Genomic DNA, 57671 nt, shown 5'->3' on the forward strand with positions numbered 1-57671 from the left:
AACTGATTTTAAGGATGTTCTCACTTGTTAAGAGAGGAGAAATGTATGTCGAGAATTATAGGAGAGCGTCATAAAAGCTAAGAAAAACTCCCAAAAAAAGAGTTTTTCTTAAAATAAATTTGCAATTGTGGTAAACCTAGAATACGACTAAAACGCAGTGGAATGTTCCAAAGAAACTCCTTCGGAGGAGAGATCCATCTAGGCAGATTTAGCTTCGCTGAGCAATCGTGGTTTTCGACTGCGTTGCACTCCGCTCGAAATGACGACCACTTAAAAGAAAATTTACAAAGAAGCCAAGTTTTATAAGATATGTGCAAATAAAAACTGCCTGCTCCAGTGCGTGTTTTGTAAAAATAATAATCACCAAAGTAAAATTTTTGATCATTTACTAAATCGTTTTACATATTATATTTATTTTGCAGAACTAAACAGGCTAACCAAAGTAACAATCCATCATAATAAAAATATAATCAGATGAAAAAAATATTTACTTTTTCAATCTTCCTAATGTTTGTTTCGGCTTTTTCAGCTCATTTAAAAGCACAGGAAATCACAAAGAAAAGTGGTTATACATTATCGTTCGAGAGCAATTTTAAGGAATTAGACCCTCAATTGAAGAAACGGTTAATCAAAACTTTTTTCGAAGTTTACCCAAAACTGGCCAAAGAGTATAATCCAGCTACCATAAAAGAAGTGAAATTTTTTGTAGATACAGCTTACAAAGGCGTGGCGGCAACTGCTGACGGTAAAGTAACCTTCAGTTCGATCTGGATGGTGAAACATCCTGAAGATATTGATGTAGTAACCCACGAGGTGATGCACATTGTACAAGATTATGGACGAAGCGTTGGCCCGGGCTGGTTAACAGAAGGTATTGCCGATTATGCACGCTATAAATTTGGTGTAGATAATGAAGGCGCCAAATGGTCGCTACCTGCTTTAAAGCCAGAACATAGTTATAAAAATAGCTACCGCATTACTGCAGGTTTTTTTGCCTGGATGGAGAAAAGTGTAAAACCGGGTATAATCAAAACGGTTGATGCTTCTTTAAGAGATCACACTTATACCAAAGATATCTGGACAAAATTAACGGGTAAAGATTTAGATGCGCTTTGGGCAGATTACATTAAAAATTCGGAAGTTTAAAATAAATACCAGCATATAAAACACAAACACAACAAATGAAAAGATTATTTATCGCTTTATTGAGTGTTGCGGCATCAACCAGCTTCGCGCAAACAATAGGCAAAATTACAGATCCGGTAGATTGGATAAACCCTTTAATGGGAACGGCATCCAAGCCATCATTATCTAACGGAAACACCTATCCGGCAATTGGTTTGCCATGGGGAATGAATATGTGGTCGCCACAAACCGGTAAAAACGGCGATGGATGGGCTTATGTTTATGAGGCCGACAAAATCCGCGGCTTTAAACAAACACATCAGCCTTCGCCCTGGATGAACGATTACGGCGCTTTTTCTATTATGCCCGTTACCGGCAAATTAAAATTCACAGATGATGACCGCGCAAGTTGGTTCAGCCATAAAGCAGAGATTTCTAAGCCATATTATTACAGTGTTTATTTAGCAGATGCTGATGTAACCACCGAAATTACCCCAACAGAACGCTCTGCCCAGTTCAGGTTTACTTTCCCTAAAACGGATAGCGCTTATGTGGTAGTAGATGCGCAGAATAAAGGTTCTTATATTAAAATTATACCAGCAGAAAGAAAAATTATTGGTTATACCACTAAATATGCCCGTGGCCCACTGCCTAAAAATTTCAAAAATTACTTTGTAATCTATTTCAACAAAGATTTCAAACTGGCTAAAACCTGGGATGATAAAAAACTTAACGATAAAGAATTAGAATTAACTGTAGATCATGCCGGTGCTGTTATTGGTTTCGCCACACAAAAAGGCGAGCAGGTAATTGCAAAAGTGGCTTCTTCATTTATCAGTTTTGAGCAGGCCGATTTGAACCTAAAAAGAGAATTGGCTAACGATGGTTTCGATGCCACGAAAGCAAAAGGTAGAGCAACCTGGAACAAAACCTTAAGTAAAATTTCGGTTGAAGGGGGTACAATTGATCAAACCCGTACTTTCTATTCAGCGATGTACCGTACCTTATTCTTCCCCAATAAATTATATGAGATTGATGCACAAAACCAGATTGTACACTGGAGTCCTTACAACGGACAGGTTTTACCAGGATACATGTTCGCTGGTACGGGTTTTTGGGACACTTTTAGGGCATTATATCCTTTCTTAAACCTGGTTTATCCTTCAATCAACAAGGAAATGCAACAAGGCTTAATCAACGATTACAAAGAAGGCGGTTGGTTGCCAGAGTGGAGCAGTCCGGGTTATGCAAACATTATGGTGGGTAACAACTCTGCTTCGGTAGTTTCTGATGCTTATATCAAAGGTATGCGTGGTTACGACATAGAAACGTTATGGCAGGCTTTAAAACATGGTGCAAACAACGAGGGCCCTATGGAAGCCGTTGGCCGCGACGGTGTTAAATATTACAATGAATTGGGTTATGTGCCTTTCGATGTGAAAAAGAATGAAAATGCCGCTAAAACATTAGAGTATTCTTATGATGATTTTACCATTTATCAATTGGGAAGAGCTTTAGGCAAACCGGCTTCGGAGATCGATATTTATAAGAAAAGAGCCATGAACTACAAGAATCTTTTCGATCCGGCTTCGGGTTTAATGCGTGGCAAAAATCAGGATGGAACTTTCCAAAGCCCATTCAGTCCATTTAAATGGGGCGGTGCATTTACCGAAGGCAACAGCTGGCATTATACCTGGTCTGTTTTCCAGGATGTTGATGGCTTAGCCAAATTAATGGGTGGCCATAGTAAATTTGTAACCAAATTGGATTCTGTGTTCTCGATGCCTCCTGTATTTGATGAGAGTGCCTACGGTGGCGTAATTCACGAAATCCGCGAAATGCAGATTGCAAACATGGGCCAGTACGCACATGGTAACCAACCGATCCAGCACATGATTTACCTGTATAACTACGGTGGTGCGCCTTATAAAACACAATATTGGGTAAGAGAAACCATGAACAGAATGTACAAACCTACTCCTGATGGATATTGTGGTGATGAAGATAACGGGCAAACTTCTGCCTGGTACGTTTTTTCGGCAATGGGCTTCTATCCGGTAACACCTGCGGTTGATCAGTATGTTTTGGGTGCTCCTTTGTTTAAAAAGATAACTGTTACTTTAGAAAATGGTAAAACTGTGGTGATTAATGCAGCTGCCAATAGCGATAACAACCGTTATGTTCAGTCGCTACAGATGAACGGTAAACCATATTCTAAAAACTGGATCAGCCACAGTGGTTTGCAAAAAGGTGCGGTGTTAAATTTCAATATGACAGCAACGCCGAATAAAACCAGAGGTTCAAATCCAGCTGATTTCCCTTATTCATTATCAACAGAAAAATAGAAAAAATAATTATCCATCGGGTAAAGTAATTTATCCGATGGATTTTAAACAAAATATCTAGCTTTAGGGCTAAAATTAACAAACCAAGTATATGAACATCTCAAAGACGGGTTTTACAGCCATTTTCTGGCTTTGCGGAACCCTGTTGGCGTTTGGCCAGCGTATTGATCTCAAAGATCTTTCAGCCTTTAAAAACCCTTCAAATTCATGGTCGCTCGCCCAAAATGTGGTGGCCGACCTAAACGCCGAAAATGTTTTAAAAACAACCAAAGGTGAAGGGATATTGATTAATCAATCTACAGCAAAAAAAGCGGGTTCTGATTTATATACCGTAAACGAATACGGTGATGTAACAGTAGAATTAGATTATTTAACTGCAAAAGGGACAAATTCTGGTATTTATCTTCAAGGTAATTACGAAATTCAGATTGATGACGCATGGGGACTGAAAAACCCAAGTTCATCAAACAATGGTGGTATTTATCAACGTTGGGATGATAGCAAACCTGAAGCCGAAAAAGGGTTTGGAGGTGTTGCTCCCCGTCAAAATGCAAGTAAAGCGCCAGGTTTATGGCAGCACATTAAAATTATCTTCCAGGCACCAAAATTTGATGCATCAGGAAAGAAAACGCAAAATGCTAAAATTATCAGTGCAGAACTAAACGGTGTGCTGATTCACGAAAATGTGGAGCTATTTGGTGCAACCAGAGGAGCTGCAGGAGCTGAAAAAGCAAAAGGACCTTTACGTTTACAGGGCGATCACGGTTCGGTAGCGTTCAGAAATATCCAGATTAACGAACTATCAGAAATTCCAAAACCAAACCAAAACGGTGGGGCAGATCCAATTTACATTGAAGCAGCAAGCAACAACATGATCAGAAGTTTTGTTGATGTTGCGCCAAGAGTACGTTCGGTACATGCTATTTCGGTAGGCGGACCAGAAAAAGTTGCTTATAGCTACGATTTAGATAATGGTACATTACTACAGGGATGGCATGGCGATTTTATTGACGCTACGCCAATGTGGGATGGCCGTGGAAACGGTACCTCACGTGCATTGGGCAGTGTTACCCGTTTCACTAAAAAGCCAATTTTAGCCATTTCAAAATTAGCGAACGATCAGGATAAGTGGATTGCTGATACTGCTGGTACTGGTTTCAGAACCAAAGGTTATGTAATGGATAAACAAGACCGTCCGGAGTTTAAGTACATCATTAATGGAACAAATGTTACCGATGCCGTTAAGGTGATGGAAAATGGACAAGGTTTAACGAGAGAGATTGCTGTTGATAAATCATCAAAAGATCTATATTTCCTATTGGCAACCGCTTCCAATATCGAAGAAGTAGCCAAAGGTTTATACCTGATTGATGATAAATCTTACTATATACAACTTGCTGATGGAGCTGCTAAACCAGTAATCAGAGACGTTGATGGCAAGAAAGAAGTTATCGTAGCTATTGGAACTAAGTTAAATTATACCATTTTGTTTTAATTGGAATAACAATGAGAAATACATTTAAAAAATTAGCAATACTGGCATTAAGTTTTAGCTTTACTACAGTTTTTGCACAAGAAACACCGAAAGAAGAAGATTTTTTCAGGATAAATAAAGTACGCGTGCCCGAAGGCCCCATTTTAGAAGTTGGTGGTCTAATTACTTTGCCAAATGGCGATTTAGGCATTTCTACCCGTAGAGGAGAAGTATACATTGTAGAAAACCCTACAAGTGCCAAGCCTTACTGGCGCAGATTTGCTTATGGTTTGCACGAAATTTTGGGTATTGCCTATAAAAATGGTGCATTATATGTGGCACAACGCGGCGAGTTGACCAAACTGGTTGATAAAGACCAGGATGGCAAAGCCGATGTGTACGAAACCATTTATGCATGGCCGTTAAGTGGGCACTACCACGAATATAGTTTTGGGCCGAAGTTAATGCCTGATGGTACTTTTATGGTTACCGGAAACGTGGCCTTTGGCGATGAAGAATGGTGGAGAGCAGAAAGCCGTGTGCCGATGCGTGGTTGGGCCATGAACATTACCGAAGATGGTAAAATGAGTCCTTATGCTGCGGGTTTCCGTTCGCCAGCCGGGATTGGTACTATTGATGGCCAGTTTTATTATACCGAAAATCAGGGCGACTGGGTAGGTTCAGGTGGTTTATGGAAAGTAAATAAAGGTGATTTTATGGGGCATCCAGCCAGTTTAAGATGGACCAATTTACCAAACTCTCCGGTTAAACTGCAGTCAGATTTCTTTTACTCGCAAATAGACGAGCGTAGAACCAAAAACGAACAAGGAAGATACATTAAACCAGAAAATAGGGTAAACGAAACATTCAAAACCTTATTCGAAATGAAGAAAGTATTCCCTGAATTACGTTTGCCATCGGTTTGGCTACCTTATGGTATTTTGGGGATCTCTTCTGCAGAACCTGTTAAAATTCCCGCAAATACATTTGGCCCGTTCGCTGGTCAGATTTTAGTTGGTGATCAGGGAATGAGTATCATTTCGAGGATTTTTATGGAGACAGTGAAAGGTGAGGAACAAGGCGCTGCCTTCCTTTTTCGTAAAGGTTTCCGTTCTGGAGTATTGAGGTTAGAGTGGGGGACAGATGGTTCGCTATTTGTTGGAGAAACCAACCGTGGTTGGGGATCGGCAGGTGATGCTAACGAAGGTTTAGAAAGACTGGTATACAATAATAAAACCCCTTTCGAAATGAAAGCTGTTAGGGTAATGCCTGATGGTTTCGAAGTGGAGTTTACCATGCCCGTTGATCGTAAATCGGCTGAAGATTTAGCTTCATATGATGCAGAAAGCTTTATTTACAAATATCACCCGGTGTATGGTTCACCTCCTGTAAACACCGAGAAATTAAAAATCTCAGGGGTTAAAGTTTCGGCAGATGGTTTAAAAGCCAGAATTATTGTTCAAAACCTTCGCCAATATTATATCCATACCTTAACATTAGATGGTTTAAGATCGCAAGATGGTTTTTACTCTTTAGTTCATCCGGTAGCTTATTATACCTTGAACCAAATTCCTGATGGAAATAAACTTTCTGCCAGTGAAGTAAGTACCAAAAACTCAGCGGCACCGGTAAATGTTCCTGCTAAGAAAACAGCTGCACCAAAGGCAACAACTGGAAAAGCACCTGAAGCAAAAGGAGCCGCTACTCCGGCTAAGCCTACAACTACGGCTAAAGCACCTACCTTTAAAGAAGTTGAGGGTTTATTAACAAAAAATACTTGTCTGGCCTGCCACAATCAAACCAAAAGACAGATTGGCCCGCCGTTCGTAGAAATTGCAAAACGTAAGTATTCAGCAGAGAAAATATTTCAGTTGATCCACAACCCACAGCCACAAAATTGGCCGGGTTACTCAACAGAAATGCCTCCAATGCCGCAAGTAACCAAAGCAGAAGCTTTAAAAATTGCAGGCTGGATAAATTCTTTAAATAAATAAGTGAGTTTAATTGTTAGGAAACGGTTGGTAGAAATACCAGCCGTTTTTTTGTTATAAAAGAAATGGGGATTCCACTATTGCAGAATCCCCATCATCTAAATTAACGCTCTCATATACATTAACGCTGTAAATAAGATTTATTGTATTGTGCGTAAAATTTTTCCGCCTTGATTGTGTGAGGTAGTTGAGTCGTTGTGGGTCATCGTCATTTCGATCCGATAGCTATCAGATGAAGCACAGCGAAATGTTCCAAAGGAACTCCTTCGGAGGAGAAATCTACAAGTTAGCCCGTCACCCTGACCTGTAGCACAGCGGAAAGCTACGCTGTAAACCGAGCCTTAGCGAGCTCACCGAAGGTAATTTATTTCAGGGTCTATTAAATGAAAAGATCCTTCGACTACGCTCAGGATGACATAATTCATGGGGAAAAAGAAATGGGGATTCCACTATTGCAGAATCCCCATCATCTAAATTAACGCTCTCATATACATAAACGCTATAAAAACGATTTATTGCATCAGCAGTAAATTTTTTTTCGTTTTTGCGATGTTTATCATTTAAACCTATTTTTACTTTATGGCTACTATAGATAAAACGCAACAAGATGCAGAAAAACTAGCAGCTGCCCTGGCTGCAGTAAAATTTGTTAAAGATGGTGATGTAGTAGGCCTGGGCACGGGATCTACCACAACCTTTGCCATTAAAGAATTAGGTAAACGTGTAAAAGAAGGGCTTAAGATAAAAGCTGCCGCAAGTTCCATCCGAACAGAAGAACTCGCGAAATCTTTGGGCATCGAAATTCTTGATCTCGGGCATTTAAGCGAAATTGATATCAGTATCGATGGAGCCGACGAGTTTACAGAATCACTCGATCTGATTAAAGGTGGAGGCGGGGCGCTGTTTAGAGAGAAGATAATTGCTTCACTGAGTAGAAATGCCATCATCATTACCGATGCTTCTAAAAAAGTTAAAAAATTGGGTGTTTTTACTGTTCCTGTTGAGGTAATTCCATTGGCCTATCAATATGTGTCCGATCAGATTAATGAGCTTGGTGGAAAGGGTATATTGAGGTCTGTAGCTAACAAAACATTTATTACCGACAATGGTAACCTGATTATCGACGCCGATTTCGGTCTCATTGATGATCCTGCAAAATTATCTGCTAACCTGAACCAGATTAATGGATTATTGGCTCATGGATTATTCATTAACATCACTTCAAAAGTAATTATGAGCGAAGGAACGGATATCATCATTTTCGAATGATAGTTGGTTCATTTGTTCATTATCCATTAGTTCATTTGTGCCCCTCATTTCGTTATTGTTAAGCGGAATGACGACAAAATCTTAATGATTGAGATTATTTCTCTTAATTATATTAACTTCTTCATGGTGATCCAAATTTTTAACATTAAGGAGTTAAGAAAATTAAGTTTTAATTCCGTCTTCTTAGTGTTTACGCGGCAAAACTGACATTTTCACCGATAAATACTCCCTCCCTCAAAATTTCATAATTTTTTACCGACAGTTTTATTTCACTCACCGATAAAACATCACAACTGAGGGAAAAGCCATTCCCCGGCATTGGTATTCGTGATACATTTGAATCATAAAAACAAACAGTCATGGAAAATTTAATCAAAAAAAATCACGCAGATAAACAATTTGGTTTAGGTGTTTTAATCATAGCAATCGGTTCGGTGTTCTTGTTAAGAAATTCTGGTATAGATGTTCCATACTGGATATTGAAATGGCACACCATCATGTTAGGCGTAGGTTTGTGGATGGGTTACCGCAAAAACTTCCAGGGCAGCAGCTGGTTAGCCTTAACTATAATAGGTGGTTTATTCACCCTTAAAGCGATAACCATTTTTGATTTCGATCTGTCAAGAATCAGTACGGCTTTAATACTAATTGGATTAGGATTGTATGTAATTCTAAAACCTAAAAAAGTGCAAAACTTCGATCAGTATTTTGAAAAGAAACCAGTTGATTTTACTGATAAAGAAAGCTAAAATTCTTAACTCCATCATATATCTTAAAAAGGGACATTTTTTAACAATGCCCCTTTTTTTATTTGAAATAAATGTGTCTAAAATGTATGATAGATTATTTAGCTACTTTACCATCATTTCGATCCGATAGCTATCGGATGAAGTGAAGCGGAACGGAGAAATCTGATCAAGAGACCTTCGACTTCGCTACTATCGATAGACTCCAATAGAATGATCGTCATTCCCGCGTAGGCGGGAATCTTAAAGCGTACGCTAATAGCGATCGTTGTAAGATTGCTTCGCCGGCTGAAAAAGCCTTCTCGCAATGACGATTCCTCGCACCCTATTACTGGAAAAAAGAATCTCCTGTCATTCGTATTGATTTTTATACAATAAATTATCCCTCAGGATAACAAACAAAAAAGAAACGGGGATTCCACCCTTAGGCAGTATCCCCGTCATCTAAATTAACGCTCTCACATACATAAACGCTGTAAATAGAATATATTGTGTGCAGCTTAAATTTTTTTTATTTTTTCCCTATAAATGAGTTAAACCTGTAAAACAGGTACGGCTTTATGGTATTTGTTCCGGTACTCAATCGGTGTTAAGCCGGTAATTTTTTTGAAAACATCTCTAAACGATTTTGTGTCTGTATAACCCACATCAAACATCACCTCAGTTATGTTTTTCCTGCTCGATTCGAAACTCCGCTTGGCAGCCTCAATCTTAACCCTTTGAATGTATTCGATTACTGTATTTTTGGTCGCACTTTTAAATCTCCGCTCAAAACTTCTTCTACCCAACGCCAGCATATCGGCCAGTTGATCTACCGTAATCCGATCCTGGTAATTGCCATCAATAAATTCCTGCGCTTTTTTAATCTTCGCATCTTCATGTCCCTTCTGCCCTTGAAACATCATAAAAGCCAGCTGACTCTCGCGATCGATATCAATAGCGAAGTATTTTGCCGCTAAAATGGCGGTATCTCTATCCGTATGTTTTTCAACCAGGTATAAAAGTAAGTTCCAGTAAGAGTTTGCACCACCGCTAGAGTATAAACCCTGAGCATCGGTAATAATACTACCATCAACCAGCTCTACTTCAGGAAACATCTCTCTAAACTGGTTGGCAAACAGCCAATGCGTAGAACATTTCCTCCCATCTAACAAGCCGGTTGCAGCCAGTAAAAATGCACCCATACAGAGCGAAGCTACTTCTGCACCTTTAGCATGATGTTTTATAATCCAGGGTAGTAGCTCCTGGTTAGCTTCCATCGCATAACCTATATTGCCGCTAATGGCTGGTACAAATATAAGATCGGTATGCTCAACCTCATGCAACAGTTTATCGGCGTGCACAGAAAAAAGGCTATTGTTCAACCTCACCTCTTTCGTCATCCCTATAAGCTCAACTTTAAAAAGCGGGAGTTTGCCCGATGCCTGTAAAAACTCGTTAACAGCGGTAAATAGATAGCGGGGATCTGCAATGGCTTCAATCACGGCAGTCTCTGGAATTAAGATAGATACATGTTTCATAATCCAAATATAACGAGGCTAATTGTCGTAAACAACCCCCGCAATTGTCGCTTCTACATATTTAGCTTGTTAATTTCTGCCCGTATGTTTGTGTTGTTAATCGTTTACAGTTGAATCTTTAAAGCGGTAATGCCGATAATGACAATGGAAGAGTATATTTTAAATGAGGATATTAAGGTAATGTGCATTACTGCCGAATCTTTCCCAAACGGAGTTTTGGCGGCACATCAAAAACTTCATGCCCTGTTTCCACTTGATAAGCAACGCAGGTATTTTGGAATAAGCAGGCCTAACGAAAAACGGGAGATTATTTATAAGGCTGCCGTTGAAGAAATAACAGATGGCGAAGCTGAGAAATTTGATGTCGAAGCCTTTACCATAAAGAAAGGAACATTTATTAGTGAAGTGGTTCCCGATTTTATGAAAGATGTTAGCCAGATTGGGAAGAGCTTCGAAAAATTGCTCAATCAATCCAACATTGATCCAAACGGCTATTGCCTCGAAATGTATATTAACGAAACAGATGTGCGCTTAATGGTAGGCATCAAAAAATAAAATCAATTGGCAAGTATAAATTCATATCTCACTTTTAACGGCAACTGCCGCGAAGCAATGACATTCTATCAGGGTTGTTTGGGAGGAGAATTGACCTTCGAAACCATTGGAGAATCGCTTATTGTTGATAAAATGCCCAATATTATGAAGCGGAGTATTATGCATGCTGTTTTGGCTAAAGATGATTTGGTGATTATGGCAACAGATATGGTAGAAGAACGCGGATTAGTTAAGGGGAATTCGATTGCTATGATGCTGAATTGTAATTCGGAAGAAGAGGCCCGGGCTTTTTACCGTAAACTTTCAACAGGAGGGAAGGCATCCCATCCGCTACAGGAAACATTTTGGGGCGCACTTTTTGGCGATTTAACAGATCGCTTTGGGAATAATTGGTTAATAAATTACGATAAAAACAGATACATATGAAGAAGTTAAAAACATGGTATTGGATTGCCACCATTATTTTCGCATTAATGATGATTATGGATGGCGTTGGAGGGATTACTCAACAGGAAGCAGGTAAAGAAGTATTTAAACACCTCGGTTATCCGATGTATCTGCTCATCATTGTTGGTATTGCAAAACTGCTTGGGGCGGCATCCATCCTCCAAAATAAATTTTTTGTCATTAAAGAATGGGCCTATGCAGGTTTTGCCATTAATTTTATTGGTGCCTTTGCCTCCAGGGCATTTGTTGGCGATGGCATATCGCTTTTAATCCCTCCACTTATTGCCCTGGTAATTATGTTTATCCCATACATTTTGTGGAAGAAACTGGCATCAAATGTTAAAATTAGTTAAAACTAAACGGCTAGTTTAGGTTGCGGCTTTTCAGAACCAAATATTGTTAACTTTGGGTATTGTAAACAACCAAACACAATACATGAACCATCATGATTTTTTAGATCCAGAAAAGGATTAATCATGAAGAATCATTACCATTAAAACAAAACACGGATGAAAAAAAGCCTTTTATTTATAATTGCTTTATTATTTACAACTACAGCATTTTCTCAAAATGTGATCCAGCTGTTCAACGGTGCAAACGACTTTTTTAAACTGTTGCAGGAAGAGAAGTTTAAAGATGCCCACGCTTTCTTTGATGATACTTTAAAAACGAAGTTAACGGAAGAAAGTTTAAAGAAACTTTGGGGAGATATTGGAACAAAATATGGAAAGGCAGAATCGTTAGATGCCGTTCAAAGTAAAGCTCAGGGCGAGTTTTTCGCAGTAACGGTAGAAGGTAAATTTGCCAACGGGGATCAGAACTTTATTTTAGGTTTTAATAAACTACAGAAAATCGTCGGAATCTTCCTCGCGCCGTCTCGAAAAGCGGCCGCTTATTTAAAACCAACTTATGTTGATACCAGTTTATACAAAGAAAAATCGGTATATATTGGGCCGGCAGGAAAACAGTTGGCAGCCATTGTCACCACGCCAAAAAATGCCAAAAATTTCCCTATTGTGGTTTTTGTACATGGCTCTGGTCCGGCAGATATGGATGAATCAGTTGGTGCGAATAAACCCTTTAAAGATTTAGCTGGCGGTTTAGCCTCCAAAGGCATTGCTTCTGTTCGTTATGTAAAACGGACCTTAATCTATCCGAATGAATTTAATAAAGCATTTACAGTAAAAGAAGAAGTGCTGGATGATGCAACTGCAGCTATTGCACTCGCAAAAACTGTTGTTGGCGCTAATCCTAAAGCTGTTTATGTATTTGGCCATAGTTTAGGCGGAATGCTGGCACCTAAAATGGCCACCATTACACCTGATTTAGCAGGAATTATTTTGGCAGCAACACCTGCCAGAAAACTAACAGATATTATTGTTGATCAGAATAAGTATATGTTCGATCAGGCTAACGATACAACAGCTGCCTTTAAAAAACAACTGGCAGATGCTTATGTGGAAATTGATAAAAGCAGAATTTCGCAGTTGGGAACTACCATAAAACCTGATTCTTTAATTTTAGGACTGCCTGCAAAATATTGGACAGATTTAAATACCTACAATCAGGTTGCTGTAGCAAAAAGCCTTTCGAAACCTAAAATATACGTATTGCAGGGCGGTAATGATTTTCAGGTGGGCAAAGTAGATTTTGATTTATGGAATGCTGCCTTAAGTAAAAAGAAAAATGTGGTTCTTAAATTTTACCCAGACTTAAACCACCTGTTAAGTTCTCAAACCGAAAAGGGTACAATGGCCCAGTATCAAGCAGCGGTAAGCGTGTCTGAAACTTTAGTTAACGATATTGCTTCATGGATTAAGGCCAAATAATATAAAATCGTCTAATCGATAAAGAAAAAGCTCCGACCAAATTCGGAGCTTTTTTTGTGCATTTGGTTTCTTTACATCTTGTATTCGCCTCATTAATTAACAAACAATTCAAAATATGAGCGGTTTAAGTTTAGAGCATCTCATCTTAAATCGTTTGTTATGGCAAAGAATAAAATCACTTTAAAAGGAATATGGGGCATTTTAAAAGCATCGTTTACAGGATTTAATGATCATAAAGTAACGAAACTTAGTGGCTCATTAGCCTATTATACGGTGTTTTCCATGGCGCCACTGCTCGTGGTTATTATTTCTTTGTGCGGTATATTTTTAGGGAGAGAAATAGCCGAAGGACAGGTTTATGCCCAGCTTGAGGGATTTTTAGGTAGAGAATCGGCCGTTTCCTTACAGCAGTTGATCAAGAATGCTTATCTGGATGGGAAAAGCACCATTGCTTTAATTATCGGTATCATCACCCTATTAATTGGGGCAACTACCGTTTTTGGCGATATTCAGGATTCTATTAATACCATATGGGGTTTAAAACCGAAGCCGAAAAGAGGATGGGTGAAGCTGTTGCAAAATCGTTTTCTATCATTTTCTGTAATTATCAGTTTAGGTTTTGTACTGCTGGTTTCGCTAGCGGTTACATCTGTACTCGATGCCTTTAGTGATCGCTTGCAAGCCCGCTTTGCCGAAATATCTGTTATCGTATTTTACATCCTTAATCAAATTGTAACCTTGGCTGTTATTTCATTAATATTCGGCGTAATATTTAAGGTATTGCCAGATGCAATTATAAAATGGCATGATGTAATTGCTGGTGCAATAGTTACCGCTTTACTATTTATGATCGGTAAATTTGCCATTTCACTTTATATAGGGCAGAGCGATGTTGGGAGTACTTATGGCGCAACAGGTTCATTGGTAGTTGTACTTTTATGGACTTATTATTCTTCCATCATTTTATATTTTGGTGCCGAATTTACCAAAGCTTATGCAGTTGCTTTTGGATCTGAAATTTACCCTTCTCATTATGCCGTTACCACAAAAGAAATTGAGATAGAAACAGGAAGTAAATCCATTCAGGATAATCATCCCGAAATTAAAAAAGAAGTTAAGAAAGTTTAAAATTATTTATTCGCCCCAAGCTGTAACGATTAATCTTCTTTGGCCGCCATGGTTGCGGTGCTCGCAAAGATAAATGCCCTGCCAGGTACCAAGCGCTAATCTGCCGTTTCTAATCGGAATGGTTACTGAACTGCCCAAAAGTGCCGATTTTAAGTGGGCAGGCATGTCGTCCGATCCTTCATAGTCATGCTCATAATCGGGATCATTTTCTTTTACAGTTTTATTAAAGAACATTTCAAAATCAACCCTAACCGTAGGATCTGCATTTTCGTTGATGGTAAGTGAAGCAGAAGTATGCTGTATAAAAACCTGGCAAATGCCAATGTTAATTTCGTCAATTTGAGGCAGGGCATCCTCAACCTCATCAGTAATGATATGGAAACCTCTTCTTCGTTCTCTAAGTGCTAAGGCTTGTTGGTATATTTTCATTTGAATTAATTCTCAATGATTTTAATGAAATCCTTTTCGCTAGGTAAAACAGTTAAATACTTACTTGCGAAAATTTGTTCATTGTTTTCTGGAAGTGTATATCTTACAACAGATTCACTTTTATCTTGACAAAGGATAATACCGATCGTTTTGTTTTCATCCTCAAGTTTTACTTCTCTATCGAAATAGTTCACATACATCTGCATCTGACCAATATCTTGATGTTTTAGTTCTCCGATTTTTAAATCAATAAGTACAAAACACTTTAAGATACGGTTATAGAAAACTAAATCTATTTTGAAATGTTTTTCTTCGAAAGTTATTCTTTTTTGACGGGCTACAAAGGTAAAGCCATTGCCTAATTCTAATAAGAAATGTTCGAGTTTATCGATTAATTTTTGCTCTAAGTCATTTTCTGAATAAAAGCTTTTTTCGGGTATACCTAGAAATTCCAGTACGTAGGGGTCTTTTATTAAATCCTTATTTTTTTCGATTATTTGTCCTTTCTGGCCAAGTGATCGTATTTCTTCCTTGTTTTTGCTTATTGCTAAACGTGTATATAATGCTGAATCATATTGGCGCTGCAACTCGCGTAAACTCCAATTATTTTTTATTGCTTCTATTTCGTAAAAATTACGTTCGTTTACATCGGTTATTCTGATTAACTTAAGGTAGTGAGACCATGTAAGTTTGAATTGCGGAGACAGTGTCTGCTGATTTATAGATTTACGGGATACTGTATCGGCAATTTCTTCATTTTTGAATTCGTCAAGGGCTGTCTGATCTTTTCCCAATTGCGCAGACACTGTCTGCGCAATTGAATAAGTTAAATAAAACTGGCGCATTTGTTCTAAATTTCTTTTCGAAAAACCTTTGCCAAATTCAGTACCTAATTTTTCAGAAAGTTCATTTAAAATTTGTTTACCATATTCTGCTCTTTCTTTCCCGTGTTGCTCTTCTTCAACAATCATTCTGCCAATTTCGAAGTAAGCAGTAGCCATTGTATTGTTAATGGTTTGTGCTACATTTTGCCTCGCTTGGTTAAGCAGTTCAATAATCTTTGTATATAAATTTTGCTTTTTAACTTGCATTTTATCTTATAGATTGAGAGAATGATTTTTTTACTTTAAACTGGTGTTAACTTTTACTTCAAAAACTCTACATTCCATATTTTCTCTGCTTTTCTGCCGATCAGCCAAAAAGAGGCCGCCAGTACCGAAAAGAATAAAGCTTTATGCCAACTGTCCCAGAAGTATTCGAAATAGCGTGTATAAAGATTAATAAAGAGAAAAGTAATGCCGAACTCGCGGGCAATGTCATCACGGTATTTTAAACCAAAGAGCGTACTTGCTACACAGATAGCTCCTGAAATTAATGCCCAATAAAATAGGCTTAGCTGTCTAACCTTGTACCATTCTTCTAAACTGGCAAAATTGCCGAATACGGATAAGGCCCAAAGCGAGACAAACAAATAAACCATTCCTGCGATATAAGTAACCTGAAAGAAGTTGTGTGTTTTGGGGAAAGCTTTCATAATAAACGACGCTGCGGTTAATGCAGCGCCAAAAACTACAAAGCGCAAAGGATAATTCATGCCAAGGAAGTAATAATTCCAACGGCTTAAATAACCTGTTTCAGTACCAAACCAGGCACCTAAAGATATCAAAGCAAAAATCCAGATTAAACGCGAATTGAATATATAACCTAAAGCACCATAAATGAAAACTGATATTAGGATAAGGATGGAGAAATTGCCAGATCCATTGTCTAGTGCCTTCCCGAAATAAGCAATGGCATTTGCGGTAAGTAAAATTGCTGAGAAAACGATAGCTTCATTACTAAACTTTAAATGGGCCAGTTTCTTTTTTCGCTTAAAACCTAAAATATAAAGCCATGCTGCCAATCCGCCAGAAACAATAGCAATTACGATGTTTGGTGTATTGTAAACCCGTTTTAAATAGTTCAAGATCGAATTATCAATGAGGAGCGATCCAAGTGCAATAAAACCGCAAGCCAAGGCTACCCAAAAAGCATACTGTGCCAGGCGTAACCAATCGAAGTTTTTGGCTTCATAACTTTTACGGAGTTTATCGCCTGTTTCATCATTAATTAAGCCATCACTTTGCCATTGCTCAATCATATCATCAAGAAACTCACTCTTTTCTCTATCAACTTTCATAGGTTAGGTTATATACGAAGATAGTTTTTTTGGTCGGAAGTCAGAAGTCGGAGGTCCGAAAGTGAAAAAACATACTATCTATGCATCTAGACTCCTGACTTCGGACTTATGACTCGGGACTAACTAAATAACCTCTTTTATTTTCTTATTGTTCCCAACAATCCAAATTACATCGCCGTTATCGAATACAAAGTCTGAGGAAGGATTCAATATCCGATCAGTACCCCTTTCTATGCCAACAATTAATGCCTGTGCTTTTTCGCGGATACCTGCATTTCTAATACTTAATCCATAAACAGGCGATTCGGCATGAACAACTACCTTTTGTAAGGTCATTTCTTTATTCGGGAAATTATTTTCTTCAGCTGTTTCCGGCGCATCAACTTCTAAAAGTACTTTAACAGCAGCCAATTGATCATCAGCACCAATTAATAGCAGTTTATCGTTTGGATAAAGCCGCTCATCTCTTCCCGGTGTTGGAATGTTATTTCTTCCACGTTCTATTAAAGCAATGTTAACGCCATATTTTTCCCTGATCATTAATTCGGTAAGTGTTTTTCCAACTACTTCCGATTCAGGGGAAACAGTGATTTCAGTTAAGTGAGTATCCCAGGGTAAAATGTTAGGTTTTTGATGCTCACGTGCATTTAAATTCAACATGAAACGTCTTTCCAGTTTATCGTAAAAAGACTGCAGTTTCCTGGAGAAGATGACCATACCTAAGATAATCAGGACTAATGCGATTACAGCGGCAATCCAGGTATCAAAAAACTCATACATTAAAAAACCTACAAAGAAAATGCCTAAGGCAATTCTGAAAAACTCGATTGCGATTAACGGCCCCCGGGTATATTTTTTGTTCAGCCAAAGGTGGGAATAGGCTGTTCGCTGGATCCTTCGGATAGATAACGCCCATAAAAATGGCGACATTAAAATGAAGGAAACCACTACGCTGATAATAATAGAAGTTAAACTATTGGAAATATTGTTCACAATAAAAGGCTGAACGTACCTGTAGGCTAAAAAGATGATCGCAATAATAATCACGGAGTGGATAATGGTATTAAAAATATAAGACCTCAATAAAACCTTCCAATCGCTTAATGTTGTAATTCCTTCGGTACTGGAGCTGTATCTTTCGATCCCATCTAACCATTTTTTAGGTAAAACACGGTTCAAGTACCGGTAAAAAGGTTCAGATAGTTTAATCAGATATGGCGTAGTAAATGTAGTGATCGCTGCTGCCGCTACCGCAATAGGATAAAGGAAATCGCTTGTTACTTTAAGGGTTAAGCCTAATGAGGCAATGATGAATGAAAATTCACCAATCTGCGCCAAACTCATGCCCGATTGTACCGAAGTTTTTAACGGCTGACCAGATAATAACGCCCCTAAAATGGTAAATATAATTTTCCCTAAAATAATCACTAACGTAGCAACGATAATTGGTACAGCGTACTTAACCAGCATTGAAGGGTCGATCAGCATACCGACCGAAACAAAAAATACCGCTGCGAATAAATCCTTTACTGATTTGGTTAAATGTTCGATTCTTTCTGCCTGTGTGGTTTCTGCCAAAATGGATCCCATAATAAATGCCCCCAAGGCAGGAGAGAAGCCCACCTTATCGGCCAGTAATACCATTACCAAACATAACGCTAAAGATACCACCAACATGGTTTCGTCGTTCATTAATTTCTTGGTTGCTTTAAGAAATGAAGGAACCAGGAATATTCCGCCCAAGAACCAAAGTACTAGGAAAAAAGCCAGTTTTAAAATGGAATACAGCATTTCTGTACCTGCCGATTGCTGACTAACCGCCAGGGTAGAGAATAGTACCAATAACAAGATGGCCACCAGATCTTCAACAATTAAAACGCCAAAAACCAGGCCTGCGAACTTTTTATGTTTTAAACCAAGTTCTTCGAAAGCCTTAATGGTAATCATTGTTGATGAGATGGACAAGATACCCCCAAGGAATAAACTATCCATGTCTTTCCAGCCCATTGCTTTACCTACCAAGTAGCCCGCCAGAATGATAAAAAGCACTTTCACGATCGCCGTGATGGAGGCAGAACCGCCAACTTTAACCAGTTTTTTAAAACTGAATTCTAAACCTAAACTGAATAAAAGGAAAATTACGCCTATTTCGCCCCAAATATTGATGCTTTTTGTATCGGTAACTGAAGGGAAAAAATCTAAATGTGAGCCAACCAACAGGCCGGCCAGTATATAACCTAAAACCAACGGTTGTTTAATTCGTTTAAATATGAGGGTGGTTATCCCTGCAGCAGCAAGGATTAATCCTAAATCGGCAATTAAATCGGGTAAATGCATCTATAAAAAATGGGTATTGATGATTAAATAATTTATTTCCGAGTATTGTTACTCGGCATTTTATTGAAAACCCCACATTTGTGGTTAAAAATGAAATTACTTACCAAAAAACATGTTTTGGGTAGAGCATCTTAAACAGGCACCAATAATTATATTTTAATCTCCTGATTACAACTTTTGTATTGATGGTTTTGTTCTTGAAAAAAAGAAACAGCAAAAAAGTGATCAGTACAAACGCACTGGATGATATTTTTATAATTGGACTGTTAATGAAATCTTTTTGCAAACTTTCACTATCCTGATTAAAATCAGAATTGGATTTGATATTTTTTTTGCTTGAAATGAAACTTATTTTGGTGTTTTTTAATGGTACATCATTTCTTTTTTCCTGCGATGCGAAGGCCGCAAAATTAATGGATATAGACAGAAAAAAGATGATGTAAAAAAGCCTCATTGCCGCTAATATAACGAAAATGAGGCTTTTTTGAAAGCAAAATCTGATTTAAATCTGTTAACTTACAGATTCAAAATAAGCTAAAGTAGCCACCTTATCTTTTTGTAACTGAACAGTTAAAGCTTCTAATCCGGTGAATTTCACGTCATGACGCAAGAATTTCAAAAAGTTCATTTTAATGTCCTGCCCATAAATTTCCTGGTTGAAATCGAAAATATTTACTTCAATATTTCTTGTCATTCCGTTAATGGTTGGGCGTTGCCCGATGTAGGCCATTCCCTTGTAAGGTTGGAGGTTTAAGGTTGAGGGTTTAGGGTTTAGGACTTCAGACTCCATCTCTACGGTAACGGCATAAATGCCATCGCCCGGAATCAGTTTATAAGTTTCTTCTACAAAGATATTAGCTGTTGGGAAACCYATTGTTCTTCCGATTTTATCGCCTTTGATTACCCTTCCAAAAATAGAAAACGGATAACCCAGATAATCGTTGGCCAAGCTTACGTCGCCCGCTAAGAGCGCCTGACGGATTTTGGTAGAGCTTACTGCAACATCATGAATATCCTGCTCCATAATTTCCTCCACACTAAAACCATAATGTAGGCCAGCAGCTTTTAAATCGTTTAGGTTGCCCGAACGATCTTTACCAAAGCGGTGGTCGTAACCAATAATAATATGCTTGGTACCAATGTTATTTACCAACGTGTTTTTTATATAATCCTCAGGCAGCTGATTGGAGAAATCTCTGGTAAATGGCGTGATGATTAAATGATCTACACCTAAACCTTTTAAAATTTCGGCTTTTTCATTAATGGTATTAATCATTTTTAGCTCCTGGTTTTCAGGATCTATAATCATTCTAGGGTGTGGGAAAAAAGTTAATATTACACTTTCTCCGTTGTCGGATTTTGCCTTTTCTACCAGTTGTTTAATGATTTTTTGGTGTCCGAAATGCACGCCATCAAAAGTGCCAATGGTTACAATGGCATTATCTAATTTTTTAAAATCCGAAAGGTTATGATATATTTTCAATGGTAAATCTATTTTATCGGTGTGGGTTTTGCATGAGGGATGGAAGCGGTATCCCCCGATTTAAGCATTGTTGTTTATTATTTTGTGGCATGCTTGCTTGTTTTACAGGTTTCATCGGGGATTTAGCGTACAGCCCGACCCTTTGCACAGCTTAGGGGCATGCCCAATTTCTATTATTTATTAATGTAAAGCATGGCGTTTTACGACCCCGCCTTTTAAATCGGCAATCTGTTGTTGTATCACAAATGCATCCGGATCGATCTGGCGAATAGCGGTTTGTAATTTGCTCATTTCTAGTTTGGTAACCACAGTGAAAATAATATCGATATCTTTCTTTTCTCCATAACCACCTTCACCTTTATAAATGGTCACTCCGCGTTTCATTTCGTTAATGATGAATGCTTTTATGTCTTCCTGGTGCTCAGAAATAATGGTAACACCGGTGTATTGTTCTATGCCATTTACAATGAAATCGATCGTGCTTGATGCCGATAGATACGTTAGAATAGCATATAGCGCAGTTTCGATATTTAAGAAATAAGCTGCGAAGGCGAAAATAATGATATTTAAAATCAGGATGATATTTCCAACGGTTAAAATGCTGTTTTTACTGATGTAAAGCGCTAAAACCTCTGTTCCGTCGATAACACAGCCACCGCGCATGGCCAATCCAATCCCACCGCCTAAAAATAACCCGCCGAAAAATGCGATGAGCAATTTATCGTGGGTAATGGGCTGAAAGGGAAGAAAAATTAAGGCCAACGAGAGCGCAGCAATGGCAATAGCGGTTTTAAGGGCAAAGCCTTTACCAATCTGCCTATAACCTAAAATTACAAAGGGAATGTTGATAATTACAATAAGGTACGATAAATTCCAGCCAGTTAAGGTGCTTAGCAAAAGAGAAATACCCGTAACACCACCATCAATAAAATGACTGGGCATTAAAAAGCTTTTTAAGCCAAAACATGCCGAAGTTACACCTGCAATAATTAAAAGAATTTCTTTTATAAACCTGATGTTTCTGTTTTTGATGCGGTTCATGCCTCTGCTGCAGTTTTAGCTTCTTCTTTCTTGCTACGAATATAATTAACAAGTTCTAATACCTCAAACGCATCTTTAAGCAAAAAGTTTCCGCTCCGGGTACGTGTAAGTTTGGAAAGATAAGCGCCACTGTTTAAAGTTTTACCAAAATCGGATATTAATGAACGGATGTATGTGCCTTTACTGCATACAATTCTAAAATCGATCTCTGGCAGTTCGATGCGTGTTATTTCAAACGCTGGAACGCTTACAAAACGTTTACGTAGCTCAACCTCTTCACCCAGCCTTGCTTTTACGTATAAACGCTCTCCATTTACCTTAACAGCAGAATGTGCTGGTGGATATTGTTCTATATCGCCAATAAATGGTGTACAGGCAGCGTATATATCTTCTTCGGTGATGTTACTGATGTCGAAAGTTTGATCTACCTCGGTCTCCATATCGAATGACGGGGTTGTAGCACCCAAAATCATGGTGCCTGTATATTCTTTCTCTTCTGCCTGGAAAGTGTCTATCTGCTTAGTTAATTTGCCTGTACAGATGATTAGCAAGCCTGTAGCAAGGGGGTCTAAAGTGCCGGCATGACCAACCTTTAGTTTTAGCGGTTTTAAAGAATTACGGATTTTGCCCACTACATCAAACGAAGTCCATTTGTATGGTTTATTAATTAAGAGCAATTCGCCTTCAGCAAAATTGAAGTCTTTAAATTTTGAATTTTCGGTACTCACAAATCTTTTTTGCGCAAAGATACGGATTAGTTTATATCAATATGATATCCTGATAAGAACAATGCTAATATGATAATTCCCAAAGCAATACGGTACCAGCCGAAAACTTTAAATCCGTGTTTGGTTAAAAAGCCGATAAATGATTTTATAGCGATTATAGCAACAATAAAAGCAACAATATTACCCACTAATAACAACTTAATATTTTCTGTATTTAACAAATGATAGCCTTTTAAAAGCTTGTATCCTGTTGCTGCGCACATTGTGGGCACGGCTAAAAAGAATGAGAATTCTGCAGCCGCACTTTTTGTTAATTTTTGACTCATTCCGCCCAAAATTGTCGCGGCACTTCTACTTAAGCCAGGGAAAGCTATAGCAAGCACCTGGAAAAAACCGATCTTTAACGCAGTTGCGTTTGTGATTTCTTTTTCACTGTCAATTGTAGCGTTTTTAAACCACTTATCAACCAATAAGAGTATTACGCCTCCAATTAATAAAACGGCAGAGATAAATATAGGATTGCCCAAAGTATTATCAATAAAATCATTCAATAGAAAACCAAAAACCAAAGCAGGTATAACAGCAATAATTAATTTCAGATAAAACTTCCAATCAGAAAAGTTGAAGAATTTTTTCCAGTAAATTACCACCACAGCCAAGATTGCACCTAATTGAATAGCAACTTCAAAAAGCTTTACAAAGTCATCTTTACCGATTCCCATCAGGGCGGATGTTATGGCCATGTGTCCGGTGCTCGATACAGGTAAAAATTCAGTTAAACCTTCAATAATTGCCAGAATAATGGCTTCAAAATAGTTCATGTTTTTAGAAAAGATAAGAAATAAAGAAAACGCTTAACCAATAAATTAAGCGTTTCAAGTATAATCCTTTAGGATAAAATTATTTTTTTAGGATAGCATAAATGCCAAAAGCAAAACCCGCCAACACCACTATCGGTGCTAATAAAGTCCTTCTGAAATCATAAATGTCGCCAGTAGTACCCATCATTAATATAAAGCCAACTGCTACAATTGCAATGCTGATTAACAATAACTGATAGTTTTTTTTGGTGAAAACCAATTCGCTTTTAACGTCCTTTGCAACCGGACCTGTTTTTTTTTCTGCCATTATCTATAAAGATGATAAGATTTTAAACGTAAATATCTGCTTACTGCAAACCATGTACTAATGCCTGTTATAAAAATACCCACAATTAAAAGGCCTATAAATACGAAGCCAAATTCCTGGTAGTTATTTAAAATAATAATCTCAGGTACCTCTTTGCGGGCATAAATTAAGGTTGCCAATAAAATAATAATGGCAATAAATGCAGCAATTAAGCCATGTAAAGCAGCATATAATAAGAAAGGACGTCGAATAAAGTTTTTCGTTGCACCAACCAGCTGCATACTTTTAATTAAAAAACGCTGTGAGTAGATTGCCAATCTTATTGTGTTGTTAATCAGTGCTATAGAAATGATTAATAGCAGTGCGGCAAAGGCTAAAATAATTAAGCCAATGGTGCTGATATTTTTGTTTACCATATCAATTAAAGAGCTTTGGTAAACCACTTCTTTAACTACAGGGTTTTTAGAAATACTTGCTTTTAAGGCATCGATGCTTTTATTGTTCGCATATTCTGCTTTTAAATACACATCGAAGGTAGATGTTAGCGGGTTGTATCCTAAAAAGTTAACAAAATCCTCACCTAAATCCTGCGTTAAATTTCTTGCGGCAAGCTCTTTATTTACATATTGAGTTTGCTTTACTGCAGGATTTGCATTTAATTCCTTCTGAAAGGCCAAAACATCGGCTTCTTTTGCGCCTTCATCAACAATAATGTTTAAAACGATGTTTTCTTTAACGTAGTTAGACAGGTTTTTGGCATGTACAAGTACCAAACCAAGCAGTCCCAGCATTAATAAAACCAAAGCAATACTGATTATAGTGGAGATATAAACGGTTTTGGTTTTCTTAGATGCATCACTTACTTCGAATTCTTCCATGTATTTCATTTTTGTTTCTGCGAAAATATAAATTATACCTGATAAACACCAATTAATGATTGCTAAATGAATATTAACGGAAAGCTTTTGCTTTTAGTTTGAGTATTAATTCTTTAATTAAATTTACTTTTTGTGAAAACGCGGTACGAAATTTGTTGAAACGGCGTTAATTATGGATATCTTAAAACTAAATTTAACTATGAAAAGACAAATTACTATTCTGAGCCTATTCTTACTTATCGCCTCTACAATTATTTCGTGCAAAAAAGATGATACTTCTTTAAAAGCCCAGATGTTAGGCCGATGGACGTTAAATAAAATTGTAACTTCCGGTTATACTGCTGAAGAAACATTGAAAGATCCAAAAAAGATTAATGGGACTGTTACCTATGGTACAACAAGTGATTATGTTGACTACAAATCAAATAACGATGATCAGGTAGAGCTGAGTTTATCGGGTAACAGAACAATCGGAACTTATGTAATCATTTATTCTGATCAGTTCAGCATGGATATTAATGATGGATTGAATTATTGTAAAGTAAACAGTATTACTGCAAACAAATTAGAGTTTACTGCTAAAATTGATAAAACAAACGTTACTAAAGTATATTTTTTATCAAGATAAGATCTTAATCCCCCGATTATTTGCTGCGCCATTGATTTTTAACATCAATGGCGCTTTTTTTTGTGTTAAATCTTAGGGCCGTCATGCTGAATTCATTTCAGCATCTTTCCAAGCAAGATAGGCCCTGATCCCGAAATTTCGGGACAGGGTGACGATCTCGTTGGGTAATAGAGCTAAAATTGTTTATTATGATAAATATTTAGCGAAACATTTATTTTGGCATAAAGCATCAGATGATATCTAAGTGCACAAAAGACGTGTAGGTTTTTACCCCTAACTTCTTCTAATTCTGCATTTCTGCTGGTAAAATATTATCATGAATCTGCTTTTTTAAGCCCCTTAATTTCCGTATTTTCGCACCTTTAAAAATTTAAAACTTGCAATGGATTACCAATTCAAAGAAATAGAGCAAAAGTGGCAGAAATTTTGGGCAGATCATCAAACGTTTAAAGCCGAAAGCAATTCTGAAAAACCAAAATATTATGTGTTAGATATGTTTCCTTATCCATCAGGAGCAGGCCTGCACGTTGGTCACCCACTGGGTTACATTGCATCAGATATTTTTTCAAGATATAAACGCCTTAAAGGCTTCAATGTATTGCATCCAATGGGATACGATTCGTTCGGATTACCCGCAGAGCAGTACGCCATACAAACCGGACAGCACCCTGCCATTACCACCGAGGCAAACATTGCAACCTATCGCAGGCAGTTAGACCAAATTGGTTTTTCTTTCGATTGGAGCAGAGAAGTACGCACCAGTGAGCCATCTTATTATAAATGGACACAGTGGATTTTTATGCAGTTGTTCAATTCATGGTACAATATCGAAAACGATAGGGCAGAAGATATTACCACGTTGATCGAAAAATTTAATGCTTCTGGTACAGCTGATGTTAAAGCAGTTTGTGATGAAGATACTAAAGAATTTATGCCGAGCGACTGGGCAACCTTTACCGATGAAGAAAAACAGATTGAATTGTTAAAATACCGTTTAACTTATCTTCGCGAGAGTACTGTAAACTGGTGCCCGGCTTTAGGAACCGTTTTGGCGAATGATGAGGTTAAAGATGGCTTCTCGGAACGTGGCGGTTTCCCTGTTGAGCAAAAGAAAATGATGCAATGGAGCATGCGGATTACAGCTTATTCTGACAGACTTTTGCAGGGTTTGGATACCATCGATTGGCCAGAACCAATTAAAGAAATGCAACGTAACTGGATCGGTAAAAGTGTTGGAGCATCCGTAAGGTTTGCCGTTGACAATTCACAGTTGGCAGTTGAAGAGACTGAAAACTCAAAACTGAAAACTGAAAAATATATAGAAGTTTTTACCACCCGTGTAGATACCATTTTTGGGGTTTCTTACCTGGTTTTAGCTCCGGAGCATGAGTGGGTTGCAGAATTAACTACTCCTGAACAAAAAGAGGACATTGCAAACTACATCGCTTTAACTAAAAAGAAATCAGAGTTAGACCGTATGGCCGATACCAAAACGGTGTCTGGTGCTTTTACGGGTACCTATGTAATTAACCCTGTAAGTGGCGAACGCGTGCAGTTATGGATTGCTGATTATGTGTTGGCAGGTTACGGAACTGGCGCGGTAATGGGCGTTCCGAGTGGCGATCAACGCGATTGGTTATTTGCCACACATTTTAATTTGCCAATTATCCAGATTTTGGACGGACAAAAAGATATAGATGTTCAGGCAGATCCAACTAAAGAAGGAAAATACATCAACTCAGGTTTCATAAACGGAATGACATATAAAGAAGCTGTTCCATTTTTAAATAACTGGTTGGAAGAAGAGAAAGTAGGGAAAGCAAAAGTAAACTTCCGTCAGCGTGATGCGATTTTTGGTCGCCAGCGTTATTGGGGCGAGCCTATTCCGGTTTACTTTAAAGATGGATTGCCTTATTTGGTAAAAGAAGAAGAATTACCATTGTTACTTCCTGAAATTGATAAATATTTACCAACTGAAACAGGAGAACCACCTTTGGCCAGGGCTGAAGACTGGGTTCCAAAAGATGGTGGACATTATGAGTTAAGCACCATGCCGGGTTGGGCAGGAAGCAGCTGGTACTGGTACCGTTATATGGATGCCAATAACAATAACGATTTTGCTTCAAAAGAAGCTGTTGAATATTGGAAAGATGTGGATTTGTATATCGGTGGTTCTGAGCATGCAACCGGTCACCTATTGTACAGCCGTTTCTGGAATAAATTTTTGAAAGATTTAGGTTATACCAAAGAAGAAGAACCTTTCAAAAAACTGATTAACCAGGGCATGATTCAGGGTAGAAGTAATTTTGTATATCGCATTAACGATGAGAACGGAAAACCTACTAACACTTATGTATCAGCTGGATTAAGAAAAGAATATAAAACTTCAGCATTGCACGTTGATGTGAACATTGTTGAAAATGATACTTTAGACATCGCTAAGTTCAAAGCCTGGAGAGAAGAATATGCTAATGCAGAATTTATTCTTGAAGGCGGGAAATACATCTGTGGTGTCGAAGTAGAGAAAATGTCGAAATCAAAATTCAACGTGGTTAATCCCGATGATTTGATTGAACGTTATGGTGCTGATACTTTGCGGATGTACGAAATGTTCTTAGGTCCGTTAGAGCAGAGTAAACCTTGGAATACGAATGGTATTGAAGGTGTATTTAAGTTCTTGCGTAAATTCTGGCGCTTGTTCCACAACGAAGAATGGGCTTTCCATGTAAACGATGCTGTTCCTACAAAAGCCGAATTAAAATCGCTACATAAAATCATTAAAAAGGTGCAGGATGATATCGAGCGTTTCTCATTCAATACTTCTGTATCGAGTTTCATGATTGCAGTAAACGAGTTAACCGATCTGAAATGCAAAAACCGTCAGATTTTGGAAGATATGGTGATTATCCTTTCACCTTATGCGCCACATATCTGCGAAGAGCTTTGGGTATTGCTAGGTAATGAAGCCGGAACTTTATCGTATACAGCTTTCCCGACATTTAAACCTGAGTATTTGGTAGAAGATGAGTTTGCCTATCCGGTTTCAATCAACGGTAAAATGAAAATGAACCTGAATTTGAGCTTAACTTTAGCTCAGCCAGAGGTAGAAAGCATTTTATTGGCTGATGAGCAATTCCAGAAATTCCTGGATGGAAAACCAACTAAAAAGATCATTTTCGTTAAAGGAAAGATTATTAATGTGGTAGTGTAAAGAGGTATAAGGCGGAAGGTTTAGGGTAGAGGGTTTTCTTGCGCTTGCCTAAGCTAGAAATATAAAAAGTTCCGTCATTCCCGCGTAGGCGGGAATCTTAAAGCTATCGGATTGCGATTCCCAATCAAGTTAGGAGGGACGCGGCGTTTTAATTTATTGATTATCAGATTAGACTAAAGCGATAAAAAACAAAACCCGGACTACGTTTCGTAATCCGGGTTTTTTGTTATCACTTATAAGATACGTCATGCTGAATTTATTTCAGCATCTATTTTGTAAGTAAGATTCTGAAACAAGTTCAGAATGACGACCGCGATTATCTTTCACCTCTTTTTCTATTTCCGCCAAATCTTCTGTTGTTGCTGGCATTGCGTGGTTTACCGCTCATATTGCCATCAGCACCTTTTTTAGCGCCGCCACCGCCTTTAGATTGGGCTTGTGGTTTACGTTTAACCTGGTTTTTAGCAAGCATACTTTCCCAGCTTAATGGATAAGGATGATCATCAACAACCGGAAGCGTAATTTTAATCAGTTTCTGGATATCCAATAAGTATTCGTTTTCTTCTGCATCACAGAAAGAAATGGCAATCCCGTTTGCACCAGCACGGCCAGTACGGCCAATTCTGTGTACATAAGATTCAGGAATATTCGGCAATTCGAAATTGAAAACGTGCGATAACTGATCGATATCAATACCACGGGCAGCAATATCGGTAGCTACTAAAACGCGTATTTTACGGTCTTTAAAATCAGTTAATGCCCTTTGTCTGGCATTTTGCGATTTATTGCCGTGAATGGCAGCAGCTTTAACACCAGCATGTGCCAAATCCTTAACAATACGGTCTGCACCATGTTTGGTACGGGTAAAAACCAAAGCAGTTTCGATCTTTCTATCCTCAAGAAGGTGGATCAATAATTTCTTTTTATCAGGTTTGTCTACAAAATAAACCGATTGAACAATTGTTTCTGCTGTAGAAGAAATGGGGGTAACTTCTACTTTTGTCGGACTAGATAAAATCGTATTTGCCAACTTCTGGATTTCATCTGGCATGGTTGCAGAGAAAAATAAAGTCTGGCGTTTTGCAGGCAATTTAGCCACCACTCTTTTCACATCGTGAATAAAGCCCATATCGAGCATACGGTCGGCTTCATCCAATACGAACAATTCGATGGTATTTAAATTGATGAAACCCTGGTTCATTAAATCTAATAAACGGCCGGGTGTTGCAACTAAAATATCAACGCCTTTTCTTAAAGCTTCTACCTGCGAGTGTTGATTTACACCACCAAAAATTACTAAATGGCGTAAATTTAAATGACGGCCGTAAGCCTTGAAACTTTCTTCAATCTGGATGGCAAGCTCGCGTGTCGGCGTTAAAATTAAAGCCTTTATGTTTTTGGTTGCCTTGGTATTGATGTGTTTTTCGTGCAATAACTGCAACATCGGGATAGCAAAGGCGGCGGTTTTTCCGGTACCGGTTTGCGCGCAACCTAATAAATCTTTACCTTTTAATATCGTTGGGATGGATTGCTCCTGTATTGGTGTCGGTTGTGTATAACCTTCGGTCTCAAGGGCCTTTAAAATTGGCTCAATGAGGTTTAATTCTTTGAATAACATGTATGTTTCTGTGTAATATTTATCGAAGAAGCTAGAACAATCAATTGTTGAAGGACTAACTTGCGGAGAGAATATGCCATTCAGAATGGCAAGCCCTTATTCCTGCTTCGGCGGCAAAGATACAAAAAAATGTATGAGAATTTACTATTTGATAAATGTAACCTCAAATCGTTATCTATTACTCACACCTGTTATTGATCTAATGCATTTAATCCTTTTAGTTAGTGTTTTATAGTCTGTTTGTGTATGTATTTTTTGTAGTATTATTATTTTTATATGTATATTTATTTTTAATCAAGTGTATATTGTACACTAATTCATTATTTAATTAAAAAAATATCATTATGTAAATCATCAATAAAAATACCTAACAACCTATCTAACCACTTACTTATGAGAAAAAATCTACCACTCTTCAGGAGAAATCCATTCTTCTTGCATGCCTGCCTTTTTTTGTGCATTGGCATAATTCAGCAAAAAACTAAACCACTTAATCACCTCGTCATAACTGACGGAGATCACCTGATGCTGCTAAGTTTATTAACCTAGAAGTACATCAGTCGTATTGAGTACGCATTATTTCACCTAATCATTTATAACCTATGAAACAAAATCTATCTTGTATCAAGAGGAGTTTTCTTCTCTTGTGTTTGGGGATGTTATTTGCCCTCGGCGCAATGGCCCAATCAAAAATCACTGGTAAAGTTATTGCAAGTGATGATAAACTGCCTGTGGTTGGCGCCACGATCAAAATTAAAAATGGTAGCGGTGGTACCGCTACTGATGCAAATGGGGCCTTCTCGCTGAGCGTAAAACCTACTGATGTGTTGGTTATTTCTTTTGTTGGCTATGGCAGTAAAGAAGTAACAGTGGGTACCCAAACCAACATTTCAATTGTATTACAAGCCAACAATAATAACCTTACAGATGTTGTAGTGACTGGTTATTCTTCTCAGCGGAAGAAAGACTTAACTGGTTCTGTGGCTGTAGTAAGTATGGAACTGTTAAAGGCCCAGCCTGCAGCAAGTGCTGTAGAAGCGTTGCAAGGAAAAGCAACAGGGGTACAAATTGTAAATGACGGGGCTCCTGGTTCAACGCCACAAATCAGAATCCGGGGTTTTAGTACCATTAATAACAATGACCCACTTTATGTAATTGATGGGGTTCCGTTTGAGGGAAAACTATCCTGGCTTAATCAGAATGATATCGAAAGCATGCAAGTATTGAAAGATGCTTCTTCTGCTTCTATCTATGGTTCAAGAGCAAATAATGGTGTGGTTATCATTACCACAAAAAAAGGTTCAGCAGGACTACCAAAAATTACGCTCGATTCTTACTATGGCACACAGTCGCCAAGAAAAAATAGCTTCCCACAAATGATGAATCCTCAACAATATGCACAATATGTATTTAATGGGTATACTAATGCCGGAAAGCCTATTGCTGCTGGAGATAACTATGGTTCGGGCACAGTACCGGTATTACCTGAATATTTGGTGGCAGGTTTAAAACTTGGTCAGAATGTTACTGCTGCAGATGCAGATCCTTCTAAGTACAACTATAGCCGTGATCCAAATCTGTTTTATCAGATTACAAAAGCAAATAAGCAAGGTACCAATTGGTTTGATGAGATAACCGAATCTGCACCAGTTCAGAATTATAATATTAGTGCACTGGGTGGTTCAGACAATGCAACCTATTCTATTAGTGCCGGATACTTGAACCAAAAAGGAACGATAAAATACACAGGTTTTAAACGTTATAGTTTTAGATCCAATACTGCGGTATCTGCTTTTAATAAACGGGTGCGTTTCGGAGAAAATGCACAATATAGTTACGCTGAAGGTGTTGGGTTTGGCGTTAACCCGAATACTCCCGGTGGTTATCAGGATCAGGGAAGTGCTTTAGGATGGGCATACCGGATCCCAACAATTATCCCTGTTTATGACATTGCCGGAAACTTTGCCGGTAGCCGCGGTAGTCAGTTGGGAAATGCAGAGAATCCACTCGCATTTCTATTCAGGGCAAAAGATAATGTTAATAAAAACAACTTCTTTTTTGGAAATATCTTCGGTGAGGGTGATATTATTCCGGGTTTAGTATTAAAAACCAATTTTGGGATACGTTACGAGAATTACAATAGCTTATCTATGCGTTATCCAAATTTGGAATTCTCTGAAGGCAATAATTCAAATAATTTAAGCGAAATCCAAGGGTATAATACAGAATGGACCTGGACCAATACTTTAAATTATAACAAAAAATTTGCTGAAAAACACAGTTTAAATGCATTAATTGGTACAGAGGCAATCAGATCCAGAACCAGACAATTAACTGCAGGAAGAAATGATTTCTTTCTTTTGGGTAATCCGGATTATTATTATTTAAATACAGGTTCTTCAAATATCAGCAATGCCAGTACCGGAGCAATAGGGTCACTATTCTCCGTGTTTGCAAAGCTTGATTATTCCTTTAATGATCGTTATCTCGCCAGTTTTACTATCCGTAGGGATGGTTCATCTAACTTCGGTTCTGCTAATAAGTATGGTAATTTTCCGGCAGCAAGTGCTGCATGGAGATTATCTGAAGAGGAGTTTATGAAAAGTCTCAATTGGGTTAGCGATTTGAAACTTCGTGTTGGATACGGACAAACCGGAAACCAACGGATACCGGGATATCAATATATCAATAGATTTCAAAGTTCTATTGTTAATTCAGCTTATGCGCTTGGTGGCGGTAATGGTCTTACAACTGGTGTGCGACAAAATGCCTATCAAAACCCTGATATAAAATGGGAAGCTGTAAATTCTTTAAATATTGGTCTTGATTTTACTTTGTTAGGTGGGGCTGTTGATGGATCAGTAGATTGGTATAACAAGAAAACGACTGATATGCTTTACCCGGTACCACTACCAGCAAGCATTGTAGGAATGGGAAGTTCACCTTTTGTAAATATCGGCGATATGAGTAATAAAGGGGTCGAATTTAATATCGCTTATCATTATGGAAGAAGCGCTGATAGCCCTTTTAAATTTGATATTGGTGCAAATTTCTCCAAAAATAACAATAAAATCGTAAGGTTGGCACCAGGTATTCTCAATCAGGTTTATGGCAATTATAGGAGCTTACAAACCAGCGTTTTACAGGAAGGTGCTCCACTGGGTTCATTTTTTGGATATAAAACCGCAGGAATTTATCAGAGTACTGCTGATATTCAGAATAATCCTTCTTATTCGGGTGCCAGGGTTGGTGGATTACGTTATCAGGATATTAATGGTGATGGTATTATTGATCCAAAAGATCGGACAATTATTGGAAGTCCACATCCTGATTTCACTTATGGTATAAATTTGAACGCATCTTACAAGAATTTTGATATCTCAGCTTTCTTATATGGTGTAAAAGGAAATGATATATTTGAAGCTACACGCTATTTTACAGATTTCCCTTCCTTTGATGGAGCCAAAAGTGTTAGGTTGCTTGATGCCTGGAGCCCAACCAATACATCAAGCCTGATTCCTTCTGCTTATGCCGGGGCCTCTGATCTGGAGTTTGCTTCTTCGAGTTATTATATTCAAAACGGAAGCTTTTTAAGGCTGAAAAATTTGCAAATCGGCTACTCCATCCCAACAGCCAAAGCTTTTGGACCAAATTCTGGCATCAATAAGATTAGGGTGTATGTTAGTGCAACCAATGTATTTACCATCACTAAATACACAGGATTGGATCCGGAAATAAGTCAAATTGTAGATGGCTTCTCTGCTCCAGGAGTAGATCAGGGGGTTTACCCATCACCACGTCAGTTTTTAATCGGTATTAATGTTGGTTTTTAATTAAAAATATCAAAATGAAACATATAAAATATATTCTTCTTTCCTTATTAATTTGCAGTACTTTTTCCTGCAAAAAGGAATTTTTAGCATTGCAACCGCAGGGCGAACTCACCGAGGAACAGTTAATGAGCCAAGAGGGGGTTGAAGGACTTTTAATAGGTTCCTATAGTTTACTTAATGGCAATTTAGACGGAACATGGGGTAATTATGGTGCAGCACCAAGCCAATGGTTATTTGGCGAGGTTGCATCTGATAATGCCCATAAAGGGAGTAGCACAGGAGATCAGCCGCCTATGAATGCCATTGAACAGCATTCGCCAACCAGTACAAATGATAATTTATCGAATATTTGGAACAGATGTTTTGAAGGAATTCAACGCTGTAACCGTACTTTAAAAGTCCTTGCTAACTTACAGGCAGGCTCGGGATCGGCCAAATTTGATGATGCCCGTGCAAAAGAAATTCAGGGCGAAGCCAGATTGTTGCGTGGACATTATTATTTCTTTTTGGTTCGCATATTTAAAATGGTTCCTTATGTTACTGAGGCGAATAGTGGTGCTTTTGTTCCTAATGATAAAGACATTTATCCTAATATTGTAGATGATCTTCAGTTTGCCGTAGCCAATTTAAGTACAACCAAACCAAAAAATCAAAAAGGTAGAGTAGATAAATATGCAGCTCAGGCTTATCTTGGAAAGGTGCTTTTATATCAAAAGAAATATCCTGAAGCTTACGATTTGTTGAATGCCGTAATTTTGGCCAAACCAAGTTTGGTTGATATGCCTTACGGCGATAATTTTGACATTACCAAAGAAGACGGACCAGAAACGATTATGTCTGTTCAGCATTCAGTTGGAACAGATGGCACAGGCGGCGATAATGGTAATGTAGGCGATATGCTTAACTTCCCGTACGGTAATGCGCCGATTAACTGTTGCGGTTTCTTTCAGCCAACGATAGACCTGGCCAACTCCTTTAAGGTAAATGCCCTTGGCTTACCGCTATTGGACGGCAGCTATCGTACTAATCCATATAAATCTGATTATGGATTAACCGGAACGGATAAAACAAATTATGCAGTAGATAAGACTTTACCTTTAGATCCACGAATTGAATCGACAATTGGAAGACGTGGCGTTCCATATCGCGATTGGGGTTTAATGCCTGGTGATACCTGGATTCGCGACGCCAGCAATGGCGGCCCTTTCCTGGCTGTTAAGAATACCATTGATGCTTCGCAGATTTCGAGCGGAACAGCTCCAGGAAGTTCCAACGTAACCGGATTAAACGTAAACCTGATCCGCTTAGCTGATGTTTACCTGATGGCGGCAGAATGCGCCGTGGAAAAAGGCGATTTGGGCAGAGCTTTAATATTGGTTAATGCAGTTAGAGCCCGTGCTGCTAAAATTACCCCTCGGGATATAAATGGAACTCCTGCGGCGGCTTACAAAGTTAGCCAGTACATCTCGTTTCCAAATGATACTTATGCAAGAAATGCGGTGCGTTTCGAACGCAGGTTAGAGTTGGCATTGGAAGGTCATCGCTTCTTCGATTTGGTACGCTGGGGTGTAGCAAAACAAACACTGGAAAGTTATTTTTCTTTTGAAGGTGGGTACTTCAATTACTTAAAAGGCATTACCATCGAAACCAGAGATGATTATTTCCCTTTACCGCAAGATCAGATTGATAGAAGTAACGGTACCCTAAAACAAAGCCCGGGTTATTAGGTTATAAATGAGATACATGAGCGGGATGGTGGTCGTTTATTACCTCCGTTCATGTATTTTTTGTTTAATTAGATAACTAGTTATTGTAAGCTTTAATGACAATTGGTTTTAATTTAAGCTAAAATCAAAGTTCATTTTGTCTAGATTCTGCTGTTGCATTTCTAAATTTAGCTTATTCACCATATTATTAAATTCTACATTGTTGATTACCTCATTATTGGCTAACCACACTAAGTTTCTATAATTTTCTTCTCGGGTAAAGCCAAAATTTACCTGGCCATATTTATTGAGTAAAAATATATTTCTTGTTGCTTTTAAAATATCAATAAAGGTATTGACTTCCGCTTTTGATGGTTTGTTTTGAAAAAATTCAATAGCATCTACGTTCCCATGTTTTATCAAATAAAAACTCCGTTTATAGGTGATTAAAAACAAAATCAACAGTATCATCGATAACCCAAAATAGAAGAAGTAAACCGAGCTTTCAACACCTTCTCCATCATTTCTTAACAGATACAATAGGATAGACACCATACATAATATTGTAGATGAAAATAGGAGGCCATAAATACCCTTATTGCTTTTATAAGTTCTAGTGCCTACGTTTTCGTAAGCGATCACATATTCACTTGAACTAAGTAAACTCTTCTGTTTAACCTCAAGTCCGTTTTCAGTGATTAAAAATGATTTGTATCTAAATCTTAAGTCTTTTTGTACAAGTGATTCGTTCATATTTATTAGATTGTGTCGACTCCTAACTCAAAACGCTCAACGCCAAACTACTTCTCCTCCTTAAACCTGCTAAAAAACAACAGCGCAATCAAACAAAGTGCGAAACCTACAATTCCGTTCAATCGTAATCCGAAATCGTTGCCGGGGTCCTTACCGTAAATGGTAAGCATGGCGAAAATAGCGATACCCAATGTTTGTCCAAGTTTTACAAAAAGGTATTTTACTGCGAAGAACATGCCTTCGTGGTTTTCTCCGGTTTTTAAGGTATCTCTTTGGGCAATGTCGGCCAAAATAGCGGTTGGTAAAATGCCAAGTGCCGCTAATGGAAACGAAGCGGATAGTACCAGGATGTAAATCTGTGTATGTGGACCAAATGGTAATTTGCCTAAAAAGAAAATGGTGACGAAGATTAAGCACAACACGCCAAAGGCAAGTAATACAAAAGGTTTTTTGCCGATTTTAGCCGAACCAAAATTAACCAACGGGTAAAATAGCAAGGACGCAAAAACCATGGCAGCCATAAATTTTCCACCTTCCGATTCTGGTAGGCCCAATAAAACCGTACAGAAAAACAATAAACCGCTTGAAATAATACTCAGGGCCGTATAAAAAGCGAAATCTGATATTAGGTAATATTTAAAATTACTGTTCTTAAATGTACTTTTAATTGCTGGCCATAAAGGCACATGGGTAGGCTTTGCAACCGAAAATTCCTTTTCATTGATGAAAAAAATTGGCAATAACATCACCAGTCCGGATAGGATACACAAACCCCATATCGCAATCTGGATGGCTTCGCTGCGGTTGGCTACATGAAAATGAGCCTCAACCAGATCGGCAAAGTTGTTGGTACAGGCCGATAAAATGATTCCGATTACAAAACCAACCTGTTGATAACTCGATAATTTAACTTTTTGTTTTGGCGTATTGGTTACTTCGGCCAGTAGCGCATTATAAGGAATAATATAAGTGGTAACCGATACAAAAAATAAACAAAGTGTGATGGTTAACCACCAGGCATTATGCAGGCTCTCCGTTTTTTGGATCGGGTAGAAAACCAGTCCGCAAAAAAGCATAGCAGGAACAATTGCCCATTTCATAAAGGGCATCCTGCGACCGTTTTTATTGGTACATGCATCGCTTTTAGACGCAATAAACGGATCGTAAATGGCATCTACCAACCTTCCTGAAGCAGCAATAATAGAAAGGATATTAAACGCACCCAATAAAACGAGTTGTGGTACCAAAGGTGGCAGGCCAGCATTGCTTGGGGGAAGATAGAAATAGGGAAGCATTACGATGATAATGTTTGTCATCGTGCTCCATCCAATCATACCAGCAGCGTAAGCAATTTCTTGTTTTAAGGAGAGTGTTTTGTTCATTAATTATTTTAAGTTGTTTTATATTTTTTGTAAAGCAGGTTTCTGTGTTAATCGGTTAGATCAGTCCTGCTTTCCATTTTATTTCGCTGCGCTTCATGTTCATTCCAATCAGGTTTATTTTAATCGGTCTGCCTTTAGCAAATTGCAAAGATCTGGCGTCATTCCCGCGCAGGCGGGAATCTTAAAGCTTATTGCATTAGGATTATTCATACGCTTTCTCCTCTTCAAAGGCATTCATGAGCACTACGTGGTTCCCAATCAAGTTGGGAATGACGATCCGCGAACAATTATTTTTTCTTAAACCTCCTGCTCACAAAATAAATCGCCAGAAAGCCAACAAAAATATATAAACCATTAAGTGCCGCATTCGGATCATCGGCATAAATGCTAAAAGCCACGAAAGTATAAGCAGCAATAAAAATAATAGGCAATATAGGATATAAAGGAACAGTATAGATGGTTTTTTTATCAAGATTTGCCGTTCTTTTCCGGAGGATGAAAATCGTAGCTGCCGAACTGGCCATGCTAATGCTTTCTAAGAAAATAGTATAGTTTAAAATCTTGTCGAAGGTTTTGGCATAGAAAATAATTACCACAGCAATTAATGTAAAAACAGTTAAGCTAATGGTAATTACCTCTGTTTTTTTGTTCATCCAGCTGAATATTTTTGGTAGTGCCCCTTCTTCGCCCATGGCAAACATGGCCCTTGGGTTACTCAGCAGATTTACATTTACATAACCCATTACGGAGAAAAAGATAATTACAGAAAGTGCGTTAAATCCCGCCGGACCAAATATCTTCGAAGCCAGTATTGCGGCGATGCTTTCTGCTGATTTTAATTCTTCAAAACCGATCACCTTTACATATACATAGTTGATGGCCAGGTAAAGAATTACAATAATGGTTAAGCCGATAATAATGGAACGTGGAATCACTTTTTTGGCTTCTTTAACTTCGCCCCCAAAGTTGATGGTTTGCGCATAACCCGCATAAGAAAAAGAAACCGCAATTAAACACAGGCCCAGGGCTTTTCCATAATCAGACCAGGTTGCTAAAGCACCCGTTGCTGTTTTAAAAATTGGGGTAACGGTTTGTGTTTGTCCGCCGAAAAATATAGCGCAGATGAGTGTTAAAATCATTCCGATTTTAATTACCGTTAACACATTTTGTGTTTTAGAACTCGCTTTTAAGCCTAACAGATTAATGAAATAAAATACCAAAATGGTGGTAATGGCTATGGCAACCCGATAAGTTTCATTCTGTTTATCAACAGGTAAAATAATTTTACTCAGGTATTCTGCCCCAATAATCGAAATAGCCGCTACCGATGCTGCGCTCGAAATGATCACAATACAATTAATGGCAAAAGCAATGGATGGATGATAAGCTGCTGAAAATATTTTATAGTATCCTCCAGTTACCGGAAAGCGGGAACCAATTTCCGCATAAGTTAACGCGCCACAAAAGGCTACAAAACCACCGATAAACCAAGCCAAATAAAACAGTTCGGGAATTTGTGCCTTAGCTGCTACGTTTACAGGTGTACGGAATACACCCATGCCAATAACCAAACTCACCACAATCATGGATAAATCGAATAGCGAAAGTTGCTTCTTTTGTTGCATTAAATAGAATTATGAATATTGGGTTGAAGATAGGGAAATTTGATGATTGGGTGAGAGAAGGGTTGAATGATTGAGTGAGAGAATGATTGAGTGAGAGAATGATTGAATGGGGACTATTGAATTAGGTGTAATCGGTTTCTGAGGATGTGGAAAAATGGCTGATGGTTTAATAGCTCATAGTTGATAGCCTGGTTTAATTAACCATAGGCTATTGACCAATGGACCATGTGCCATCAACCCTATACTTCGGACTGTTGACATGTGGAAATTTTCTTTTGCGAGCCTCACAGAATAAATCTATTATTGTATAATAATTCTGAAGAAGGTATTTGAAAATATTTTTATTTCAATCATCAGGGTTATTTCTACAAATTCTTCATTGCTTTGCAAACCAAAAAATGCAAGGTTTTTCATTGAAGAACAGATAAATACAGTATGGCAGAAGTAATTTATAACGACGATAGTATCCGTTCATTAGATTGGAAAGAGCACATCAGGCTTCGTCCGGGGATGTACATTGGTAAACTTGGCGATGGTTCTGCACAAGACGACGGTATTTACGTTTTGCTAAAAGAAATTGTAGATAACTCTATCGATGAGTTTGTAATGGGTACCGGAAAAACCATCGAAATTACTGTTTCCGAACAAAAGGTAAATATACGTGATTACGGTCGTGGCATTCCACTCGGCAAGGTAATCGATTGTGTAAGCAAGATCAATACCGGTGGTAAATACGATAGCAATGCTTTCCAGAAATCTGTTGGTTTAAATGGGGTAGGTACTAAGGCTGTAAATGCACTTTCTACTAGTTTTATGGTGCAGTCGTACCGTGATGGAAAAACGAAAAAAGTAGAATTTTCTAAGGGAGAAATTGTAAATGAGCAGCCAATTATCGATACCACTCAACGCAATGGCACGGCGATTACTTTTTACCCAGATGAAACCATTTTCAGGAATTACCATTATATCCCTGATTTTGTAGAGAGTATGGTTTGGAACTATGTGTTTTTAAATACAGGCTTAACCGTAAATTTTAATAACCAGAAATATTTTTCAGAAAGAGGTCTATACGATCTGCTTTCTAAATTTAATAAGCCAGAAGAAATCCGTTACCCGATTATCCACATGATTGGACCGGATATCGAAATTGCGATGACCCACGGTCAACAATACGGCGAAGATTACCATTCGTTTGTAAACGGACAGCATACTACACAGGGTGGTACACACCAGGCGGCTTTTAGGGCAGCTGTCGTGAAAACCGTTCGGGAGTTTTTCAAAAAAGAGTTTGATGCAGCCGATGTTCGTTCATCCATTATAGCAGCAATTTCTGTGCGTGTACAGGAGCCCGTTTTCGAATCGCAGACCAAAACAAAACTAGGTTCGCAGAATATGGGACCAGAAGGACCATCGGTAGCTACTTTTATCAACGATTTTGTTAAAAAAGAATTGGATGATTATCTGCATAAAAATCCAGATGTTGCTGATGCCTTGTTGAAAAGAATTATGCAATCGGAGCGCGAGCGTAAAGATATTGCAGGCATCAAGAAACTGGCGAACGATAGGGCGAAAAAGGCATCCTTACACAATAAAAAACTGCGCGATTGTAAAGTGCATTTTAATACAACACACGAGAAACGATATGAAACCACTTTGTTTATTACCGAGGGAGATTCGGCATCAGGTTCGATCACAAAATCGCGCGATGTAGATTGTCAGGCTGTGTTTAGTTTAAAAGGTAAGCCGCTTAACTGTTACGAACTTACCAAAAAAGTGGTTTACGAAAATGAAGAATTTAATCTTTTACAACATGCTTTAAACATTGAAGATGGTTTAGAAGGGCTTCATTATAACAATATTGTAATCGCAACAGATGCCGATGTGGATGGAATGCACATCCGTTTGTTGATGATGACTTTCTTTCTTCAGTTTTTTCCCGATTTGGTAAAAGCCGGCCATGTTTATATTTTACAGACGCCGCTTTTCAGGGTTCGGAACAAAAAAGAAACGATTTATTGCTACAGTGATGAAGAACGTAAAAATGCAATTGAAAAGCTGGGCAATAAACCAGAAATTACCCGATTTAAAGGTTTGGGTGAAATTTCTCCTGATGAATTCGGTTTGTTTATCGGGAAAGATATCAGGTTAGACCCCGTTATTTTGAAAGATCAAACGATTAAAAGTTTGCTGGAATATTATATGGGTAAAAATACGCCTGATAGACAGCAGCACATTATCCGTAACCTAAGGGTAGAGAAGGATGAGGTAACTGAAGAGCCTAAAGTGATTACTGAAGAAGTAGCATAGCAATATCCCTGGTTCGTGTACTCAAACCAGTTTTTCTAGATAATATAAAAGGAAGTGAAGTTTTTAAAACTTGACTTCCTTGGTTATAAACCGTTTTCTAGCCTTAAATTTCCGCCTGCACACGAACTTAAGGTCACATTTTGGAAAGATCCTTCGACTCCGCTCAGGATGACAATCGCGTTTGAATGCTTGCGGTTAAATCAATCGTGGCGTCCTGCTGAACTTGTTTCAGCATCTGTCTTGTTATGCTTTGGTTTATGTCTCCACGAACCAGCTTTATCTATAAAAAGGAAGTCAAGGTTTTAAGGCGTGACTTTCTTTGTTATAACCGTTTTATAGCTTTAAGATTCCGCATGTGCGGGAATGACGATCACGTTTTGGAAAGATCCTGAAACAAGTTCAGGATGACGACCGCATTATTCTTTAGGCACATTCACCGTATCTTCCGGGTGTTGAGGCGGCAATACATCTACCTTTTTCTCTACAATGGTAATTTTTGTAAATACGGCATACTTACTAGGAGAGATGCCATTATCGTACTTCTCTGCATAGGCTTGTGTAAATTCAGCGCCGAAGTAAAGTATAATTGATGTATAATAAATCCACAATAAAATAACGATGATCGAACTGGCTGCGCCAAAAGCCGAACCTGGATTGCCTTTTTCGATATAAATCCCAATCAGGTATTTACCTAGACTGAAAAGAACTGCAGTAAATAGTGCGCCAATTATTGCCGATTTCCATCGGATGATCACATCTGGCAATACCTTAAATATAACGGCAAATACGGCGGTTACGGCAGCAAGTGTAATTACATTGTTTAAAATATAAATTAGAATGGCCATTGTATCGTTTGCAACGGGGATTACTTCATCTATCTTACTTTGCGAAAGTAGGTTAGCCAATTTAGAACCCAAACCAACTACTACAGTGTTAACCACTAGTGAAACAAGCAACAGAAAGCCCATCGAAACAATTAAAGAGAAAGACAATAACCTGTTCGAAAGCATTTTTATCCAGCCTTTTTTGGGCACAGCCTTTACTTTCCAGATCATGTTGATACTATCTTGTATCTCAATAAAAATAGCAGTTGAACCAATAATCAATGTACAAATCCCAATAATTAAACCAATGGTAGATTGCCCGGATTTGTTTGCATGTTCTACAAAACCTTGGATTTGTGTAGCTGCCTCTTTGCCAACCATTTTGGTAACCTGCCCATAAAACTGACCTCTTGTTTCCTCATTTCTTTTGTCGCCAAAAAATAGGGTAGCGGCAGATAGCATGATAATGATGAGTGGAGTAAGTGAAAAAATAGTGTAGTAAGCAAGCGAAGCACTTAATTTAGTTACCCGATCTTCCATAAAACCTTTTCCGGCAGCAACAAAAAGATGATAAAGCGCAATAAAGAAATATTTGATCTTATGGATAACTCTCATAGAAAAATTAAAATGGATATCCTATCCCAATGTTAAAAATTAAATTCTGTTTACGCCAATCTTTGTTTCCAAAGGCGATATCATCAAACACCCATCTTTGTCCTTCCGGCAGGTATGGTTTGCGTACCGGAAAAGCTACATCTAAACGGACTACAAAAATGCTGACATCTACCCGTAAGCCTGCACCAGTACCTACAGCAAGCTCGTTAAAAGCATTTTTCAGCTTAAAACCAGATCCGGGTCTTGCCGTCTCAGGTTTACCAGGTTCGCCAAGATCCTCTTTCCTCAGCCAGATATTTCCTGCATCTACAAACAATGCGCCATAAAGTACGCTTACTATTTTAAAACGCAGTTCTGAGTTTAACATTAACTTAATATCACCACCCTGATCGGAAAAAAGAGCATCATCTTTCACCTTAAAAGTTCCCGGCCCTAAAGTTCTGGCTGGAAAAGCCCTGATATCGTTACTGCCGCCTGCAAAAAACTGTTTAACAAAGGGCATTGATGTAGAGTTTCCATAGGCATAACCATAACCCAGGTTTAACCTGTTTGCCCAGATTAAATTTCTGGTGATTTTATAATAGTCTCTTAAATCAGCTTCTACCCTGATAAACTGTGTTAGTGGTATGTTAAAAAGTGTACGTTTCCCTTCTTCATCTTTTGGTACAAAAGTCCCCCAAACATTACCTCCGGTTTCTAATCCTCCAAAGAAATAAGTGTTATTTCTCCTGCTATCTTCCATCTGGTTGGTATAGGTGAAATTATAATTGCTGCCAATAATAAACTGTTTTTCTAAAGTAGTCCTCAATAGTGGGTTTTGCACATATATTCTTTGCTCTGTAGTATCCGTAGGAAAAGAAGTAGAAACATAACTGATTGATATCGGATTGAAATTATGCTCTTTGTATAAATTCTCTTTAAAGTTGTAACCATATTGCCCTTTAAAAGCATGTAGAGTATATTCAGAACCACGGTTAAGCATCTGATAAGAAAGTGAAGCTATAGTTTTCGGGATGAAAGCATTGGTGCTATTCGGTTTGTAAAAGGGAACAATAAACCTGGGGAAGGTCAGTTTTCCTTCTGCCGTTAATGATAAGGAGTTTTTGCCTAAAGAAGTTCCTTTGGTTTGCGTTTCAAACCCTCCACTAACACTCAAATCTAATTGTTCGGCATTTCTAAACAAGTTTCTGGTAGTTTGTGTTACTTTTACTTCAGAACCTACGAAATTGTTCGATTTACTTGTTCCGGTAACAGAAAAGGTAAGTGAGTTTTTCTTTAAAGGCGTTAAATAGATATTTAAATCGAGCTGATTGTTTTTGAAACTATCTATAGGTAAAAATTCGGCTCTTACATCTTGAAAAGCACCTACATTTACCATTCGGTTTAGCGATTGGTTATGATCTTTACGGTTATACGGCTCGCCTTTTTGAAAAAATACCAAGCGGTCGAAAAGTTTTGGTTTAAACGTGTTTCGGTCATCGTATATATTGAAATCGTTATACTGCAATGGTTTCAATTTTCTTAACGTACTGTCTCTCCTTAACGAATAATTAGGATATATGTTAATGTTTTTAATGGTATAAGGTTTTAATGCTGCATCAGGCGCAATGTCTTTTACCTTAACCGAAACATTAACCAGATTTTTACCAATGGTACTATCTACCTGCATAATTAAATAATCGGGACTGAAATAGAAATAGCCATTTTCTTTTAAGTCGTTATCAATTCTGATCCGTTCATTTTTGTAGGTGTCAATATCATAATAATCGCCAACTTTTAACAAGGTTTTATCTTTGTTGGCATTAATGATTTTGGTGAGCGCCCCGGTATCTGGAGGGAAATTAATCTTGTTGATTTTATAACGTTGTCCCGTAACTGCAGTATAGATGGCCTTACCTTTTTTCCCTTTTACAACGGTATCGCCGGTAACATTTGCCTGTAAATAGCCTTCACTAATAAGATAACTGGATAATACATCATTGTTGTATTTCAACTTTACCTCGCTTAATAACACAGGTGGTTCCCCTTGTCTGCGTAGCCAGTTTCTAAAACCCTTTGGTTTTTTGGGTTCTCCTGCAAGATTGTAAATGCCAAGCTTATATTTTATACCCAAAATCGACTTATTGGGGCGTGGTCTTGTTTTAGCTTCAAGGTCGGTTTTAACCTGTTTTTCATTATCAATTTTCCCCGATGAGTCTGGATTGATTTTTACCTCAGCACCGGTATATAAAATCTGCCCTGGTTTTAACGATTTGGTACTGCTGCAAGCCGCCCAAACTAAACAGGCCAGTAAAAATAAAAGCGGTCTAGTTAGTTTTCTCATCTTGTGCTTTCTGTTCAATGTTTCTTATTCTTCTTATTCTTTTCTTTTGAAAAATCTCTCTAAACTTATTGTAATCTACCACCAGCGTAAAGCCTAAACCTGTTTCAACAATCTGTCCCTGTACAATCATATCGTTCTGGTTTCGGCGGTAGGCCCTTAAACGGTATCGTCCATCAGCAGAAAGCGCATATTCTACGTTCACGTTTCCTGCAATATTGGTCGATTTTTCCCCTGGAGCCTGTGGTCCTTCTAAAGCAAAAGAGCTTCCTACGCTTACGGTTAATCTGTCATTCAACAGTTTTTTCGATAAGCCAACCTCCAGATCTGTTTTTTGCTGCATCGAACCTGTTGAGTAATCTTCGGATGAATTTACACCGAAGTTAAGATCAACACCCTGGATTAAATCGGAGGTTAAATTATTCAATTGTTCCGTTAACAGTTTGCTTACACTCGAACGGGCAAGGGTAGAAACGCCGCCACCGCCGCCGGCCAAGCTTTGAAAAGGATTATTCGCAATAAACCTGTTTAGGGCAAGTAAAGAAAGAACCTGTTTGTTCAACTCACTTTCATCGCGGTTTACATTAATCAATTTGGTGTAAACCTGGCCATTTAAAGCGCCACGTTCATTTTCTGGCAGATCGAGCTTAAATGAAATGGTTGGTTTTAATAATTCCCCTTTTATCATCAAATAAACCTGAAAAGGCAATTTTGTTCTCGCCTCGTAAAGATCTGGCTGGTTTAACAGGTCGATAGGCGCAGCATTAACTTCGTATAAAGCCGTAATATTTGCAGTAGCTGAAGTAGGTTCACCTGTCCAGACAATGGTACTGCCTTTAACCAGTTTAAATTCTTTTTTTACAACAGCCAGCGTTAAATTGTATGAACCATCAACTATTTCATAGCGACCGGTCACGCTAATTTTACCGCTTGGATCCATCGTTACATTTAAGTCTGCATCGCCCCTAACTTTTAAATTATCGCCAGTAGATGCATCTACAACCACATTCAGTTCTGCCTCTGGATCTACTTTTACAGCCGCTACGAGGTTTAAACCTTTAATTGGTGATTTACTGATGCTATCAACTTTTAAAGCTTTTTGTCCGTTAAAAGGAGGTGCATCGGCATCAATAAACTGTACTATACCTTCCTGGTCAATAATCGCCGGATCACTTGAAGGCAAAGCAAAGAAAAACTTTGTGCCCTTATTTACATTAACATTCATGTTTACATCTGGCTGGTTCAAATCTCCGCGTACTTTAATATTGCTGGTTAAGAATACTGTTCCGTAAATCATATCATTATCAGCTGCGGTCGAATTGATTGCCCTGAAATTGTTTGTTCGGATATCTAAACCGAAACGGTAATTTTTAAAATCGGTGGTGTAAACTTTTCCATTGATGGTTGCTTTTTGATTTAAGGAATCAAGGAGTGTAAAATTGTTAAAACTGATGCCTTCGTTTGTGAATGAAATCTTTTCGTTAGGCATGCGGAAATATGAATTTACATAAGCCACATTAAAGCCTGCATTATTGAAAGTTAAATCGCCCAGTATTTTCGGAGCTGTTAGTGCACCTTTAACTGTTAACGCGCCTGTTAAGGTACCAGTACCACGTTTAAGCTGACCTGCAGATAAACTCTCTATATTTTTCATTTCAATCTTATCGATGTTTACCGTAAGATCTAAAGCGCTTTCTGGTGCAGTATAATAGAAGCCGTTAACCCTTAACTCGTGCACCCCAGTTAAAGCAACATTTACCTCAAAGGCATTTTCGGTATTGTTGTTTACGGCCAGGCGTAAAGTGCCCAGTTGATCTTTTTGATAACGCAACTGATCGATGGTTAAATTTGCCTCAAATTTTGGTGTGCTGGCCAAATCTTTAACGTTTGCGGTTCCATTTAATCGACCACCGACCAAAGTGGTATCGGTTTCTGCAAATTTGGTTAAGGTTTCTAATTGGAAATCTTTAAATTCTACTGCCAAGGGCGCATTTGGTTCGGTAGGATTACTATTGATGGAAAGTGATTGACCACTATTACTAATCTGGAACTGGTTAACCAATATGCCTGATGCACCAAATTGAATATAGTTATCTTGCGAAACCACCCATTTTTGATAATCGAGCAATAATTTTTGCGGATCTAAAGTGAATTTGAAATCCTTATTAATCGATTGAAAGGTACCACCAATTACATATTTATTTTTAAGCTTTCTATCTCGCAAGAAGATGTTAACGCCTAAATTATTATTTGAAGCATCGCCACTTACTTCCGTATTAAAGAGTGCAATAGCTGGGCTTTGGAGACTTTTAACCGTTAAACTATAAGCCAGTTTATTGTTATCATTATTGATGTTTAAAACCGTAGTATCTACCTTAAAATCGCCATAAACCACCTGTGGGAAATTCCCTTTAATCTGTAAGCTGTCTTTTTGTGTATCGATTAATCCATAAAACTGCGATTGTTTGAATACCGTTAATTCGGGTACAAATTCCTTTAATAATTTAGAATCGTAAACCTGTACAAAAAACCTTAGCCTTTGGTCGGGAACTTTAGCAACGGTACCAAAGGCGTAGTATTTATTAATTTCGTTGATAATGGCGTCGCCAACTTTGGTGAGCTGGTACTTGCCATCAATTTTTGCTGATAGTATTTCAGATTTTAAGGTCAGCTCGTTTTCTGTCGCAGTTGATTTAGCCCGGATGGAAATCGTATCTACATTGATTTTTTGTTTGTCTTTTACCAATTGTAAGCCCGTAATATCAACCGACCCATTTAAATAATCAGCATCGGCGGTAGCGAGGTCTACTTTAACTATACCTGCTGCACTTAATACCGTTGGACTAAAGTTCAATGCCTGCAGGTTTACCTGCTTTAAGTTTAAATCGGCTTTTACAGCAGGATATTTTCCTGCCAGATTCACTTTAGCATCTAAATTAAAGTTGGCATTGCTATCGGGCATGCTACTCTTAATACTGATGTTCTGATTACTGTAATTCCCGGCAAGGCTTAAATTACGGTAGGTATATTTGTTGTAATAAGCACTAATCACTTTGGCGTTAAACTTTGCATTAATTTTTTTAGGATCGAGTCCTGTGCCTGCCACATTTGCCTTAACCGAAATCCTACCCAGTTTAGGTTGCATTTTTAATAGCCTGCCCACATTAAAGTTGTTTAAGTTAATGTCGGCCTTATAACTTTCCTTACCTTTTGGTCCTTTCATACCGGCTACCAAAATCGCTCCACCCATATCGGTGTTGATATTCAGGTTAGTGTTGAAATCGGTCATTGAACCCTTAAATGTGCCTTTCGCATCAACTACATTTGGCAATTCGATCGTTGGTGGCAGCGATTTTTTGGGTACTACCACCAAAATATCTCCTTTGGTTAGATGTAACTTTTTGATATTTAAATCGAGATAGGTTTTTTTGATGTCAGGTAGACCTTTCGCTTTTCCACTGATATCTATCTGCGTATTTTTTAACCCACTGATCTGCAGTTTTGGGATATTCAGGTTGTTCAGATAGCCATTAACATCTGCTGTTAGTTTTATTTTTTCGTTGCGGTAATTTGCTGGAACGGCATCGCTGAAAAAGCCAGCATCTTTTAAACCAATGCTTGTGTTTTTAAAGGTCAAATTCAATTTTACGCGTTCAGGATGTTTGGTTAAATCCTCCATCGAGGTAAAATTTAATTCAGTCGCATTTTCGATTGAAGTATTAGGTGTTTTTAAAATGAAATTGCTCAGTTTGATCTGTTTGTCGTTATACACCGCATCGCCTCTCAGCTGATCCAGTACAAAACCACTTTTTTCCTTTAACGATCCATTTTTAACATTGGCTTTTATGCCAGCGGCGCTATAACTTACATCACTGGCGCCTAAGTTTAGCTGGGTAATTTTAAGGTGGTTAAAGTCCATGCCTTTAGTGATAGGCTTTGCCCCAATATTATCAAACTGTACATTATTATCGGCCAAACTGATGTTCTTAATAATTAAACCCAAAGGCGATTTTTCGGGAACTACGGTATCTTTAACTTTCTTTAAATCGTTACTTGGTGCAGGTTTAAAAGCAAAAAGGATATTCGATTTATTTAAATGGGCATCATCAACAGCATACTTACTGTTGGTTAAATCTACTTTTAGGTTTACCAGGCCCAGATCGTTTACATCGGCAACGGCTTTGGTGGTCGATAACTGATCGTCGTAATTTACCTTTACCTTACTAAAAATGAAGTTCTGCACTTCTATTAATGGCAGTTTGCCTTGTTCTTTCTCGCTGCTATCAACACTGTTTGTAATGTGCTGCACCAGGTGAACTAGTGGTTTTTGCTGCAGATAACGTAAAGAAGTGTTCACTAAACTTAATTCTTTAATTACGTAGTGCTGATTGGCTAAATCGAAATCTTTGATTTTGGTTTTAAAGGCACCCAGGTATAATTTCACATCATTTCCCGCAACATCATCACGATAGTTAATGCCTATATCTTCAAATGAAACTTTATCGACAGAGAATTTGAGGGTAGAGGTGGTATCTTTTTTTATTTTTTCTTCGGGTTTTTTCTGATCGCTTGCAAAGGCATCCACCAGAAATGAAAAATTAAATGTAGTATCGGGAGTGATGCGCTTCACATTGGCGCGTACATTTTTTAGTTCAATATTATTGATCTCGATGGTGTTTTTTAACAGTTTGAATAAGCTGATATCAACCGCAAGTTTTTCAGCATATAATAAGGTATCGCCCTTACGGTCTTCAATATAAAATTTGTTCAAAACCACATCTTTTGGCAGCGCAATTTTAATGCTCTCTAAACTTACCTCTGTTTTGGTTTTGTTTTTAAGATAGTTAATAGCTTTGTCTTTAACAAAATTCTGAACTGCCGGAATATTTAAAGATAGCGCCAAACCAACAACCAGAATGATGATGGAAGCAATTACCCACAATAAAATTTTTAGACTTTTGCGTACGTATTTATTCAAAGCTAAGCGTGTTTGGTGTTTGATAAATGCCAAAAGCATGCCATTAAAATTAATTTTAAGGCATGTTTTACTAAATAATACAAAAAATAACTTAAATTGTTCGCCCGCTATAAAAATTTAATATTGGCGGTTTCCTAATTAGTTACAAATGAATTCAATAAATCTAAATATAACTTTTGAACAATACGAAAGTATTACAGAATTAACAGTGGCAGACAGAACACTTTGCGAACTTGCAGCAGAGGCTTTAAATACTTCATATTCTCCTTATTCTAAATTCAGGGTGGGTACAGCAATCCGTTTGGCCTCTGGCGAAACGATATTAGGCAGCAACCAGGAAAATTTAGCCTACCCATCTGGACTTTGTGCAGAGCGTGTTGCCCTTTTTACCATTGGTGCTACCTATCCAAACGCAGTTATTGAAAGTATGGCTATTACTGCCCAAACTGATAATTTTGAGATTTTAAAGCCTGTTACTTCTTGCGGAGGTTGTTTGCAGGTGATGGCAGAGTTTGAGCGCAAGCAAAATACGCCGATTGAGGTGATTTTTTACTGTTTGAACGGAGAAGTATTAAAAGTGCCCAGTGTAAAGAGTTTACTGCCTTTTGCTTTTGTTGAGGATCGGTTGGAAAGATAGGCGGGGAGGCATCTCTCGACAGGTCGTCTTTGCGAGAAGGCTTTTTCAGCCGACGAAGCAATCTTAATGCGGTCGCTATGACCCATGGTTGTAAGATTGCTTTCCCGAACATTCGGGATTCCTCCTCGCAATGACGAATTTCTATTAGAATGTAGTTCTAACTCCCGACCTCGGACCTCCGACTTTTATACTTATATTTGGTTTTTTAGCCATAATGAAGCAACTCTACACCCTCGTTTTCTCCCTTTTTATTTCTTTTGGCGCAAATGCGCAGATCGTCCTTAAAAATAATGCGGTTTATAAAATAGTTTACTTCCGCTCCGCTGATGGAAAGCCGAAGGAAGACCGCAATCCAACTGTGGTAATGGCTTCAGCAAGCCAGAATTTAATTAGCTATGCAGCTATTCTCGATCGTAAAGCAAAGTATCCTTACGAACAAAGCATTGTTACGAAACCTGCACAAATTTTGTTTCAGGTTGCCGATTTAGGTATAGATAAGCAGATTGCAACTGCCGATAGCCTTGCAATTGGCAAGCAAACTTTTGAGTTGAGCAACGAAACCAAAGTGATTTTGGGTTATACCTGCAAAAAGGCCACCACGGTAGTTAATTCGAATAGAATTGATCTTTGGTACACTATTGAAGCAGGTATTAAAGCGGCACCAACCAATTTGGGCCAGAACCTTGGTTTGGTTTTAGAGCAGGTGCGTAACGGCAGTAGCTTTGTAACGGCTACAAAAATTGAAGAAGTTAAAAATTCGAAATTGATCGATCTCCAAAAAATAAGTGCTAAGCTTACCGATGCATTAACGTATAAAGATTTGCTTTGGAAAAGCAGGTTTACCACGCTAAGTGTTTTTAATAACGAAACGATCAATTTTATAGATAAACCACAATCGAACGATTCTGTATTCCGCTTTGCGGGAGGGACCGTGATTGCCAGGAAAGTTAAATTTCCTGAGCTTCAGTCCGACCCGAATGTTTTTGTCGATTTAACCGAACAATCGAACGGCGATGCTTATGATAGAACAGGATCGGTATTTATCATCCCAACCGATAAACAGATCAGTTTAATGGATGCACTTAAAAATTCTGTTAAAGACCTGCCGGTTTACGACAATGGTAATGGAAAGAAATACCAGGGTGTTGTGGCTACAGCAAATTATAATCCCGTTATAGAGTTGATGCGCTTTTTTACCCCTTTCGGTGTGGGTAAATACAATAATTTAAAACTGAAGGATAAAAATTGGGCGGAGAAAGTTTATTACAGACAGGATGTTTCAGAACTGTTCCCGCTGGTAAATGGAAAAGAAGTTTGGATAGCTGTTTTTGTTGGTAACTATGATAAGGGCGGTCATAAAGTTTCTTTAAATATAACACTGCATAATGGAGGAAGACAAAAAGAAGCCAAAGAAGTAATTTTGCCTTTATTTAATTCGACCAACGTAATGGAAATGGCTGGACAAGAATATGCAACTATGTTTAGCAGCGATAAAGGGTTGGAAGTTTCTTTCACCTTAGCAAAAGACCTAAAAGATGCAAAACTACGCTACATTACAACAGGCCATGGTGGTTGGGGAAATGGCGATGAGTTTGTACCACGGAAAAACACCATCTGGCTGGATGAAAAAGAAACATTCGCTTTTACGCCATGGCGCCAGGATTGCGGTTCGTACCGATTGTCGAATCCTGCCTCTGGAAATTTCGAAACGGGTCTTTCCTCGTCAGATTTAAGCCGTTCTAACTGGTGTCCAGGCACAGTTACCAATCCCGAATGGATAAGTTTGGGTGATTTAAAAGCCGGACCGCATACCATAAAAGTAACCATCCCGATGGGTAAACCAGAAGGTTCGAGCTCAAGCGCATGGAATGTTTCGGGCGTGCTGTTGGGGGTGGAATAACCAAATGATTTGTTATCCTGAGGATTAATTTATTGTATAAAAGTCAATATTAATGACGTATATAATTGATTATTTTTTTACCATACAGCTCATGCTTTCCTCGGCTCACCGCCGCCGATGGGCTCTTTCTTTTTGGTGTCAAAAAGACCAGCGTAGCTAGCTTGAATGCCGTTAAAAACATAAAAGCCCATGAAAAAACAAAAAACACCGGCTGAAAATTTTTCGTTCGAAGTTAGTAGGTTGGCTGTTTCGGTGGAGCCCGAAAAATTTGTTAGGCCGGATTTAAGTAGAACGAGGATATGGTGCTACGGGCCTAGTTGGGCGGGCATACACAGTTGGCACAAACCTGTCATATTTAAATGATTACAAAATAACGTCAATGGTAACGCAGTGAAGGATCTTTTTCTTGCCTCTTTTACCATATAAGATATATAAGGGAATATAAGCTCGGCTGACCCTATAATTGTTTTTTATTTTTAATTTCAAATAGCGTCTATGGGTCTTTCTATGCACCCTGCAACCCTAAATAGCACCACGAAACTATTTTTCTAAACCGGATTGAAGAGAAGATCCTTTTTTGCTGCCTTGGGCTGAGCTGGAGGGCAAAAAAGATCGCATCGGAAAGCCGGAGGAAACATTAAACAAAATTTACGGAACCCTGCTTTCTAAATCAATACAAACAAATTTAGATTTCGGCAGGTGAGACACCAGCCGATAGGATGAAATTGTTCAATTTGAATTTAAAGATCTCTCCGCTACGGTCGAGATGACGAAATATACTCCGTGATTTCCGTGCCTCCGTGGCCAATACATAAATCGTCAGGTCATTAAAAACGAATTTCCCATCTCGAAATGTGAATAACCTCTCTTCATTCTATGAAATCATTTTTATTATATTTACGGCTGCCAATTTTTGTAAATAAATGAGTGAAGAATTAGATCAAAACGTAAACGAAGAGCACAAACATACCATAACCCCAATCAACGGTTTATACGAAAACTGGTTTCTCGATTATGCGTCTTATGTAATTCTCGATAGGGCAGTTCCGCACATTAACGATGGACTTAAGCCTGTTCAACGGCGCATTATGCACTCGCTTAAAGAGATGGATGATGGACGTTTTAATAAGGCGGCCAATGTAATCGGTAATACCATGAAATATCACCCGCATGGTGATGCATCTATTGGCGATGCGATGGTGCAGATTGGTCAAAAAGATTTATTGATTGATATGCAGGGTAACTGGGGGGATCCGGTTACTGGCGATAGTGCTGCAGCACCACGTTATATCGAGGCACGTTTATCAAAATTTGCCAACGATGTGGTGTTTAACCCTGATACTACCGAGTGGCAGTTAAGTTATGACGGGCGTAATAATGAGCCAATAACTTTACCGGTTAAATTCCCTTTGTTATTGGCACAGGGTGCTGAGGGTATTGCCGTGGGTTTGGCTACCAAGGTAATGCCGCACAATTTTATCGAATTGCTGGATGCCTCGATAGAAGCGCTGAAAGGTGTGCGGCCGAATATATTGCCCGATTTCTTTACGGGCGGTATGGCCGATTTCTCGAATTATAATGAAGGGCAGCGTGGAGGTAAAATCCGTGTGCGCGCAAAAATAACCGAGAAGGATAAAAAGACTTTGGTGATTACTGAAGTCCCGTTTAGCACCACAACGGGTTCTGTTATTGATAGTATTTTATCGGCCAATGATAAAGGCAAAATCAAAATCAAAAAGATTGAGGATAACACCGCGGCCAATGTAGAAATTGTAGTGCACTTGGCACCAGGTATTTCGCCTGATGTAACCATTGACGCACTATATGCCTTTACGGCTTGTGAGGTGTCTATTTCGCCAAATACCTGTATTATTCAAGGGGATAAGCCACTCTTTTTGAGTGTGAACGATATCCTGATTGAAAATACAAAACACACTAAAAATTTATTAAAAAGAGAGTTGGAGATCCGCTTGCACGAGTTGCAGGAGAAGATTTTCTTTAGTTCTTTACTTAAAATATTTATTCAGGAGGGGATGTACAAAAATCCTGAATATGAAAACTCAACCAACTTTGATACCGTAGTTGAGGTATTACACATTTTATTTGATCCGTTTAAGCCATCGCTTTACCGCGAAATTTTACCTGAGGATTTTAAGAAGCTGATTGATAAGCCAATGAGTAGCATCACCCGTTTTGATGTGAAAAAGGCCGATGAGCAGATGAAAAACCTGGAAGATGAAATTAAAGTAGTTAAAAACCACTTAAAACACCTTACCGATTACGCTGTTGCCTGGTACCAGAAACTGAAAGATAAATACGGAAAAGGAAGAGAACGTAAAACTGAAATCCGTTTGTTCGATCGCGTAGAAGCATCGAAAGTTGCATTGGCGAATGTAAAACTGTACATGAACCGTGAGGACGGATTTATCGGATCGGGTTTACGTAAAGATGAATTTGTGGCCGATTGTTCGGATATAGACGAAGTAATTGTTTTCCGTGAGGATGGTAAATGCATTATCACCAAGGTAGCCGATAAAACCTTTGTAGGTAAAGGCATTATACACGCCCAGGTATTTAAGAAAAACGATGAGCGTACCATTTACAACATGGTTTATAAAGATGGTGCAAGTGGTACTTCGTATATTAAAAGGTTTGCTGTAGTTGGGGTAACACGCGATAAAGAATACGATTTAACCAAGGGATCGAAAGGTTCGAAGGTTTTATATTTTACAGCCAATCCGAACGGAGAAGCTGAGATAGTAAATGTTGCATTAAAACCGCACTCTAAATTGCGCAAGCTTCAGTTCGATCAGGATTTTGCAGAAGTGGCCATTAAAGGACGTGGCTCGCAGGGGAATATCATTTCGAAATATCCGGTCAAAAAAATCATTCTGAAGAGCAAAGGAGTTTCTACTTTATCTGGACTGAAAATCTGGTATGATGATTTATTAAAACGCTTAAATGTTGATGGCCGTGGGAAATACCTGGGTGAATTTGATGGCGACGATCGTATTTTACAAGTACATAAAGATGGCTTCTATGAGTTAAGTTCTTTCGAATTGAGTAACCACTTTGATGACGGCCTGATCTTGATCCAGAAGTTTGATCCGGAGAAGATTTTTGCCGCAGTCCATTTTGAAGGCAAAGCACAAAATTATTTTATTAAACGTTTTGCATTCGAACTGCAAGCTAATGGTAGGAAAACCATTTTCATTAGTGAGGAGCAGAAATCGAGGTTGTTGTTCCTTACTTCAAATTCGGCAGCAAAAATTATTGTTGATGTTTTAAAAGGTAAAACCCAAATCCCAGAAACATTGGATTTAACCTTAGCAGAACTGATTGATGTTAAAGGACTAAAAGCAAATGGCAATAGACTGTCGCCGCACGACGTTCAAAAAGTAGTGTTAGAAGAGCCTGAGATAGAAATTGAGGCGGTTGAGGAAGCAACAATTGACGAGGAAGAGGATGCTGAAGAAACACTAGATGAGGTGGTTACAAGCGAAGAGGCGATTGCGAACGAGGAAACCGTAACAGAACCAGAAGTGCCGGAAGAGGTAATAGACAAACCTGTTGTAGCGCAGCCAAAACCAAAGTTCGAACGCAAAGAAGAACCTAAAGAAGTGCCTGTGGTTAAGCCAGAAAAACCTGTTACTGTAGAAAAGCCATTAGTAGAAAAGTCTAAGCCAGAAGCCGAACCTGTTAAAAAAGAAGTTAAAACCGACGATAAACCCGAAGCAGAAGAAAAACCTGCCAAAAAGATAGATTTCGAGATCACCAATCCTGACGATATCGATATTGATGACAAAGGGCAGCTGGGATTATTTTAAATATTACTAAGATCGTTATCCCTACCATAGTGTTCCGAAGGAACTCCTTTGGAGGAGAGCTCTTTAAGCGCGCGTAGTTCAATAACTGTTAGGGATAGTAAAAACAATATAGCATCAGAAATCGTGTGATTTATGGTGCTATATTGGCTAAAATTTATTTTAATGAAGCGGCACTATTTTGTCGCTTTTTCAAATGCACTAATCCCACCAACTACGGGTAATGTAAGTGTGGTTCCATTTAAATCAATGGTTAGATGAGTTCCGGCTTTTGGCCAAAGCGTAAATTCTTTATCACTCGAAAAAATCATTAAGGCAATTTTCTTACCTGCGGGTATAATTTGATCATCCGGCTGAAGATTAAATTTGAGCTCGTAAAATTTACCGGGTGTTAAAGGCGCACTTTCAGTTAACGATTTATTGTTTTGAGGATCGGCCCATCCGCGCGTAATTACGTTATCCATTAATTTTACACCATTTCCTTCTGTCCAGGGTAAAGCAACCAACCAAACGGAGAAATTAGCTGCTGGTTTATTGCTGGCCAACTTAACGGTAAACTGTGTTAAGCCTGATAAATGAACTGCTTCTTTTAATGTAGGACTTACATAAAGCAAGCGATGTTCTGAATTTTCGGCTTTTGCCAGCTCACTGCCCGAAAAAGAAACATCATCTACTAAAGTTTCTGCAGATTGTTTCTGTGGTTTAGTGGTATATAGGCTTCCATGGTTCTTTCTTCCTGCTCCAAGGTAAAGTTTTACATTACTGGCATCTGGGTTTGGATAATCGGCGTATGGTGTTGGATTCGAATTAGGTTGATTTTCTCTCACAATCCAGGCTTTGGGATCTTTCTCCACACCGTTTTCAATTCCAAACAAATA

General features: G+C 38.3%; 38 protein-coding genes (1 of these 38 running past the window's edge). 19 read left to right on the top strand and 19 right to left on the bottom strand.

Features of this window, described 5'->3' with window-relative positions; translation table 11 throughout:
- The first annotated feature begins 474 nt into the window (after positions 1-474).
- The 6 genes from AC1DNH_RS19165 (at position 475) to AC1DNH_RS19190 (ending at position 8953) form a co-directional block, all read left to right on the top strand.
- A complete protein-coding gene (locus AC1DNH_RS19165) occupies positions 475-1146 on the top strand; it encodes a basic secretory protein-like protein (RefSeq protein ID WP_477582045.1) in 672 nt (223 codons plus the stop codon).
- A gap of 35 nt (positions 1147-1181) precedes the next feature.
- Entirely contained in the window at positions 1182-3470 is a 2289-nt protein-coding gene (locus AC1DNH_RS19170) for a GH92 family glycosyl hydrolase (RefSeq protein ID WP_477582047.1), read from the top strand.
- 91 nt (positions 3471-3561) lie between these two features.
- On the top strand, positions 3562-4965 hold the full coding sequence (locus tag AC1DNH_RS19175) for a 3-keto-disaccharide hydrolase (protein ID WP_477582049.1): 1404 nt from the start codon (positions 3562-3564) through the stop codon (positions 4963-4965).
- An 11-nt stretch (positions 4966-4976) separates the two neighbouring features.
- A complete protein-coding gene (locus tag AC1DNH_RS19180) occupies positions 4977-6938 on the top strand; it encodes a hypothetical protein (protein ID WP_477582051.1) in 1962 nt (653 codons plus the stop codon).
- 576 nt (positions 6939-7514) lie between these two features.
- Positions 7515-8204: a ribose-5-phosphate isomerase RpiA gene (gene rpiA, locus AC1DNH_RS19185; protein ID WP_477582053.1), complete on the top strand. Its 690-nt coding sequence runs from the start codon at positions 7515-7517 to the stop codon at positions 8202-8204.
- Between the two features lie 359 nt (positions 8205-8563).
- Positions 8564-8953 carry a LiaF transmembrane domain-containing protein gene (locus AC1DNH_RS19190; RefSeq protein WP_477611396.1) on the top strand — a complete coding sequence of 130 codons (390 nt, stop codon included), beginning with the start codon at positions 8564-8566 and terminating at the stop codon, positions 8951-8953.
- A 530-nt stretch (positions 8954-9483) separates the two neighbouring features.
- On the opposite strand, the gene AC1DNH_RS19195 is transcribed toward AC1DNH_RS19190, so the two are convergent.
- Positions 9484-10470, bottom strand: coding sequence for a GlxA family transcriptional regulator (locus AC1DNH_RS19195; RefSeq protein WP_215125498.1), 987 nt, complete (start codon positions 10468-10470; stop codon positions 9484-9486).
- 144 nt (positions 10471-10614) lie between these two features.
- Here AC1DNH_RS19195 and AC1DNH_RS19200 point away from each other — a divergent pair, with 144 nt between their 5' ends.
- The 5 genes from AC1DNH_RS19200 to AC1DNH_RS19220 all read left to right on the top strand — a co-directional run bounded on the left by AC1DNH_RS19200 (position 10615) and on the right by AC1DNH_RS19220 (position 14429).
- Entirely contained in the window at positions 10615-11025 is a 411-nt protein-coding gene (locus tag AC1DNH_RS19200) for a transcriptional regulator (protein WP_477582360.1), read from the top strand.
- A 6-nt stretch (positions 11026-11031) separates the two neighbouring features.
- Positions 11032-11451: a VOC family protein gene (locus tag AC1DNH_RS19205; protein WP_477582361.1), complete on the top strand. Its 420-nt coding sequence runs from the start codon at positions 11032-11034 to the stop codon at positions 11449-11451.
- The gene (locus AC1DNH_RS19210) at positions 11448-11825 is read left to right on the top strand and encodes a DoxX family protein (RefSeq protein WP_477582363.1); all 378 of its coding nucleotides are present in this window, start codon (positions 11448-11450) and stop codon (positions 11823-11825) included. Before AC1DNH_RS19205 ends, AC1DNH_RS19210 begins: the two co-directional genes overlap by 4 nt.
- A 156-nt stretch (positions 11826-11981) precedes the next feature.
- Positions 11982-13301, top strand: coding sequence for an alpha/beta hydrolase (locus AC1DNH_RS19215; protein ID WP_477608496.1), 1320 nt, complete (start codon positions 11982-11984; stop codon positions 13299-13301).
- Positions 13302-13460: 159 nt separating this feature from the next.
- Entirely contained in the window at positions 13461-14429 is a 969-nt protein-coding gene (locus AC1DNH_RS19220) for a YihY/virulence factor BrkB family protein (protein ID WP_477582367.1), read from the top strand.
- A gap of 6 nt (positions 14430-14435) precedes the next feature.
- Here the strand turns inward: AC1DNH_RS19220 and AC1DNH_RS19225 are convergent, their stop codons facing one another.
- The 10 genes from AC1DNH_RS19225 to AC1DNH_RS19270 all read right to left on the bottom strand — a co-directional run bounded on the left by AC1DNH_RS19225 (position 14436) and on the right by AC1DNH_RS19270 (position 24632).
- Entirely contained in the window at positions 14436-14858 is a 423-nt protein-coding gene (locus AC1DNH_RS19225; RefSeq protein WP_057932242.1) for a secondary thiamine-phosphate synthase enzyme YjbQ, read from the bottom strand.
- Positions 14859-14863: 5 nt separating this feature from the next.
- Positions 14864-15949: a PDDEXK nuclease domain-containing protein gene (locus AC1DNH_RS19230; protein WP_477582368.1), complete on the bottom strand. Its 1086-nt coding sequence runs from the start codon at positions 15947-15949 to the stop codon at positions 14864-14866.
- A 53-nt stretch (positions 15950-16002) separates the two neighbouring features.
- Positions 16003-17037 carry a DUF2157 domain-containing protein gene (locus AC1DNH_RS19235; RefSeq protein ID WP_477582370.1) on the bottom strand — a complete coding sequence of 345 codons (1035 nt, stop codon included), beginning with the start codon at positions 17035-17037 and terminating at the stop codon, positions 16003-16005.
- Between the two features lie 123 nt (positions 17038-17160).
- Positions 17161-19374: a monovalent cation:proton antiporter family protein gene (locus AC1DNH_RS19240; protein WP_477582372.1), complete on the bottom strand. Its 2214-nt coding sequence runs from the start codon at positions 19372-19374 to the stop codon at positions 17161-17163.
- A gap of 511 nt (positions 19375-19885) precedes the next feature.
- Positions 19886-20857, bottom strand: coding sequence for a bifunctional riboflavin kinase/FAD synthetase (locus tag AC1DNH_RS19245; protein ID WP_477625581.1), 972 nt, complete (start codon positions 20855-20857; stop codon positions 19886-19888).
- A 180-nt stretch (positions 20858-21037) separates the two neighbouring features.
- Positions 21038-21898 (bottom strand): YitT family protein, encoded by an 861-nt coding sequence (locus tag AC1DNH_RS19250; RefSeq protein ID WP_477625582.1) that lies wholly within the window; start codon positions 21896-21898, stop codon positions 21038-21040.
- Positions 21895-22626 carry a tRNA pseudouridine(55) synthase TruB gene (gene truB / locus AC1DNH_RS19255; RefSeq protein WP_230149589.1) on the bottom strand — a complete coding sequence of 244 codons (732 nt, stop codon included), beginning with the start codon at positions 22624-22626 and terminating at the stop codon, positions 21895-21897. Before truB ends, AC1DNH_RS19250 begins: the two co-directional genes overlap by 4 nt.
- Positions 22627-22652: 26 nt before the next feature.
- Complete coding sequence (locus tag AC1DNH_RS19260; RefSeq protein WP_477582376.1) at positions 22653-23447, bottom strand: undecaprenyl-diphosphate phosphatase; 795 nt, start codon at positions 23445-23447, stop codon at positions 22653-22655.
- Between the two features lie 79 nt (positions 23448-23526).
- Positions 23527-23754, bottom strand: a complete 228-nt coding sequence (locus AC1DNH_RS19265) for a DUF3098 domain-containing protein (protein WP_108198252.1) — start codon at positions 23752-23754, stop codon at positions 23527-23529.
- Entirely contained in the window at positions 23754-24632 is an 879-nt protein-coding gene (locus tag AC1DNH_RS19270; protein ID WP_029275800.1) for a cell division protein FtsX, read from the bottom strand. Before AC1DNH_RS19270 ends, AC1DNH_RS19265 begins: the two co-directional genes overlap by 1 nt.
- 199 nt (positions 24633-24831) lie before the next feature.
- Between AC1DNH_RS19270 and AC1DNH_RS19275 the strand changes: the two genes are divergently transcribed.
- Positions 24832-25260, top strand: a complete 429-nt coding sequence (locus tag AC1DNH_RS19275) for a lipocalin family protein (RefSeq protein WP_477582378.1) — start codon at positions 24832-24834, stop codon at positions 25258-25260.
- A 382-nt stretch (positions 25261-25642) separates the two neighbouring features.
- Positions 25643-28471 (top strand): leucine--tRNA ligase, encoded by a 2829-nt coding sequence (gene leuS / locus AC1DNH_RS19280; protein WP_477582380.1) that lies wholly within the window; start codon positions 25643-25645, stop codon positions 28469-28471.
- Positions 28472-28787: 316 nt separating this feature from the next.
- Here leuS and AC1DNH_RS19285 read toward each other — a convergent pair whose 3' ends face one another.
- A complete protein-coding gene (locus AC1DNH_RS19285; RefSeq protein WP_477625583.1) occupies positions 28788-30089 on the bottom strand; it encodes a DEAD/DEAH box helicase in 1302 nt (433 codons plus the stop codon).
- Between the two features lie 602 nt (positions 30090-30691).
- Here AC1DNH_RS19285 and AC1DNH_RS19290 point away from each other — a divergent pair.
- Positions 30692-33922, top strand: coding sequence for a SusC/RagA family TonB-linked outer membrane protein (locus AC1DNH_RS19290; RefSeq protein WP_477625584.1), 3231 nt, complete (start codon positions 30692-30694; stop codon positions 33920-33922).
- A gap of 14 nt (positions 33923-33936) precedes the next feature.
- Positions 33937-35649 (top strand): RagB/SusD family nutrient uptake outer membrane protein, encoded by a 1713-nt coding sequence (locus tag AC1DNH_RS19295; protein ID WP_477584408.1) that lies wholly within the window; start codon positions 33937-33939, stop codon positions 35647-35649.
- 108 nt (positions 35650-35757) lie between these two features.
- Here AC1DNH_RS19295 and AC1DNH_RS19300 read toward each other — a convergent pair whose 3' ends face one another.
- From AC1DNH_RS19300 to AC1DNH_RS19310, 3 genes are all read right to left on the bottom strand, one after another.
- A complete protein-coding gene (locus AC1DNH_RS19300) occupies positions 35758-36381 on the bottom strand; it encodes a hypothetical protein (RefSeq protein WP_477607491.1) in 624 nt (207 codons plus the stop codon).
- A 47-nt stretch (positions 36382-36428) separates the two neighbouring features.
- Positions 36429-37763 (bottom strand): MFS transporter, encoded by a 1335-nt coding sequence (locus tag AC1DNH_RS19305; protein ID WP_477584412.1) that lies wholly within the window; start codon positions 37761-37763, stop codon positions 36429-36431.
- 287 nt (positions 37764-38050) lie between these two features.
- Positions 38051-39388 (bottom strand): APC family permease, encoded by a 1338-nt coding sequence (locus AC1DNH_RS19310; protein ID WP_477584414.1) that lies wholly within the window; start codon positions 39386-39388, stop codon positions 38051-38053.
- Between the two features lie 435 nt (positions 39389-39823).
- On the opposite strand from AC1DNH_RS19310, the gene AC1DNH_RS19315 reads away from it, so the two are divergent.
- Positions 39824-41695, top strand: a complete 1872-nt coding sequence (locus AC1DNH_RS19315; protein WP_029275794.1) for a DNA topoisomerase IV subunit B — start codon at positions 39824-39826, stop codon at positions 41693-41695.
- 416 nt (positions 41696-42111) lie between these two features.
- Here AC1DNH_RS19315 and AC1DNH_RS19320 read toward each other — a convergent pair whose 3' ends face one another.
- From AC1DNH_RS19320 to AC1DNH_RS19330, 3 genes are read right to left on the bottom strand one after another with little or no spacing between them, the layout of a single operon-like run.
- Entirely contained in the window at positions 42112-43134 is a 1023-nt protein-coding gene (locus AC1DNH_RS19320; RefSeq protein WP_477584885.1) for a YihY/virulence factor BrkB family protein, read from the bottom strand.
- A gap of 7 nt (positions 43135-43141) precedes the next feature.
- On the bottom strand, positions 43142-45457 hold the full coding sequence (gene tamL, locus AC1DNH_RS19325; protein WP_477607495.1) for a translocation and assembly module lipoprotein TamL: 2316 nt from the start codon (positions 45455-45457) through the stop codon (positions 43142-43144).
- A complete protein-coding gene (locus AC1DNH_RS19330; RefSeq protein WP_477625585.1) occupies positions 45441-50471 on the bottom strand; it encodes a translocation/assembly module TamB domain-containing protein in 5031 nt (1676 codons plus the stop codon). The genes tamL and AC1DNH_RS19330 overlap by 17 nt, the downstream gene beginning before the upstream one ends.
- A 109-nt stretch (positions 50472-50580) precedes the next feature.
- Here AC1DNH_RS19330 and AC1DNH_RS19335 point away from each other — a divergent pair, with 109 nt between their 5' ends.
- The 3 genes from AC1DNH_RS19335 (at position 50581) to AC1DNH_RS19345 (ending at position 56796) form a co-directional block, all read left to right on the top strand.
- Positions 50581-51069 (top strand): cytidine deaminase, encoded by a 489-nt coding sequence (locus AC1DNH_RS19335; RefSeq protein WP_477583370.1) that lies wholly within the window; start codon positions 50581-50583, stop codon positions 51067-51069.
- A gap of 214 nt (positions 51070-51283) precedes the next feature.
- Positions 51284-52969 (top strand): PNGase F N-terminal domain-containing protein, encoded by a 1686-nt coding sequence (locus AC1DNH_RS19340; RefSeq protein ID WP_477583369.1) that lies wholly within the window; start codon positions 51284-51286, stop codon positions 52967-52969.
- Between the two features lie 923 nt (positions 52970-53892).
- Positions 53893-56796: a DNA gyrase/topoisomerase IV subunit A gene (locus AC1DNH_RS19345; protein WP_477625586.1), complete on the top strand. Its 2904-nt coding sequence runs from the start codon at positions 53893-53895 to the stop codon at positions 56794-56796.
- Between the two features lie 173 nt (positions 56797-56969).
- Here AC1DNH_RS19345 and AC1DNH_RS19350 read toward each other — a convergent pair whose 3' ends face one another.
- Positions 56970-57671: the final stretch of a Xaa-Pro dipeptidyl-peptidase gene (locus tag AC1DNH_RS19350; protein WP_477584903.1), read on the bottom strand. 1161 nt of this gene lie beyond the right edge of the window; 702 of the gene's 1863 nt are visible here — the last part of the coding sequence; its start codon lies off the right edge, out of view — the gene reads right to left on this strand; the stop codon is at positions 56970-56972.

It is taken from the genome of Pedobacter sp. 01N310, from assembly GCF_056399805.1.

What these genes read in the sequence shown, in the direction of transcription:
- AC1DNH_RS19165 (WP_477582045.1), top strand. Translation starts at nt 475, where the DNA reads ATGAAAAAAATATTTACTTTTTCAATCTTCCTAATGTTTGTTTCGGCT.
- AC1DNH_RS19170 (WP_477582047.1), top strand. Translation starts at nt 1,182, where the DNA reads ATGAAAAGATTATTTATCGCTTTATTGAGTGTTGCGGCATCAACCAGC.
- AC1DNH_RS19175 (WP_477582049.1), top strand. Translation starts at nt 3,562, where the DNA reads ATGAACATCTCAAAGACGGGTTTTACAGCCATTTTCTGGCTTTGCGGA.
- AC1DNH_RS19180 (WP_477582051.1), top strand. Translation starts at nt 4,977, where the DNA reads ATGAGAAATACATTTAAAAAATTAGCAATACTGGCATTAAGTTTTAGC.
- rpiA (WP_477582053.1), top strand. Translation starts at nt 7,515, where the DNA reads ATGGCTACTATAGATAAAACGCAACAAGATGCAGAAAAACTAGCAGCT.
- AC1DNH_RS19190 (WP_477611396.1), top strand. Translation starts at nt 8,564, where the DNA reads ATGGAAAATTTAATCAAAAAAAATCACGCAGATAAACAATTTGGTTTA.
- AC1DNH_RS19195 (WP_215125498.1), bottom strand. Translation starts at nt 10,470, where the DNA reads ATGAAACATGTATCTATCTTAATTCCAGAGACTGCCGTGATTGAAGCC.
- AC1DNH_RS19200 (WP_477582360.1), top strand. Translation starts at nt 10,615, where the DNA reads ATGGAAGAGTATATTTTAAATGAGGATATTAAGGTAATGTGCATTACT.
- AC1DNH_RS19210 (WP_477582363.1), top strand. Translation starts at nt 11,448, where the DNA reads ATGAAGAAGTTAAAAACATGGTATTGGATTGCCACCATTATTTTCGCA.
- AC1DNH_RS19215 (WP_477608496.1), top strand. Translation starts at nt 11,982, where the DNA reads ATGAAAAAAAGCCTTTTATTTATAATTGCTTTATTATTTACAACTACA.
- AC1DNH_RS19220 (WP_477582367.1), top strand. Translation starts at nt 13,461, where the DNA reads ATGGCAAAGAATAAAATCACTTTAAAAGGAATATGGGGCATTTTAAAA.
- AC1DNH_RS19225 (WP_057932242.1), bottom strand. Translation starts at nt 14,858, where the DNA reads ATGAAAATATACCAACAAGCCTTAGCACTTAGAGAACGAAGAAGAGGT.
- AC1DNH_RS19230 (WP_477582368.1), bottom strand. Translation starts at nt 15,949, where the DNA reads ATGCAAGTTAAAAAGCAAAATTTATATACAAAGATTATTGAACTGCTT.
- AC1DNH_RS19235 (WP_477582370.1), bottom strand. Translation starts at nt 17,037, where the DNA reads ATGAAAGTTGATAGAGAAAAGAGTGAGTTTCTTGATGATATGATTGAG.
- AC1DNH_RS19240 (WP_477582372.1), bottom strand. Translation starts at nt 19,374, where the DNA reads ATGCATTTACCCGATTTAATTGCCGATTTAGGATTAATCCTTGCTGCT.
- AC1DNH_RS19250 (WP_477625582.1), bottom strand. Translation starts at nt 21,898, where the DNA reads ATGAACCGCATCAAAAACAGAAACATCAGGTTTATAAAAGAAATTCTT.
- AC1DNH_RS19260 (WP_477582376.1), bottom strand. Translation starts at nt 23,447, where the DNA reads ATGAACTATTTTGAAGCCATTATTCTGGCAATTATTGAAGGTTTAACT.
- AC1DNH_RS19265 (WP_108198252.1), bottom strand. Translation starts at nt 23,754, where the DNA reads ATGGCAGAAAAAAAAACAGGTCCGGTTGCAAAGGACGTTAAAAGCGAA.
- AC1DNH_RS19270 (WP_029275800.1), bottom strand. Translation starts at nt 24,632, where the DNA reads ATGGAAGAATTCGAAGTAAGTGATGCATCTAAGAAAACCAAAACCGTT.
- AC1DNH_RS19275 (WP_477582378.1), top strand. Translation starts at nt 24,832, where the DNA reads ATGAAAAGACAAATTACTATTCTGAGCCTATTCTTACTTATCGCCTCT.
- leuS (WP_477582380.1), top strand. Translation starts at nt 25,643, where the DNA reads ATGGATTACCAATTCAAAGAAATAGAGCAAAAGTGGCAGAAATTTTGG.
- AC1DNH_RS19285 (WP_477625583.1), bottom strand. Translation starts at nt 30,089, where the DNA reads ATGTTATTCAAAGAATTAAACCTCATTGAGCCAATTTTAAAGGCCCTT.
- AC1DNH_RS19290 (WP_477625584.1), top strand. Translation starts at nt 30,692, where the DNA reads ATGAAACAAAATCTATCTTGTATCAAGAGGAGTTTTCTTCTCTTGTGT.
- AC1DNH_RS19295 (WP_477584408.1), top strand. Translation starts at nt 33,937, where the DNA reads ATGAAACATATAAAATATATTCTTCTTTCCTTATTAATTTGCAGTACT.
- AC1DNH_RS19300 (WP_477607491.1), bottom strand. Translation starts at nt 36,381, where the DNA reads ATGAACGAATCACTTGTACAAAAAGACTTAAGATTTAGATACAAATCA.
- AC1DNH_RS19305 (WP_477584412.1), bottom strand. Translation starts at nt 37,763, where the DNA reads ATGAACAAAACACTCTCCTTAAAACAAGAAATTGCTTACGCTGCTGGT.
- AC1DNH_RS19310 (WP_477584414.1), bottom strand. Translation starts at nt 39,388, where the DNA reads ATGCAACAAAAGAAGCAACTTTCGCTATTCGATTTATCCATGATTGTG.
- AC1DNH_RS19315 (WP_029275794.1), top strand. Translation starts at nt 39,824, where the DNA reads ATGGCAGAAGTAATTTATAACGACGATAGTATCCGTTCATTAGATTGG.
- AC1DNH_RS19320 (WP_477584885.1), bottom strand. Translation starts at nt 43,134, where the DNA reads ATGAGAGTTATCCATAAGATCAAATATTTCTTTATTGCGCTTTATCAT.
- tamL (WP_477607495.1), bottom strand. Translation starts at nt 45,457, where the DNA reads ATGAGAAAACTAACTAGACCGCTTTTATTTTTACTGGCCTGTTTAGTT.
- AC1DNH_RS19330 (WP_477625585.1), bottom strand. Translation starts at nt 50,471, where the DNA reads ATGCTTTTGGCATTTATCAAACACCAAACACGCTTAGCTTTGAATAAA.
- AC1DNH_RS19335 (WP_477583370.1), top strand. Translation starts at nt 50,581, where the DNA reads ATGAATTCAATAAATCTAAATATAACTTTTGAACAATACGAAAGTATT.
- AC1DNH_RS19340 (WP_477583369.1), top strand. Translation starts at nt 51,284, where the DNA reads ATGAAGCAACTCTACACCCTCGTTTTCTCCCTTTTTATTTCTTTTGGC.
- AC1DNH_RS19345 (WP_477625586.1), top strand. Translation starts at nt 53,893, where the DNA reads ATGAGTGAAGAATTAGATCAAAACGTAAACGAAGAGCACAAACATACC.